The 55,447-nt window shown below is 61.5% G+C and carries 47 protein-coding genes, 1 pseudogene and 2 riboswitches (1 of these 50 cut by a window edge); of the genes and pseudogenes, 11 read left to right on the forward strand and 37 right to left on the reverse strand.

What is annotated here, in order from left to right; all coding sequences use genetic code 11:
• A protein-coding gene (locus FOI68_RS12405; RefSeq protein WP_143863350.1) for a DUF309 domain-containing protein crosses the window boundary here: on the forward strand, positions 1-42 show its final stretch. The gene continues 486 nt to the left of window position 1, outside the view; the window shows 42 of its 528 coding nt (coding positions 487-528); its start codon lies off the left edge, out of view; the stop codon is at positions 40-42.
• Between the two features lie 23 nt (positions 43-65).
• Here the strand turns inward: FOI68_RS12405 and FOI68_RS12410 are convergent, their stop codons facing one another.
• Positions 66-752, reverse strand: a complete 687-nt coding sequence (locus tag FOI68_RS12410) for a CPBP family intramembrane glutamic endopeptidase (RefSeq protein ID WP_143863351.1) — start codon at positions 750-752, stop codon at positions 66-68.
• Between the two features lie 162 nt (positions 753-914).
• Here FOI68_RS12410 and FOI68_RS12415 point away from each other — a divergent pair, with 162 nt between their 5' ends.
• Positions 915-2,117 carry an MFS transporter gene (locus FOI68_RS12415; RefSeq protein ID WP_044899462.1) on the forward strand — a complete coding sequence of 401 codons (1,203 nt, stop codon included), beginning with the start codon at positions 915-917 and terminating at the stop codon, positions 2,115-2,117.
• 91 nt (positions 2,118-2,208) lie between these two features.
• Positions 2,209-2,688, forward strand: a complete 480-nt coding sequence (locus tag FOI68_RS12420; protein ID WP_029100037.1) for a CcdC family protein — start codon at positions 2,209-2,211, stop codon at positions 2,686-2,688.
• A 127-nt stretch (positions 2,689-2,815) separates the two neighbouring features.
• On the opposite strand, the gene FOI68_RS12425 is transcribed toward FOI68_RS12420, so the two are convergent.
• The 5 genes from FOI68_RS12425 to FOI68_RS12445 all read right to left on the reverse strand — a co-directional run bounded on the left by FOI68_RS12425 (position 2,816) and on the right by FOI68_RS12445 (position 7,754).
• A complete protein-coding gene (locus tag FOI68_RS12425; RefSeq protein WP_255433456.1) occupies positions 2,816-4,162 on the reverse strand; it encodes an APC family permease in 1,347 nt (448 codons plus the stop codon).
• Between the two features lie 145 nt (positions 4,163-4,307).
• Complete coding sequence (locus FOI68_RS23975; RefSeq protein WP_044899459.1) at positions 4,308-4,544, reverse strand: hypothetical protein; 237 nt, start codon at positions 4,542-4,544, stop codon at positions 4,308-4,310.
• The gene (locus FOI68_RS12435; protein WP_143863353.1) at positions 4,541-5,344 is read right to left on the reverse strand and encodes a VOC family protein; all 804 of its coding nucleotides are present in this window, start codon (positions 5,342-5,344) and stop codon (positions 4,541-4,543) included. The genes FOI68_RS23975 and FOI68_RS12435 overlap by 4 nt, the downstream gene beginning before the upstream one ends.
• A 104-nt stretch (positions 5,345-5,448) precedes the next feature.
• On the reverse strand, positions 5,449-6,438 hold the full coding sequence (locus FOI68_RS12440) for an ornithine cyclodeaminase family protein (protein WP_143863354.1): 990 nt from the start codon (positions 6,436-6,438) through the stop codon (positions 5,449-5,451).
• 29 nt (positions 6,439-6,467) lie between these two features.
• Positions 6,468-7,754 carry an MFS transporter gene (locus FOI68_RS12445; protein ID WP_065066796.1) on the reverse strand — a complete coding sequence of 429 codons (1,287 nt, stop codon included), beginning with the start codon at positions 7,752-7,754 and terminating at the stop codon, positions 6,468-6,470.
• Positions 7,755-7,987: 233 nt separating this feature from the next.
• Here FOI68_RS12445 and FOI68_RS12450 point away from each other — a divergent pair, with 233 nt between their 5' ends.
• A complete protein-coding gene (locus tag FOI68_RS12450; RefSeq protein WP_143863355.1) occupies positions 7,988-8,539 on the forward strand; it encodes a cysteine hydrolase family protein in 552 nt (183 codons plus the stop codon).
• 12 nt (positions 8,540-8,551) lie between these two features.
• Positions 8,552-10,189 (forward strand): nicotinate phosphoribosyltransferase, encoded by a 1,638-nt coding sequence (locus tag FOI68_RS12455; protein WP_035295007.1) that lies wholly within the window; start codon positions 8,552-8,554, stop codon positions 10,187-10,189.
• A gap of 77 nt (positions 10,190-10,266) precedes the next feature.
• On the opposite strand, the gene FOI68_RS12460 is transcribed toward FOI68_RS12455, so the two are convergent.
• The 6 genes from FOI68_RS12460 to FOI68_RS12485 all read right to left on the reverse strand — a co-directional run bounded on the left by FOI68_RS12460 (position 10,267) and on the right by FOI68_RS12485 (position 17,742).
• Positions 10,267-11,883 (reverse strand): glycerol-3-phosphate dehydrogenase/oxidase, encoded by a 1,617-nt coding sequence (locus FOI68_RS12460; RefSeq protein ID WP_143863384.1) that lies wholly within the window; start codon positions 11,881-11,883, stop codon positions 10,267-10,269.
• Between the two features lie 168 nt (positions 11,884-12,051).
• Positions 12,052-13,545, reverse strand: coding sequence for a glycerol kinase GlpK (gene glpK, locus FOI68_RS12465; protein ID WP_044899454.1), 1,494 nt, complete (start codon positions 13,543-13,545; stop codon positions 12,052-12,054).
• A gap of 66 nt (positions 13,546-13,611) precedes the next feature.
• Complete coding sequence (locus FOI68_RS12470; RefSeq protein WP_029100028.1) at positions 13,612-14,319, reverse strand: MIP/aquaporin family protein; 708 nt, start codon at positions 14,317-14,319, stop codon at positions 13,612-13,614.
• A 222-nt stretch (positions 14,320-14,541) separates the two neighbouring features.
• Complete coding sequence (locus FOI68_RS12475) at positions 14,542-15,093, reverse strand: glycerol-3-phosphate responsive antiterminator (RefSeq protein WP_370512126.1); 552 nt, start codon at positions 15,091-15,093, stop codon at positions 14,542-14,544.
• A gap of 86 nt (positions 15,094-15,179) precedes the next feature.
• A complete protein-coding gene (locus tag FOI68_RS12480) occupies positions 15,180-16,472 on the reverse strand; it encodes a homoserine dehydrogenase (protein WP_143863357.1) in 1,293 nt (430 codons plus the stop codon).
• 90 nt (positions 16,473-16,562) lie between these two features.
• A riboswitch (SAM riboswitch) is annotated at positions 16,563-16,672 on the reverse strand.
• Positions 16,673-16,758: 86 nt separating this feature from the next.
• Positions 16,759-16,866, reverse strand: a riboswitch (SAM riboswitch).
• A gap of 93 nt (positions 16,867-16,959) precedes the next feature.
• Positions 16,960-17,742, reverse strand: a complete 783-nt coding sequence (locus FOI68_RS12485; protein WP_143863358.1) for a GNAT family N-acetyltransferase — start codon at positions 17,740-17,742, stop codon at positions 16,960-16,962.
• 672 nt (positions 17,743-18,414) lie between these two features.
• On the opposite strand from FOI68_RS12485, the gene FOI68_RS12490 reads away from it, so the two are divergent.
• Positions 18,415-19,608 carry a saccharopine dehydrogenase family protein gene (locus FOI68_RS12490; protein WP_143863359.1) on the forward strand — a complete coding sequence of 398 codons (1,194 nt, stop codon included), beginning with the start codon at positions 18,415-18,417 and terminating at the stop codon, positions 19,606-19,608.
• Between the two features lie 190 nt (positions 19,609-19,798).
• On the opposite strand, the gene FOI68_RS12495 is transcribed toward FOI68_RS12490, so the two are convergent.
• Positions 19,799-20,494 carry a tryptophan 2,3-dioxygenase family protein gene (locus tag FOI68_RS12495; RefSeq protein ID WP_143863360.1) on the reverse strand — a complete coding sequence of 232 codons (696 nt, stop codon included), beginning with the start codon at positions 20,492-20,494 and terminating at the stop codon, positions 19,799-19,801.
• A 136-nt stretch (positions 20,495-20,630) separates the two neighbouring features.
• Here FOI68_RS12495 and FOI68_RS12500 point away from each other — a divergent pair, with 136 nt between their 5' ends.
• Positions 20,631-21,059 (forward strand): GNAT family N-acetyltransferase, encoded by a 429-nt coding sequence (locus FOI68_RS12500; RefSeq protein ID WP_255433457.1) that lies wholly within the window; start codon positions 20,631-20,633, stop codon positions 21,057-21,059.
• A 155-nt stretch (positions 21,060-21,214) separates the two neighbouring features.
• On the opposite strand, the gene kynB is transcribed toward FOI68_RS12500, so the two are convergent.
• From kynB to FOI68_RS12525, 5 genes are all read right to left on the reverse strand, one after another.
• Positions 21,215-21,853: an arylformamidase gene (gene kynB, locus FOI68_RS12505; protein ID WP_143863361.1), complete on the reverse strand. Its 639-nt coding sequence runs from the start codon at positions 21,851-21,853 to the stop codon at positions 21,215-21,217.
• Between the two features lie 20 nt (positions 21,854-21,873).
• Complete coding sequence (kynU, locus tag FOI68_RS12510) at positions 21,874-23,160, reverse strand: kynureninase (RefSeq protein WP_143863362.1); 1,287 nt, start codon at positions 23,158-23,160, stop codon at positions 21,874-21,876.
• Between the two features lie 563 nt (positions 23,161-23,723).
• On the reverse strand, positions 23,724-24,929 hold the full coding sequence (locus FOI68_RS12515; RefSeq protein WP_143863363.1) for an AAA family ATPase: 1,206 nt from the start codon (positions 24,927-24,929) through the stop codon (positions 23,724-23,726).
• Between the two features lie 12 nt (positions 24,930-24,941).
• Entirely contained in the window at positions 24,942-25,823 is an 882-nt protein-coding gene (locus tag FOI68_RS12520) for a tetratricopeptide repeat protein (RefSeq protein WP_143863364.1), read from the reverse strand.
• On the reverse strand, positions 25,804-26,262 hold the full coding sequence (locus tag FOI68_RS12525; protein WP_143863365.1) for a hypothetical protein: 459 nt from the start codon (positions 26,260-26,262) through the stop codon (positions 25,804-25,806). The genes FOI68_RS12520 and FOI68_RS12525 overlap by 20 nt, the downstream gene beginning before the upstream one ends.
• Positions 26,263-26,417: 155 nt before the next feature.
• Between FOI68_RS12525 and FOI68_RS12530 the strand changes: the two genes are divergently transcribed.
• Entirely contained in the window at positions 26,418-26,729 is a 312-nt protein-coding gene (locus FOI68_RS12530) for a hypothetical protein (RefSeq protein ID WP_143863385.1), read from the forward strand.
• A 54-nt stretch (positions 26,730-26,783) separates the two neighbouring features.
• On the opposite strand, the gene nfsA is transcribed toward FOI68_RS12530, so the two are convergent.
• From nfsA to FOI68_RS12595, 13 genes are all read right to left on the reverse strand, one after another.
• Positions 26,784-27,524, reverse strand: a complete 741-nt coding sequence (gene nfsA / locus FOI68_RS12535) for an oxygen-insensitive NADPH nitroreductase (protein ID WP_143863366.1) — start codon at positions 27,522-27,524, stop codon at positions 26,784-26,786.
• A gap of 295 nt (positions 27,525-27,819) precedes the next feature.
• Complete coding sequence (gene pyrE, locus FOI68_RS12540; RefSeq protein ID WP_143863367.1) at positions 27,820-28,455, reverse strand: orotate phosphoribosyltransferase; 636 nt, start codon at positions 28,453-28,455, stop codon at positions 27,820-27,822.
• A 1-nt stretch (position 28,456) separates the two neighbouring features.
• Positions 28,457-29,188: an orotidine-5'-phosphate decarboxylase gene (gene pyrF / locus FOI68_RS12545; protein ID WP_035290056.1), complete on the reverse strand. Its 732-nt coding sequence runs from the start codon at positions 29,186-29,188 to the stop codon at positions 28,457-28,459.
• Between the two features lie 133 nt (positions 29,189-29,321).
• Positions 29,322-32,534 carry a carbamoyl-phosphate synthase large subunit gene (gene carB / locus FOI68_RS12550; protein ID WP_143863369.1) on the reverse strand — a complete coding sequence of 1,071 codons (3,213 nt, stop codon included), beginning with the start codon at positions 32,532-32,534 and terminating at the stop codon, positions 29,322-29,324.
• Positions 32,518-33,615 carry a carbamoyl phosphate synthase small subunit gene (locus FOI68_RS12555; RefSeq protein WP_143863370.1) on the reverse strand — a complete coding sequence of 366 codons (1,098 nt, stop codon included), beginning with the start codon at positions 33,613-33,615 and terminating at the stop codon, positions 32,518-32,520. Before FOI68_RS12555 ends, carB begins: the two co-directional genes overlap by 17 nt.
• A 26-nt stretch (positions 33,616-33,641) precedes the next feature.
• Positions 33,642-34,925 carry a dihydroorotase gene (locus FOI68_RS12560; RefSeq protein WP_143863371.1) on the reverse strand — a complete coding sequence of 428 codons (1,284 nt, stop codon included), beginning with the start codon at positions 34,923-34,925 and terminating at the stop codon, positions 33,642-33,644.
• Positions 34,892-35,839, reverse strand: a complete 948-nt coding sequence (locus FOI68_RS12565; protein WP_044899439.1) for an aspartate carbamoyltransferase catalytic subunit — start codon at positions 35,837-35,839, stop codon at positions 34,892-34,894. Before FOI68_RS12565 ends, FOI68_RS12560 begins: the two co-directional genes overlap by 34 nt.
• A gap of 172 nt (positions 35,840-36,011) precedes the next feature.
• Positions 36,012-37,358: a solute carrier family 23 protein gene (locus tag FOI68_RS12570; RefSeq protein ID WP_035295058.1), complete on the reverse strand. Its 1,347-nt coding sequence runs from the start codon at positions 37,356-37,358 to the stop codon at positions 36,012-36,014.
• A gap of 188 nt (positions 37,359-37,546) precedes the next feature.
• Entirely contained in the window at positions 37,547-38,086 is a 540-nt protein-coding gene (gene pyrR, locus FOI68_RS12575; RefSeq protein WP_029100007.1) for a bifunctional pyr operon transcriptional regulator/uracil phosphoribosyltransferase PyrR, read from the reverse strand.
• A 215-nt stretch (positions 38,087-38,301) separates the two neighbouring features.
• Complete coding sequence (locus FOI68_RS12580; protein WP_143863372.1) at positions 38,302-39,798, reverse strand: TolB family protein; 1,497 nt, start codon at positions 39,796-39,798, stop codon at positions 38,302-38,304.
• Between the two features lie 146 nt (positions 39,799-39,944).
• Entirely contained in the window at positions 39,945-40,874 is a 930-nt protein-coding gene (locus FOI68_RS12585; protein WP_143863386.1) for an RluA family pseudouridine synthase, read from the reverse strand.
• Between the two features lie 61 nt (positions 40,875-40,935).
• Complete coding sequence (lspA, locus tag FOI68_RS12590; RefSeq protein ID WP_029100005.1) at positions 40,936-41,385, reverse strand: signal peptidase II; 450 nt, start codon at positions 41,383-41,385, stop codon at positions 40,936-40,938.
• A gap of 132 nt (positions 41,386-41,517) precedes the next feature.
• A complete protein-coding gene (locus FOI68_RS12595; protein WP_143863373.1) occupies positions 41,518-42,159 on the reverse strand; it encodes a serine/threonine protein kinase in 642 nt (213 codons plus the stop codon).
• A gap of 246 nt (positions 42,160-42,405) precedes the next feature.
• On the opposite strand from FOI68_RS12595, the gene FOI68_RS12600 reads away from it, so the two are divergent.
• Genes FOI68_RS12600 through FOI68_RS12610 form a run of 3 tightly spaced genes read left to right on the forward strand, consistent with a single transcriptional unit; the run spans position 42,406 to position 45,374 of the window.
• On the forward strand, positions 42,406-43,329 hold the full coding sequence (locus FOI68_RS12600; RefSeq protein WP_143863374.1) for an iron-hydroxamate ABC transporter substrate-binding protein: 924 nt from the start codon (positions 42,406-42,408) through the stop codon (positions 43,327-43,329).
• A gap of 30 nt (positions 43,330-43,359) precedes the next feature.
• Positions 43,360-44,370, forward strand: a complete 1,011-nt coding sequence (locus FOI68_RS12605; protein WP_143863375.1) for a FecCD family ABC transporter permease — start codon at positions 43,360-43,362, stop codon at positions 44,368-44,370.
• Entirely contained in the window at positions 44,367-45,374 is a 1,008-nt protein-coding gene (locus FOI68_RS12610; RefSeq protein WP_143863376.1) for a FecCD family ABC transporter permease, read from the forward strand. Before FOI68_RS12605 ends, FOI68_RS12610 begins: the two co-directional genes overlap by 4 nt.
• A 126-nt stretch (positions 45,375-45,500) precedes the next feature.
• Here the strand turns inward: FOI68_RS12610 and FOI68_RS12615 are convergent, their stop codons facing one another.
• From FOI68_RS12615 to FOI68_RS12640, 6 genes and pseudogenes are all read right to left on the reverse strand, one after another.
• On the reverse strand, positions 45,501-46,925 hold the full coding sequence (locus FOI68_RS12615; RefSeq protein WP_185973937.1) for a phosphoglucomutase/phosphomannomutase family protein: 1,425 nt from the start codon (positions 46,923-46,925) through the stop codon (positions 45,501-45,503).
• 6 nt (positions 46,926-46,931) lie between these two features.
• Positions 46,932-48,908: a glycoside hydrolase family 15 protein gene (locus FOI68_RS12620; protein ID WP_044899432.1), complete on the reverse strand. Its 1,977-nt coding sequence runs from the start codon at positions 48,906-48,908 to the stop codon at positions 46,932-46,934.
• Positions 48,909-48,970: 62 nt separating this feature from the next.
• Positions 48,971-51,358, reverse strand: coding sequence for a sugar phosphate nucleotidyltransferase (locus FOI68_RS12625; RefSeq protein ID WP_143863378.1), 2,388 nt, complete (start codon positions 51,356-51,358; stop codon positions 48,971-48,973).
• Positions 51,359-51,377: 19 nt separating this feature from the next.
• The gene (locus tag FOI68_RS12630; RefSeq protein WP_143863379.1) at positions 51,378-54,224 is read right to left on the reverse strand and encodes a 1,4-alpha-glucan branching protein domain-containing protein; all 2,847 of its coding nucleotides are present in this window, start codon (positions 54,222-54,224) and stop codon (positions 51,378-51,380) included.
• A 14-nt stretch (positions 54,225-54,238) separates the two neighbouring features.
• Positions 54,239-54,883: a DUF4912 domain-containing protein gene (locus FOI68_RS12635; RefSeq protein WP_143863380.1), complete on the reverse strand. Its 645-nt coding sequence runs from the start codon at positions 54,881-54,883 to the stop codon at positions 54,239-54,241.
• Positions 54,884-55,168: 285 nt separating this feature from the next.
• A pseudogene (locus FOI68_RS12640) lies at positions 55,169-55,375 on the reverse strand (manganese catalase family protein); the annotation flags it as partial.
• Between the last annotated feature and the right edge of the window lie 72 nt (positions 55,376-55,447).

Consider the following 55,447-nt stretch of genomic DNA (forward strand, 5'->3'; position numbering starts at 1 on the left):
CGCCAGCTCTCGCTTCGGGAACAGCGGAAACCGAACGGGTAATCGCGACGATCCCGCCGCCGTTTTCAGCCCACGTACACCCAGATGACCAGCGCGAGAACGATGCCGAAGTCGGCCAGCATGTGGCTGAACCACGTGGCGTACACGGCGGGAAAGATACCCTTGAGCCACCCCCAGAGAACGCCGACCGCCAGCACCATGAGCGTAATCCACACGCCCCACCGCCAGCCGAACAGGACGGTGGCCACCAGCAGATGATACAGGCAAAAAAAGAGGCTGCTGAGAAGCACAGCAGCAAAGCGGGACATTGCGGCCAGCAGCCGCTCCAGGACGAACCCGCGCCAAAACAGCTCTTCCAACAGCGAATTGACGACGGCCATGTACAGCGAAAACCACCAGACCGCCTGCTGGGTGAGTCCCCATCGTTCCAGCACGGCGCGGATTTCTTCCGGCTGCACGCCGGAGGCAAAGAGCAGCCGGATGCCGGCGAGAATTCCCGTCAGCATGAGCGCTCCCGCAGCCAGACCCCAGACCGCCCCCTGTTTGTCAAAGGGGAGCCACGCACGCCGCCAATCGTCGGCCAATCCCCCTTCCCACCATCCGTGAAGCAGGGGAATGCCGAGGCAGACCAGCAGATGAAACGAGACAAACGTGGCAGCCAGGCTCTCCCTTTCCACCAATCCGTAAAAAACAGCCAACGTTGCGATAAAGCCGTAGCCGATCAACAGCAAGAGCGAGCGTTTCCGCTTCATGAAAAAACTCCTTACTCCTTATCCGTCTGATGACGGGCTTAGGTTTCCCCATGTGCCGGGAAGGCATACCCAACAGGGAATCATATACAAACGAGTGGGCAAATGGTATACTGTTTGAATCGAATTGATAAAAATGTTTGGATCCAATGGAGAGTGGCTTCCATGTTGTGGCGAAATCGTACGTTTCTCCTGTTGATGACGGGGGAGGTGATCACCGGATCGGGCCTGTGGATCTCCATTATCGCCAACCTGCAGTTCATGCAGCACCTGATCCCGTCCGACGCGCTCAAAGGGCTGATCCTCATGAGCGGCCTGGTGGTCAGCATCCTGCTGTCGCCCAAGGCGGGCGTCGTCATCGACCGTTCCGACAAGCGCAAGATCATGCTGGTATCCAGCCTGGTTCGCTGTCTGAGTCCGGTCTGCATGTTTCCTGCCATCGCACACGACTCGCTCGGGTGGATGGTCGTTTCCCTGATCATCATGCAGGCGTCCGCCGCCTTTTACTTCCCGACCCTGCAGGCATCGCTGCCCGCCATCCTGCCGTCGTCCGAACTGCTCAAAGCGAACAGCGTCTACCTGAACATTTCCACGCTGTCCCGGATCGGCGGAACCGCCATCGGCGGCGTTCTCGTCGCCACGATGGATCTCCGCATGCTCTACGCCCTGTCCGTCGCCGCCTACATCGTCGTGGCGCTGTTGACCCTGCTGCTGCGCATTCCGCCAATCGCCTCCCACAAACGGCAGGAAAAGGTGGAGTTCCGCGAAGTGCTGACGATCACCAAAAAGGATCCCGTCCTGCTCGTCGGGCTGGTGAACATGGGGCTGATCACGCTGTTTCTCGGCGGCATCAATCTGCTGGTGCTCAACTTCAGCGAAATCCAGCGGACGCCCGAAATGATGGGCTGGATCTACGGGGTGGAGGGGACCGGCATTCTGGTGGGCGGACTTCTGGCCAAGCGCTGGATCGGCGGACGCAACCTGATCGTCGCATCCACCGTCCTCTTGTTTTTCTTCGCCCTCGCCCAGTACGGGATGTCGTTTGCGGAAAGCCGGATCATGGTGCTGGGCTCGTTTGCCTTGTTCGGCATGACCGTCGCCTTTTTCTTCCCGGTCACCACGACCGTGTTTCAGAAGCGGCTGGCGGAGCATCAGCAGGGGCGGTTCTTCTCCTTCCGCAGCATGCTGGACCGCGGCGTTTTCCTGATCGCCCTGGGGACGACCGGCCTCTGCCTGGACCTGCTGGGCATCTCCGGCTACATGCTGGTGATCGCCACCGCCACCCTGCTGACGGCCGTGATCACGCTGTCCTACAGCATCAAAAGCAGGCTGGACGTGCGGGAGACAGACGAACCGGCGGCGGCGTAGCGGGCCCCCGTGAAATGACGGCGGACCGCTTTCCCCTTTACGGCAAAATGGTGTACACTAGAATATCATGGGCCAAGGAGGGACTACTTCCATGCAGATTCTCTCATCCACTGCCCTGGGCATGCTGGTGCCGCTGCTCATGGCGACGGTGGTGATCGTCCTGCGCATGCGCGGGACCAAAAAGCCGGTGTCCGCGCGGCGCATCATCCTGCCGCCCCTGTTCATGTCCACCGGTTTTGCCATGTTTCACTTTCCGGAAACGGCCACTCCGCTCATCTACGACGCCATCGCCTTTTTCGTCGGGATGATCTTCTCTATCCCGCTGATTCTCACGTCCCGCTTCGAAATCGTCGGCCAGGACGTCTATCTGAAACGGTCCCGCGCCTTTTTCGGCATCCTCGTCGCCCTGGTGGTGATTCGCTTTGCCATGAAACTGTGGGTAAACGATTCGCTGACGACCATGCAAACGGCCGGACTGTTCTTCGTCCTCGCCTACGGCATGATCGTTCCGTGGCGGCTGGCGATGCTGTACATGTACCGCCAATTGGTCAAAAAGACGGTGCGAACCTGACAAACGAAAGAGCAGAGCCTCTGTCTCGAGGCTTCTGCTCTTTTTTGTCCTGCTGCCCCCAAGAAAAAACCCTCCGCAGCGGCCGATCCCGGCCGTCGGAGGGAGGTGATGCTCTCGGTTCGTCAGGCTAGCGGTTGGCTCTCACCGGCTCGCCGCGGAGGGCGGCTTCTTTTCGCTGCCCGCGCCGGAAAAACGGAAGGCCCAAGAGCGTAATGGCGAGGGCCGCCAGCGTATTCCCCGGATTGGTGAGCAGCGTGCTCGCGAGGATATAGAGCGAACCAGCGATGGCGAACAGCGGCACTATCGGATAGAGCGGCACGCTGTAAGCGCGTGGCCGTCCCCCCTGACGTCTGCGCAGGATGAACAGAGCGACGAACGCCAGGATGTAAAACAGGTACACGGAGAAAATGGCCAGCTCGGACAAGTGGTCGGGATTGCTCACCACCATCAGGATCACAGCGATCACGGCTTGCGAGAAAATGGCGGCCACCGGCGTGCCGTAGGCGGCGTGGATGCGGGAGAGCCAGCGGGAGCCAGGAAGCTGGCCGCGCTCTGCCATCGCGAACGGCACGCGGGGAAACGCCAGGATTTTGCCGTTGAGGCAGCCAAAGATGGAGACGAGAATCCCGACGCTGATCAGCCTGCCGCCCCATTCGCCGAACAAGTGCGACGCCGCCGCCCCTGCGGCGTTTTCCCCCAGGCGCACAATCTCGGATGCGGGCAATAGATGGAGCAGGGCCACATTGACCGACAGATACGCCAGTGTCACCACGAGCAGGCCGCCGATGATGGCGCGCGGCAGCACTTTGGCGGGATTTTTCATCTCTCCCGCCATGAAGCCGACCAGCATCCAGCCGTCGTAGGCCCACAGCGTGGCCAGCACAGCCGCCCCAAAGCTGATCTCGGTGGTCACTCCGCTGTCGGCCCCCCATATCTGACCGTTTCCTTTCCACATTCCAAACACGGCGATCAGCGCGATCGGCACCAGCTTGCCGAGGGTGGCCGCCGTTTGAACGAAGCCCCCGTACCGGGTGCCCAGGCTGTTGACGACGGCCAAGAGGAGCACCGTACCGACCGCGATCGGCAGCTTCCATGCAGCCCCCCAGCCAAACAGGTGGACGAGCAGCGAACCGAAATACAAGCCAAGCGCGCCGATTACCGCCGGACCGTAGATGACCGACTGCACCCATCCGGCGAGAAAGCCCCACACCTTTCCGTACACTTCTTCCAGATAGACGTACAGCCCCCCTGTCTTGGGGATTTGCGTTCCCACCTCGGCGATGGTCAACCCGCTCGCCAGCGTGATCAATCCTCCCACTATCCACGCCCACAGTGCCAGCGTGGAGTCGCCGGCGTATTCAATGACCTTGCCCGGCTTCATGAAAATGCCGGAGCCGATAACGGTCCCGATCACCAGCGATGTAGCCAACGTCAAACCTACTTCTTTTTGCAGCGAACGATGCTGTACCTCCACGTTGTCCCCCCTAACTGTTCGGCTATTTACTAACAATCTAAACAAATGATAGCACGAACGTACGGGATTATCTCTTTTTTGCAATTTTACAAAAAAGAAAGAGGAGCCGCCCGGGCTCTTCCAGATTGATGACATACCGATGGGATCAGGGGAGGAGCAGCGTGTTTGCAGGCCGAACGACGTGCGAAGCCCCGCCTGGCGGGCAGCGGTGCCGCTCCGCTCCGTGTCCGAATACGCGGCCGGCCGCCATGACCGTCCGGATATCCCGTTCGTCGTAATCCCAGCCGACCGACGCCGACAGCGCGACCAGGCCGGGGATGTCCGCGTGCGTGAAGCGTTGAAGCCTGTAGGGAGCACGCACCTGCTTTCCGGCTTGATTCACCACACATACCACCCACCGTACAGCTCGTGGCGAATCTCTCCGCTCCCGCCGGCGAACCGGACGAAAAACGGCCTCTCTCCGCGGGCCAGCAGCGCGTCGCGGGCCAATCCCTCCCCCAACGGCTGGCACAGCACGACAGCCCCGCCGGAAAACGCAAGCGTCCGGCAGCGGGCGTTTAGCCCTTCATCGACGAAGGCGTCCGCCGCCTCCAGGCCGAACCACCGCCGCCAGCGTTCCGCCGCTTCGTCCGCGTCTTCCGCTGCCAAGCAGACGCATTTGAGGGCGTGCGTTCCATTTGGGTGCGGAGCAATGACGCCCCGGCGGGTGAGATCGTCCCGCCGCTCGTCGTCGCTCTGCTCCCACTGGATCAGAAACGGCACACGCCCCCTCTCCTCCGGCGTCTCCGCAAACAGCATCTGCCAGCGGATCACCGTGCCGTCCTCCCGCTTCCTGCTGCCCGGCAGCGGACCGGTCACCTTCATCCCGCGCTCGTGAAAATGCTCCGCCCAGCGTTCAATGTCGCGCGTCCGCAGGGCGATTTGCCCCATGCCCTCGCCCACTGCCGCGTCCTGCACCAACTGCCGGACCAGCGGATTGTCAGACCGCTCGGCCACCTCCGGGTATTCCACGGCCAGAAATTCCACGTAGGCAAGCCCGAAGTAACTGAGGCTGTTGCAAGTCCCCCAGGCCTCGTGCCGGCCGCCCGCCAGCGCGTGAAATCCTTCCTTTTGCAAGCGCTCCGCCGCCTCGACGGGCGGACGGCGGAGAAAGTGAACCAGATGATCAAATGCCAGTTCCATGCGCTCCCGCCTTTCCAAATGGTTTCGTTTCCTCACGTCCAGCAGAGTGAACCCCGATCGCGGAGCGTTTTGCCCGGACAGCGCTGTGCTGCGGCGGATTGCGCCTACAGCGTGACGGTCGTCCCCGCTCCCAGCCGCTTCGCCTTTTCGTAGACGGCGCAGGCCACCATCGTATCCAGAGAGGCAATCCCCACGGATTTGTACAGGGTGATTTCCTCGTCCGTCTCCCGCCCCGGTTTTTGGCCGGTGACCAGTTCGCCGATTTCGCCGTACAACCGGTCGATCGACCACTCTCCCCGCTGAATCGGCTTGATCAGATCGCCCGCTTCGTGCAGGGCCCCTTCCTTGGTGTCCACCACCACTTTCCCGCTACGGTTCAACGTCACGGCGTCAAATTCCTGCATGTGCGGCTGATAGGCGCCGATCGCGTTGACGTGGGTACCGGGGCGCAGGATGCCGCCGTCAAACAGCGGCTCGGTCGCCTTGGTGCTCAACACCACGATGTCGGCGGCGGACACGGCCTCGCTGGCGTCGTTGACACATGTGATGCTGCCCTTCCACTCCGGGTAGAGGGCGCGAATCCGGGCGGCGAGCTGCTCCGCGCGCGCCCGCGTCCGGTTGTACAGCCAAAGCCGCTCGATCGGCCGGACCGCCATGATCGCCTGCACCTGCCCCAGCGCCTGGGCGCCGCACCCCAGCACGGCGCAGCTCTTGGCATCTTGGCGCGCCAGCAGCCTGGTCGCCACGCCGCTGCTCGCGCCGGTGCGCAGCACGGTCAGGCAGGTTGCGTCCATCAGCGCCACATGCCGTCCGCTCTTCGCTTCCGTCAGCAGCGTGATCCCCTGCAGGGACGGCAGCCCTTTTTCCGCGTTTTGCGGAAAGATGCTGACCACTTTCACCGCCGTGTATTCGACGGCCTCCACGTACGACGGCATGTACAGCGTCACCGCCGCCCGCTTTTCGTGGGCGACAGCGGTGCGAACCGGTGTGACCGTGCCGCCCGCCGCCTCGCACCGAAACGCCTCCTCCACGTCCCGCAGGCACTCTTCCATTGTGTACAGCTCGCGAATCTCTTCCTGGGACAAAACCAGCATGACTATCCCGCCTTTCCTCACATGCCCGCTCACAAGCTCGCGTCTTTCGTCTCCCGCGCCGCGCCGATGGCCGCGAGCGAGACAAGCCCGGTCAGGATGATGTACAGGGCGACCGGCACCCACGAGTTGGCAAACGCGTCAAGCAGCCAGGTGGCAATCAGCGGAGCCGTGCCGCCGGCGATGGCCGCCCCCAACTGGTAGCCGAGCGTCACGCCAGTGTAGCGCACTTCGGTGCTGAAAATCTCGGAAAACAGCGTTCCCAGAACAGCCGTCACCGGCGCCCAGAGAATCCCCAGCCCGATCACCGTGGCCGCCGTCAGCCAAAACGCCGACTTGAGCGACAGCAGATAAAAGTACGGAAACGCAAACAGCATGATCGCCACGGTGCCGCCGATGTAGAGCGGTTTTCGCCCCGCCTGGTCCGACCATTTGCCCATGAACGGAATCGCGATGGTGGCCACCAGCGTGGCGATCGTCACCGCGTTCAGCGCCGTCACCTTGTCGTAGCCGAGGTACTTCGTCGCGTAGGCGATCACAAAGGTCGAAAAGATGTAAAACGGTCCGGTCTCCACCACTTTGGCCCCGATGGCGATCAGCACGGACTTCCAGTGGCAGCGGAGCGTGTCCGCCAGGGGCACTTTGGCGATGCTGCCGCTCTGCTGCGCTTCCCGGAACGCGGGCGTCTCGTCGATGCCGCTGCGAATCCACAGGCCGAGGAAGACAAGCACGGCACTGAGGACAAACGGCACCCGCCAGCCCCACGACAGGAACTGCTCTTCCGGCAGGAGGCTCATCAGCGAAATGGAGAGCGTGCCGAGCAGCATGCCGATGGTTACACCCATCTGGGGAATGCTGCCGTAGAAGCCGCGCTGGTTGTTCCGCGCGTATTCCACGGCCAGGAGCAGGGCGCCGCCCCACTCGCCGCCAATGCCCAGCCCCTGCACCAGACGGAGGATGAACAGCAGGATCGGGGCCCACACGCCGATCGTGTCGTACCCGGGCAAAAGGCCGATCAGGACCGTCGCCGTCCCCATCAGCGAAAGCGTCAGCACCAGCGTCTTTTTCCGTCCGACCTTGTCGCCGATATGACTGAAGATGAGACCGCCTAGCGGACGGATGAAAAACGTCAGCGAGAACGACAGGTAGGAGAGCAGCAGTCCCACCACAGGGTCCGTATGGGGGAAAAACAGCTTGGTAAACGCCAGCGATGCCACCGTCCCGTAGAGAAAGTAGTCAAACCACTCGATGGAACTGCCGATCAGACTGGCGATCAACGCTTTGGTGCCCGTCTGCGGAGAAACTGCCGCTTGCGCCATCTGCATCCTCCCTTTCCTCTAAGGCAATTGTGAATACACCACGAATGGTAACGCCCACTTGACGGAATCGTCAATATTTTCATGCAAATACTTGCCCGCATGCCGCCGTATTGACGAGGGTATGTTTACCAGGTAAGATGAAGCCAACTTTCGTAACGACAGTCATCGCACGACTTGGTATCGTTTTGGCCGGCTGGCGAACGCCGCCGTCTACCGATTCGGAGGGATAACGGATGAACGCCTTGATTGTGATTGACTATACGAACGATTTCGTGGCAGCCGACGGAGCGCTGACCTGCGGGGAACCGGCCCAGCGGATCGAACAGCGGATCGTGGAGCTGACCGAGCAGTTCGTGCGCGACGGCCGCTACGTCGTCATGGCGGTGGACGCCCACCAAAAGGACGACCCGTTCCACCCGGAAACGCCGTTGTATCCGCCGCACAACATCATCGGAACCGAGGGGCGCCGCCTGTACGGAAAGGTGCAGGACGCGTACGACCGGCATGCCGGACGCATCACCTGGATGGACAAAACCCGCTACAGCGCGTTCCAGGGGACCGACCTTGCCCTGCAGCTTCACGCGCGGGGCATTCGCGAAATCCACCTGGCCGGTGTCTGCACGGACATCTGCGTGCTGCACACGGCGATCGACGGCTTTTACCGCGGGTTTACGGTCGTGATACACGCGGATGCCGTCGCCAGCTTTAACCCGGCCGGCCACGAATGGGCCTTGAACCACTTCAAAAATCAGCTCGGCCTCCAGGTCTTGGGCGAGTCGAGGTAAGGAGACGCCAAGATGACACCCGACAAGACGCTTTTTGACGTGATTGACCCGAAAATCTACCGCTTTGTCCACATCTGCCAAACGTGCGGCCAGCCCAATTTTCGCACCACCGATCAACTGCAGAAGTGCGCGGCTTGCGATGAGACCCGGTCGTTTGAAGTGCTGCCTTACTACGATCCGTCCCGGGATTACGCCCTCGACGCGGACGAGTACGCGCTCAGCATGATGTACGCGCTGTACAAGAAAGGGCTGCACAAGACCGAAGTGGTGTTTGACGACTTTTACCGCAAGGCGCCCTTTGTCAAACCGACGGGAGATTACCAGGGCGAGCTGGGCGGGTACGTGGCGTTCGGCGGCCTGCAGCAGTTGATTGACATCATTCAAAACCTGTACTTCAACGAATCGGACATCGCTTACCTCCGCTCCAAAAACATCTACGACGAGGACTTTCTCGAGGAGCTGCGAAACCTGCGCTTCACCGGCCACCTGGACGCGATGGAAGAAGGCCAGATCGTCTTTCCCAACACGCCCTACATCCGGATCATCGCCCCCGTGATCGAGTGCATCTGGATTGAAGCGCAGCTGCTCAACACCATCAACAGCGAGTCGCTCCTGATGACCAAAGGGTCCCGCATCATCACGGCGACGGACGGCCAGACGGTGATCGAAATGGGCAAGCGCCGGGCCCAGGGGCGGGACGCTTCCGTCCAGGGGGCACGGGCCGCCTACATCGCCGGCTTTCACTTCACGTCCAATCTGAAGGCGGGCAAAAAGTACGGCGTGCCGACGACGGGAACGCACGCTCACCTGTTCGTCCAGTTTTTCCCCAGCGAGCTGGACGCGTTTCTCGCCTTTGCCGAGGTCTTTCCGGCGAAGTCGATCCTGTTGGTCGACACCTTTGACGTGCTGGAAAGCGGCATCCCCAACGCCATCAAGACGGCCAAGATCATGGAAGAACGCGGACACAGGCTGAACGGCATCCGGCTGGACAGCGGCGATTTGGCCTTCCTCTCCAAGCGGGCGCGGGAGATGCTGGACAGCGCCGGCCTGTCGTACGTGAAGATCGCCGCTTCCAGCGACCTGGACGAGTACACGATCGCTTCGCTCAAGCTGCAGGGGGCCAAAATCGACGTGTGGGGCATCGGCACGAAGTTCATCACCGCCTACGACAGCCCGGCCCTCGGCGGCGTGCACAAGATCGTCGCCCGCAAGACCGAGCAGGAGTGGATCGCGCTGATCAAGATCTCGGAGAACCTGGACAAAATCATCAACCCCGGGCTGAAAAAAGTGTACCGCCTCTACGACCGAAACGGCATGGCAAAGGGCGACTACATCTGCCTGGAGGACGAAACGCTGGACAACCTCAACGAAATCATCCTGAAGCACCCGACCAATCCGCTGAAAAGCAAGCGGGTCACCGATTTTACGGCGGTGGAATTGCTTCGCCCCATTTTCCGGGACGGCCAGCTCGTCTACCAGATGCCCAGTTTGGACGAGATCAGGACCTTCCACCGCAAGCAGAAGAGCACGTTCTGGGAAGAGTACCTCCGCCTCGACAACCCGGAAGTATACCCCGTCGCGCTGTCTGACCGCTTGCGGGCGCTGAAGGACAAGCTGATTCACGACAAGCGGCGCCATTCGCTGACGTAACTGCTGACAATACACCCCCTCCGGTATCGACTGCCGGAGGGGGTGTTTGCATGACAATCCAGCGCCGCGCCCGCCTGTCAGGGAGTCATGTCGCGGATCTGCTGCTCCAGTTCGCGGCGGTACGCGTCCGTCCGCTCCGCACTCCAGTTCCCGTACCGCTTCATGAAGTTCAGGACCGGCTCTTTCCAGCGGTTCGCCCATTCGATGTCAAACAGCAGACTGCTCGTGCGGCGAAGCAAAAAGTCCACTGGCGTCATCGCCATCTCCTCTTCCAGCGCGTACACCAGGGACGCGTACACCTCCAGTGACAGCCGATGCCGGTCCGCTTCCCGGCCGCGCTCGCGGACGATCGCAAACAGGCGGTCCACATTGCTGCCGTAGCGGCGAACGAGCCGCTCCGCCTCTTCACGGCCGAGGCCGAGCGACATCCCTTCCTCCGTTTTCTTCCCGACAAAGGACGCAAAGCCGGCGGAACCGCCCACCTTCCCGCCGGACAGCGGAATCCGGTCCGTCGTGCACGGCGCCTTCACGCCCAGTTCCTGTGCGACGATGTTCACCACTTTTTCCGCCATCTTGCGGTAGCCGGTCAGCTTGCCGCCGGCGATGGTGATCAACCCGCTCGGGGAGCGGAACACTTCGTCTTTGCGGGAGATTTCCGAGGCGGACTTGCCTTCCTCGTAAATCAGCGGCCGAATACCTGCCCAGCTCGCCTCGATGTCCTCCGCCTGGATGCCCACCTCCGGGAACATGTAATCGATGGCCGCCAGCAGGTAATCGCGGTCTTCCACCGTCATCACCGGATGGGCCAGATCGGCGTCGTAGGGGGTGTCGGTGGTGCCCACGTACGTCTTCCCCGCGCGCGGGATGGCAAACGCCATGCGACCGTCCGGCGTGTCGAAATACACGGCCTGACGCAGCGGAAAGCGCTTCCGGTCAAAGACGATGTGCACCCCTTTGGTGTGAAAGAGCCGCTTGCCCTGCCGGGAGCCGTCTTTTTCGCGCAGTTCGTCCACCCACGGTCCGGCGGCGTTGACCACTTGTTTTGCGCGGATGGCAAACGTCTCCCCGCTGATCCGATCGACGGCCTGCACGCCAACGACCCTGCCGTTTTCGTACAGGAACGCCTCCGCCTTCACGTAGTTGACCGGCACCGCGCCGCGGGCCGCCGCCTCTTTGATCACTTCCAGCGTCAGGCGGGCGTCGTCCGTCTTGTACTCCACGTAGTAGCCGCCCGCTTTCAGCTTCTCTTTGCGCAAGAGCGGCTCCATCCTGAGCGTCTCCTCCCGGCTGAGCATCCGCCGCCGCTCGCTCCGTTTCACTCCCGCCAGCCAGTCGTACAGGTACAGGCCGACGGATGTGGCCAGCCGCCCGTACGTCCCGCCCTCGATCAGCGGCAGCAGCATCCACTCCGGCTGGGTGACGTGCGGCGCGTTTTCGTAGACGATCGCCCGCTCTCTGCCCACCTCGGCGACGAGGCGAAACTCCAACTGCTTCAGGTAGCGCAGCCCGCCGTGAACCAGTTTGGTGGAGCGGGAACTGGTCCCCGCAGCAAAGTCCTGCATCTCGATCAGCCCCGTTTGGATGCCCCTCGCCTGGGCGTCCAGCGCAATCCCCGCGCCGGTAATGCCGCCGCCGATCACCAGCAGGTCTAGCTCTGCCGTTTTGAGCCGCGCCAGGTGTTCCGCTCGTTTCATCACGCATCACTCCCCCTTCTACTTTATCGGTGATTCAACCCGAACAGTCCGGAAAAAACACAAACGACCACCAATCCCTCCTTGCCCGCAAAGAAGGATCAGTGGTCGACTCCGATTCTCAGACCATCCGTATGACCTTGTTGCGTTCAGTATACCACGTCCGGCCGCTTATTTGAAGGCCATCGCCGCCCGCACGGCTTTTTTCCAGCCGGCGTACAGCCCGTTTCGCCGTTCCTCGCTCATCTTCACGTCGAAGGCGCCGTCCACGTTCCAGTTGGCGGCGATCTCCTGCCTGTCTTTCCAGAAGCCCACCGCCAAACCGGCCAGATAGGCCGCTCCCAGGGCGGTCGTCTCGTTTACCTGCGGACGTTCCACCGGCACGCCCAACAGGTCGCTCTGGAACTGCATCAGGAAGTCGTTCTTCACCGCGCCGCCGTCCACGCGCAGCTTTTTCAGCGTGATGCCGGAGTCGGCCTCCATCGCGGTGAGCACGTCTTTCGTCTGGTAAGCCAGCGATTCCAGCGTGGCGCGGATGAAGTGCTCCTTGCTGGTGCCCCGCGTCAGGCCGAAGACGGCGCCGCGCACGTCGCTGTCCCAATACGGCGTGCCCAGGCCGACGAACGCCGGCACCACGTAGACGCCCTCGGTCGATTCCACGCGGCTGGCGTACGCTTCGCTGTCCGCCGCCGATTTCAGCATGCGCAGGCCGTCGCGCAGCCACTGGATGGCGGAACCGGCGACAAAAATGCTTCCTTCCAGCGCATACTCCACTTTGCCGTCGATGCCCCAGGCGATCGTGGTCAACAGGCCGTGTTCGGAGCGCACCGGTCTTTCCCCGGTGTTCATCAGCATGAAGCAGCCGGTGCCGTAGGTGTTTTTCGCCATGCCTTCCTCAAAGCACGCCTGGCCGAACAGGGCGGCCTGCTGGTCCCCCGCCGCCCCGGAGATGGGCGCTTCCACGCCGAAGAAGAGGTCTTTGTCGGTATGCGCGTAGATTTCCGAGCTGGAGCGCACTTCGGGGAGCATCACTTTCGGCACGGTGAGGTGCTCCAGCAGTTCGTCGTCCCAGCGCAGGTCGAAAATGTTGTACATCAGCGTGCGGGACGCGTTGGTGTAGTCGGTCACGTGCGCCCTGCCGCCGGAGAGCTTCCAGATCAGCCAGGTGTCGATGGTGCCGAACAAGAGCTCGCCGCGTTCCGCCCTGGCCCGTGCTCCCTCCACGTTGTCGAGGATCCACTTGACCTTGGTGCCGGAGAAGTAGGCGTCGATCAAAAGGCCGGTCCGTTCGCGAAACCGATCGTTCAGCCCCTGCGCCTTCAGCGCCTCGCAAATCTCCGCCGTCTGGCGGGACTGCCAGACGATCGCGTTGTAGACCGGCAGGCCGGTCTGTCTGTCCCAGACGACGGTCGTCTCCCGCTGGTTGGTGATGCCGATCGCGGCCACTTCCTGGGCGCTGATGTTGTGGATGGCCAGCACCTCGCCGATCACGCCGACGACGGACGACCAGATCTCCATGGCGTCGTGCTCCACCCAGCCCGGCCGGGGAAACAACTGCGTGAACTCCTTCTGGGCCGCTCCCACCATGTTCCCTTCCCGGTTGAACAAAATGGCACGGGAACTGGTCGTGCCCTGGTCGATGGCCAATACGTACCGCTTTTCCATCCGTCACATCCCCCTTCATCGTTTTCTCCCGATCCCTCGCTGCGTTAATCGGCCCGGGCCGACCGCTTAGCCGAACAAGGTCTTGAATACGAGCGCTCCCGCCGTCCCGCCGACGATCGGCCCCACGACCGGAATCCAGGCGTAGCTCCAGTCGGATGAGCCTTTGCCTGCGATTGGCAGGACGAAGTGGGCGAGGCGCGGCCCCAAATCGCGCGCCGGATTGATCGCATAGCCGGTGGTCCCGCCGAGCGACATGCCGATGGCGACGATAAAAAAGCCGACAATCAGCGGATTGAGCCCTTCGGCAAACGTGTTGCCGCCGATGGCCAGCAGGCCGAACACGAGAAAAAACGTGCCCAACCCCTCGCTGAGAACATTCGCAAACGTGTGTCGAATCGCCGGAGCCGTGCAGAATACCCCCAGTTTGGCCGCCGGGTCAGCGGTTTCTTTCCAGTGCGGCAGGTAGTACAGGTAGACGAAGACAGCCCCCAGAAACGCCCCGGCCATCTGGGCCAGGATGTACCCGGGCACGAGCTCCCAAGCGAACGATCCGATCGACGCGAGCGCGATGGTGACGGCCGGATTCAGATGGCCGCCGCTGACTCCCCCGACCGCGTAAACGGCAAAGGCGACGGCAAAGCCCCAGCCCATGGTAATCACGATCCATCCGCCGTCTTGCGCCTTGGACTTGTTCAGCACGACGCCCGCCACGACGCCGTCCCCGAGAATCACCAGCATCATGGTCCCGATCAGTTCCGCCCAATACGCCGACATCATGTTCCCCCACTCTCTTCTTTTTTATGATGAGACCGGACCGGCTCCCCCCTTTTCGCCGTTCACCTCCCTGGAAGAAAACAGAAAATCCACCTATCAACCACTGCTTAAGCCCACAGGAACTTAAACACTAGAGAAATAGGTGGATCTCCTGATCTCATCCGACGTATGACCTTCTGGAATCAATCATAAGCGGACGTGAAAGCGTTGTCAACCACTTTTTTACAGTTGTTTCCACAGGTTTCGATCGGAGGTGGTGACGGCGATGGCTCCCGCCGCCAGAGCGCTCTCGATCTCCTCCCAGGTGCGGATAAACCCGCCGACGATGATCGGAATCCGGATCTGCTCACGAATTTCCGTAATGATGTGCGGCATGACCCCCGGCAGGACTTCCACGAAATCGGGTTTCGTCTGCTCGAGGATTTTGTAGCTTGTCTCCAGCGCGCCGGAGTCCAGCAAAAACAGGCGCTGCACCGTGACCAAGCCCTTCTTTTTGACGGTCGTGATCACCTGCGAACGGGTGGAAATGACGCCGGCCGGCTTGATCTCCTGGCAGAGAAACAGCGCGCCGTGCTCGTCGTTTTTCAACCCCTGCACCAGATCGGCGTGCAGCCACAGCTTTTTTCCGTGCCGGCGCGCCAGGTCGGCGATGCTTTTCAGTTGACAGATATGGCTCTCCAGCAGAATGATCGTGTCGTACCGGCTTTCCAGGACGCGCTCAAACTCCTTCATGTGGCGAATGGCCGGCAGAATGGTTTGCGAACCCAGCATGATGTGTCCTCATCCCCTTGAAGAAGAAGTGCTCCGCTTCTATCATGCCAAAAAATCCCGGCGAATGCGATGGGGAGTTGGACGCTTGTTTACCAACCCGCAGTCCCTTCGACGGCACCACGATCGTCGGCCGCCTCCAGCACGGGGTACAACCGCGCCTGCAGGCCGAAGTCCCGTCCCAAGAGCTCCGCGTGCTCCTCCCTGAGTCCGGCGGCGAGCAAGCCCACGCGCAGGACGCTGCCCGGATCGTACTGGACGGTAAGCCTGCGGACGGCGACTCCCGCCCGTTCGAGGAACAGCAGCACCTGCTCCGGCGTCACGCGGGCCGCTGTCCCTTCCAGAAAACAGAAGTCGAGGCTGGATGAGAGCCGGCTGGACGGGACCGCCGCCGGCCGTTCCCGCCAGGCGGGATGAGGCGTAAACGGCTGGGTCAGCAAGAAGGCCAGATCCTCCACGACCGCGCTGGCTGTCGGCAGTTCGCCCGCCCCTTTGCCGGTGAACAAAAGGTCGCCGACGAGGCTGCCCTCCACCTGGACGGCATTGTACGCATCCCGGATGCGCGCCAGCGGATGCCCCAGCGGCACCAGCGTCGGCCGCACGGACAGGTGCAGACCGCCGTCTTCCCGGCGCGCTTGCGCCAGCAGTTTGATCCGGTACCCCAGCTCTTTCGCCAGCCGGATGTGGCCCTGCGAGAGGTCGGCAATCCCCTGCCGCTCGATGGCGGAGAGGGGCAGCGACTCACCGAACACGAGCTGCGCCAGAATGTACAGCTTGTACAGGGCGTCCCAGCCTTCCACGTCGGCGCGCGGATCGGCCTCCGCATAACCCAGCTCCTGCGCCCGCTTCAACACGTCCGCGTAGGGGAGCTGCGCCTCCTCCATCTGCGACAGGATGAAGTTGGTCGTTCCGTTGAGGATGCCGCGCACTTCCGTAATGTCGTTGGTCCTGAGGAACTGGCGCAGCACGCCGAGGATGGGAATCCCCCCGGCGACGCTGGCTTCGTAGGCGAGATGGACGCCGTGCCGGTTGGCCAGTTCCACCAGCTCCGCGCCGCGCTTGGCCAGCAGTTCCTTGTTGGCCGTCACCACATGGCAGCCCTTTTGGATCAGCGCCCGCACGTAGTCGTAGGTCGGCTCCACGCCGCCCATCACTTCCACGACGATGTCCACGTCGCTTTCCAGAACGTCGGCAAACCGCGTCGTCAACAGCGACGGCTCCACCTGCACGGCCCGCTGCTTCCGCGTGTCGCGCACCAGCGCCTTGACGATTTCGATGCGCCTGCCCAGCCGGGCCGACAGCTTCTCCTGCTGCGCGCGGATCGTCTTGACCACCCCGCCGCCTACCGTTCCCAATCCCAACAAGCCCACTTTTACCACGCTCATGTTTCTCCCACCCCGTTTTTTGTCTTGTACAACACGAAAAAACCTTCTTCCGATTCGAAGAAGGCTTGTGTGCATTGCGCCCGAGCCTCCTTCTCATCTCTCAAGACACGCGTGTCTTGCAGGAATTGGCACCTTGTCACATATCGCGTGACGGTTGCCGGGCTTCATCGGGCCAGTCCCTCCACCTCTCTGGATAAGAAAGAAGTCCTATGAAGTTCAGGAACAGAAGAATGAAAAAGCCTTCTCCGACAAGAAGAAGGCCTGCATCCGTATCAAACGAACCCGCTTCTTATCTGTCAAGACCTCTGTCTTGCAGGAATTGGCACCTGGTCACGCACCTCGTGACGGTTGCCGGGCTTCATCGGGCCAGTCCCTCCGCCGCTCTGGATAAGAACAGTGTTTACCTGTTGGGTATCATTGTAAAGAATGCCAGGTTGTTCGTCAACAAGAATCTGGCAGACGGCGCCGCGTGCGGCACGCGCGAACGTCACAGCGTACATTCGAGATAGGCGTAACGTGCGGCAGTGACGAACCCCAGTTTTTCATAAACAGCGACCGCCGGCCGGTTCTCCTCAAACACACACAAGTACACGTGCGGCGATTTCTCCCGTGCCAGCCGGCAAATGTCCGACGTGATCCGCGTTCCCCATCCTCTGTTTTGGTGGGCTGGCGAAGTGCCGATATTGCCAATCTCCACATAGCGCTCGTGAAAAATGTGAAACCCGGCCATCGACATGAGGTCGCCGGCAGGGGAAAACAAACCGATATGAGGTGTTTCCGTCAGTTCTTCCTCTCGAAAGCTGATCATGCCGACTTCGCTCGCGAGTTTGTTGACCGCATCGAGATGGGACTTGTCGAGAAAGCGGTAATCGCTTTTGGGCAAAAGAAGAGTCGTGTCGCGCCATCTCATCAGCAGCATGGTCTTTCTGGACTGAATGTGGGGAATGGCAAGGCGGGACAGGCATTCTTCCGATACGGTGATGACTCCGCTCACCGCTTCTTGCGTCGGAAGTCGTAACGCTTCCTTGAATGCCCCGATCATCTCTTCGGCAGAATGCTCCGTGCCCGCCCATGCATGGAAGGTGAACGCGTGGAACGGCAAGCCCTTCAGATAGGTTCCGACCAGGCAAATCTCTTCGTTTCGTGTCTGCGCAAGCGCGATGCATCTGTCCGCCCGCAGAAAGAGGTTGCTGTACAGGATGTACGCTTCTTCCACGCACAAGCGCTCCAGCAGGGCGGAACGTTCCTGTTCTGTGATCGAACGGATCATGTCGTCTCCTCCGCGAAAAAGGGGGTCTTTGTTTCCTCTCTCTATTCTACTGTTTTGCGCGGCCGCCGGCACGTTTGTTTCTACCGGTTCGCTTCTTCCACAGTCAGACGTGTTGGGGTGGTTCCCCTTCTCTTTATACGCAAAGAAAGAGGGGTTTCCCTTGGCAGCAGGGAATTGGATATGATTCCCTATATTACGAAAGGAGTGCTCCTCATGGCACGTGTCGTCCTGTTCGAATTAAGCAGCCAAAACCCCGAGCGAGCCGTTCAGTTTTATTCTACCGTCTTCGGCTGGAACGTCGCGGAGCCGCGGTGGGGTCCGGATTTTTTCTCCCCTGTTGAGCGCATGGGACGTTCGGGCCGATGAATACACATGTACTATCCCCTGCGCGGCTCGGCGCGCCCGCCCTTTTGCTTTCCAAACCGGAAAAGGAGGTGACAGCACCCATGCGGTATCGCCGCCTTCCCCCCTAGCCTTCACGCTTTTCCCCGGCATGTACAGGAATGACCACACGAACACAAGGAGGTTGTTCTCATGAACCTGCGCCCTCGGGAGCCGATTGACATGACTGCGCCCGTGTCGGTGTACCCTGCCGACATCAATCTTCATCTGCCGAAATGGCTGTTTCGAATGCGAAGATAGACCGTTGCCCACATACGGAAGGAGGACTCTATGCGAGTCGCAATAGTAGGTGTTGGCGGCGTTGGACAAGTGAGCGCCTGCGAAATCGTGAAGTCGCGTTACTTGGAAAAACTGGTGCTGGCCGACATTTCCATCGGTCCGGCGGAAGAACTGGCCGCCGAACTGCGCCGGGAAACCGACGTGGAGATTCAGGTGAAGCGGGTGGACGCCCGCGACGTGTCGAGCGTCCAGGCCATTCTGGGCGACATCGACGTACTGCTGCACATCGGCCTGCCCGAAAACAACTTCGAAGTGATGAAAGCGTGCTTGAACACGAAAACGCATTACATTGATACCGCCTCCAGCGGGCCGCAGTGGCTCCGCAAACAGTTGGCCTGGAACGACGCGTTCAAAGCGGCCGGCCTCCTGGGCATCATGGGCTTGGGGTGCGACCCCGGCTTTTCCAACATCGCGGCCCGGTACGCCGTCGATCAGTTGGACGAAGTGGATGCCATTCTGATCCGCGACGGCGACAATTCCGTCGTCGACTACGACGGTTTCTGCTCCTACTTCAGCCCGCAGACCGCCATCCAGGAGTGTCTCGCCAAGCCCAACTACTGGACCGCGGACAAAGGGGAACAGTATTTCCCGACGCCGTTCGCCAACAAGGAGGAGTTTGAATTCCCCGAACCGATCGGCTGGCTCGACTGCTACAACGTCGAGCACGAGAAGGCCACCACCCTGGGCGAAACCATCGGCCGGGCCAAGGGATGCAGGTACGTGGACTTCAAGTACGCCCTGCACCCCGACTTCGTCAATACGCTGCAGGTATTGAGCTACCTGGGGCTGGACAGCGACGAGGAGATCGACGTCAAAGGCGTAAAGGTGGCACCACGCGACGTGGTCGTCACCTCGATGCCGAAACCGGCCGACCTGGCGGGCAAAATTCATGGCTACTCCTGCGTCGGCGCGCTCGTCAAAGGAAAAAAGGACAACAAGCGAAAGGACATGTACGTCTACACCATCGCCAATCATGACGAGGTTTTCTACAAAACCGAATTCCAGGCGACGATCTGGCAGACCGGCATTCCGCCCGTCGTAGCCGTGGACATGATGGCGGAGGGGCTCTTGACCGCGACAGGCTGCATACCGCCCGAGCTGATCGATCCGATCCCGTTTCTGGCCCGGCTGAAAGCCCGCGGCATGAAGTGGGACGTGATCGAAAAGACCTCCCCCCTCCTGTAGATCACGTAGCACGTAAGTTGACATACACGCGAAAAAGGATGGCGGCATCCGATCTGCCATCCTTTTTCGGGACCAGCAGACCAGCAAGGCGCACGGAACATCGAACCAGCGGAAAAGCGGACAAGCATGGCTGTCCTCTGCGGGCTGACCCGCTATGGAAGGCGGCCGGCTCCGCCGCTCGGCCGCTCCGCTAGTCTCCCAGCGGCTGCGAGTTGTTGCTGGAGCCGGTCCAGTCCGTCAGCTCGCTGATCGCTTTCCACAGCGCCGGGTAAAACGCGTGGCGCACGCCCTTTTGCAGCGCCTGGGCGGGGATTCCTTTCAGGCTGTTGGTCTCCAGGCCGATCATTCGTTTGACCAACTGCAGGTGCTGGTAGCGAAAGCTCTGGAACGACTCGTCAAACTGGAGCAGCTCCTGCATCAAGCGGAACAGTGCCGGTTGGGCGTCCGGCTGCTTGTGCAGCTCCAGCGGACTGAGACCGGCGTCGGTCAGCAGCCGCTCGAACGGCTCCCACAACGTCGGCCCCGTCTGCAGGATCCGGTTGAAGCCGGGCGAGTCCTGCCCGCTGCCGCGCCCCAACGCCAGCCGGATGGCATGGTAGTCGATCGGGTTGATCACCTTTACCATCTGAAAGACTTCCGGCAGATGCTTGAGATGCAGGTTGACGCGGCCCAACCGGGCGGCCGCCCGATCCGGATCGCCGGCAAGCATGGCGGTCCTGGCCTGGCCCAGGTACTGCACAATCAATGTAAAATGAAGCTCGGCAATCTGGTGGATCACCTGAAAGGTCAGTTCGTCTTCGCAGACCAACTGCTCTTCGTTTTTTTGCAGACGGAGCAGTTCTTCCGTGCGAATGTACTTTTCGTAGTCGGTCAGCGCTTTCACCATTCCGCTCTGCCTCCCCCGTGTTGTAGACTGGCATTCCGGTCATCAGCGAACAGGCAGGAACGCACTAAAGGTAAACGGCTGTCTTTCTCGAATCATTGAAAACATGTACCTTGTATCATCATTCAGGAGGGTCGCCATGGTTTCCATCATGCCGATGAAATTGGAAGATTCCCATAAAATCCGGGAGATTGACCGTTCCGAAACCATTCATCTGATTTACACATGCAAGGACGGCGTTCTGGAAGAGATACCGGCCGGGCATGAATGCCCGAATTGGAGTGAAGACGCTTATCAGGAGATCATCTCCCGATACGAGTATGAATTCTCAAACGGCGGGACTGCTTTTGGCGCTTTTGACGGAGACAGATTGGTGGGGTTTGGCGTGTTGGCTCACAAGTTTCGGGGGAAGGAACAGAACCAGCTTCAGTTGGACCTGATGTATGTGACACGGGACTATCGAAGACAAGGCATTGGCCGCCGCATTTTGGACGCCCTGCGTCAAGCGGCGAAGGAAAAAGGGCGAAATACCTGTACATCTCATCGACGGAAACGGAGTCGGCGGTGAAGTTTTATCGAAGCTGCGGTTCCACGATCACCTCGGAAATCGATGAGGAATTGTTTGAAAAAGAACCGCATGACATCCATATGCGGCTGACATTGTGACTCCCCCGCCAGGTTCCGCAGGGAGATGGGCAGCCTACGGGATTCGAGCCCCCCGTGTCATTCCCCACTCCTGTTCGCCAAGCGGCGCAGCACCGCCCGCACCGGACTGCCGTCCGCCTCGCGAAGCGGCAGCGGCAGCGCAATCAATTCGTAGTCGCCCGGCGTCACGCGATCCAGCACGACGCCTTCCAGGATGTGAATGTCGTGGGCGTACAGACCGTGATGCGCCGGCAGCTCCTTGCTGTCCAGCGGGTCGACCGAGGGAACGTCCACGCCGATCAGGCGGATGCCCTTCGCCGCCAGAAACGGCGGCAGATCGGGACGGAGGCAGCAAATGTCGGCGGGAAACCGCTCCGGGTCAGTCCAGGAGCCGGTCTTCAGCAGCAGCCTGGTCACGCCGGACAGGTCGTGGGCGGCCAGATCATCCGCACCGATGCTCGCTTTGCCGCTTACGTCGATCACCCGGGCGGGACCGACGTACAGCTCGACGGGCAGGTCGGCCGCTCGCCGCCCCTCGTCATCCACGTGAAACGGCGCGTCCACGTGCGTCCCGGTGTGGACGCTCATCGTCAATCGGCCGACGTTGACGGAGCCGCTCGCCGCCTTGGACCAGCTTACCTCGTAGCGAAACGGCGTGTCGCCCGGCCAGGTGGGCACCCCGGCGAAAAGCGGGCGGGAAATGTCGATCCATTCCATGCGCTTCCCTCCTCCTGCCGTCAGGCCACGACGCCCCGTTTGTTTTCGTAGCGTTCGTACAGCTTCTCCTGCATGATCCGCTTCAGCACCTGCACCGCTCTCCACACTTCATGGTATGACGTGTACAAGGCCACCGGTGCCAGCCGAATCACGTTGGGGGCGCGGAAGTCGGGGATGACGCCGTGCGATTTCAACGCTTGGGAGATGCGGGCCGCTTCCGGGTGTTCCAGGCTGACGTGGCCGCCGCGCCGCTCGTCCTCACGCGGGCTGCCGATGACAAAGTCCATGTCCGGCAGCTCCATTTCGATCAGGTCCATCAGGTAGCGCGTCTGCCGCAGCGACTTGTCGCGGATCGCCTCCATGCCGGCCTCGGCAAACATCTCCAGCGATCCGAACAGCGGCGCCATGCTGAGGATGTGCGGCGTGCCGATCTGGTACGCCCCCGCCGTCCGGGCCGGCGTAAAGTCGTGCTCCATGTCAAACTGCTTTTCCTTGTCCGAGCCGAACCATCCGGCCAGACCCGGGAGCCGTCCGAAGTGCTTCCGGTTGACGTAGAGGCCGCCGACGCCGCCGGGCCCGCTGTTCAGGTACTTGTAGGTGCACCAGTAGGCGAAGTCGACACCCCACTCGCTGAACCGATGGGGGATCGCCCCCACCGAGTGGCAGCCGTCAAATCCGATCACGATGCCGCGGGCATGCGCCTCCGCCGTCAGCCGGGGAATGTCCAGAAGCTGGCCGCTCTTGTACAGCACCGTCGGCAGCACGATCAGCGCCACCTCCTCCGTCATCGCGGCGATGATGTCCTCCTCGGCCAGATAGCGGCCGTCCCGGCTTTTGACCCGCACCAGGTTGTCGGCGGGGTCCAGTCCGCGCAGCCGCAGTTGGCTCTGCAGGGCGTAGATGTCGGAGGGAAAATTGAGCTCGTCGGCGAGGATTTTGCTCCGCTTCCCCTCCGGGCAGAAAAAGGCGGCCGCCAACTGGTGCAGATTGACCGTTGTAGAACCGCTCACAACCACTTCGTCAGGTTCGGCGCCGACCAGCGGCGCACTCATCGCGCCCAGCCTCTCCGCCTGGTAAAACCACGGGTTGTCCCCCTCTGTCCACCCGTCGATGCCGCGCGTCTTCCAATCGTCCAGCGCGCGCAGCAGCGCTTCCTCCGCCCGCCTGGACAAAAGGCCGAGCGAATTGCCGTCCAGGTAGACGATGCCCGGCTGGATGTAAAACGCTTCGCGAAAACGGGCCAACCCATCCTCTGCGTCGCACTGCAGCGCATGCGCCTCTGTCGGTGAAACGGAACGGCTCTCCACGACAAGCCTCCTCCCACGGAAATGAGTTCCTCATACACAGCTTACAGAAAAAAACGAAAAACAGAACCGGTTGGAAGCTAGTGGGAAATGCCGAAGGGAAAAAGCCGCTCCACTCCTCTCCACATGGCCCTGTACCGCGTCGATGACTGTTCGACGGCTCATGGCCCCAGCTTCGCCATCGTCGCATCGGAAGTGAACCCAGCGGCTTCCCGTGCGCTGAATGGCGTCCCCATTGACAATTTCAAACGATGGAAGTCCGATGAACGCTTTGCTAAAATCAATAGGCAGCGCAGATTTCCTTTTCTTGGTATGTCTCGCTAACCAACGATAGAGGAATAAAACATGCGTTCGTGAACATCTGACTAGCATCATTATCGTGAAGAGACTCGCACAAAAAAGCACTGGTCCCGTTTACAACTCACTCGATCCATTGCGATAATAATTCTGGCAATAAACACAATGCCCGGTACGTTCAAAAAAGACTTGTACGGTAAATAACCGCACAAGTCTCGTGCTTGTTGTGGCGGTCACGGCCCCAGCCTTTCGGTGACCCCGCGGCCCCCTCAAATCCGCTTGTGCCGCGCCAAGAACTTCTCCACGTCGTCGTACAGACCGCCCTGGTTGGCGTATTTCACGTAGTTTTTCACCGTGCGCAGCCACTCGATGGTGGACGGGCGCGTATCGGCAATCGCTTCGCGCAGGTCCTCCATGCCGATGGGCCGCTCCACGCCGGTGGACATGATGTCGCGGATGACGTTTTCCGTCGCCTGCTCGACCACCTGTTCGATGTCGGCGCCGGAGTACAGCTCGGTCCACTCCGCCAACTGCCGGTAGTCCAGCGGCTCGACCGGCCGCTCCGCCAGTTTCAGCCGGAAGATCGCCTCCCGCGCCTCGCGGTCCGGCGGGGCGACGAAAATCAGCTTGTCAAAGCGGCCCGGCCGTTTGAACGCCGGATCCACATCCCACGGCATGTTGGTGGCGCCGATGATCAAGAGTTTATCCGTATTGGCGTCGATGCCTTCCATCTCGGTCAGAAGCTGATCGATCACCGTCCGCATCGTGTGGGAGGCGGACTTGCCCCGGTTGTAACCCAGCGCGTCCATTTCGTCGAGAAAGAGAACGGCCGGCTTCTGCGCCCGGGCGGAGGCGAACAGGTCGCGCAGGTTTTGTTCGCTCACGCCCAGATACGGGTCGAGAACGTCGGCGATGTGCACGCTGACAAACCGCGCCCGGCATTCCCCCGCCGTCGCTTTGGCGATATACGTCTTGCCGCAGCCGGGCGGGCCGTACAAGAGAATGCCGCCGCCCGCCTTTTTGCGGAAGCGCTCAAACAAGCCGGGAGAGAGAAACGGCTGAATGATCTTCATGCGGATCGCCTCTTTGACCTCGTGCATGCCGCCGACGTCGGCAAAGGTGATGACGCCTTCCCGCTCCTTGGCCGCTGCCGCCCCGCTCCGGGCCTTGCCTCCGGGTATCACCCGCATCGGGCCGGCCGGAACGGACGGGACCGCAATCTCTTCCGTCGGTTCCTGCCGGTTCTTCTCCGCTTGTGGGGGGATGAATTCGGACTCCGCAGCCGAGAGTTTTCCCAGCGCCTCGATGATGGTTTGCTTCATCTCGTCGTCACCGTGGGCCAGCGCCTGGGTAAACGCCTGCAGGGCCTCGCTGCGGTTTCCCTGCTCGGCGTATTCCACACCGAGCAGATACCACACGGAGGCGTTGTGCCGATCCGCCTCCAGCATCTGTTTTAACACTTCGATCTTCGTCATGACTACCAACCCTTACCGCATCATTTTTCGGAACAGTTTGTACACGACCGGCGATATCCAGGTGTAGACGCACAACAGCACGTACGCAATCGCGGTCACAGCGGCCGTTCCGTACCATTCCATTCGTCTCAACAGCGTCATCAGTGCGAGAAACCCGAGCCACCAGACGATGGGACCGCCCATTTTTTGCATCAGGCGGTTGGGGAAAAAGATCGGGTGGGACACCCTGTCCACTTCCTCCAGCACCCTCAACAGGTCCCGGTTGGTCGGTTCGAGCAAAAACGCCTGCCGGAAACACTCCCGCGCTTCGCGGTAATCCTCCCGGTCCAGCGCGGCCAGTCCCAGCTTGGTCAGCTTGTCCACGTCGCTTTCCGCGACGTGCATGTACTGGCGAATGGTTTGCTCCTGTCCCGCTTTTTCGTCAAACGCGCGCTGAAAGAAAAAATGGTAGTGCAGCACCGTCTCGTTTTCCGGATCGAGCCGCAGCGCCTCCCGCATCAGCCGGCGCGCTTTTTCCTCATAGCCGGTTTTCAGCATCAAAAAGGCGTACTGGGCCATGATCCCCGCGTTTTGCGGGTTGAGCGAAAGCGCGTGAAGCAGGCATTCCTCCGCTTCCACATACGCTTCTTTTCGCATGCAGATCGCCCCCAGGAGCGAGTGAGCCATTTCACCGTCGCACCCGTTCCTCAGCGCCTCCCTGACGAAGCGCTCTGCCTCGTCCGTCTCGTCAAGCTGAAAGGCGCAGGCGGCGAGATAATAGAGCAGCATCCCGTCGTCAGGGGCGTACGGGAGCAGTTCGAGAAATGCGGCCCTGGCTTGTTCATGGCGGCCGATTTCATAGTAGTAGAGGGCTTCCCGCCAGGCGGCGTGAAAGTCATCCGGTATGTGTGACATGGTGGATTCCCTCCCCCAAACGGATCAGCACCGCTTCCGCCACAAAGCCGGCGACGCCTCCCACCAGCCCCGCCTTCGCCATGGATTTGTGCTCACCCTGCAGGACGGTGTGCAGCCGGTACCGTTTTTTTAGCGCAAACCGATAGGCGAACGCCATCACAATCCCGGCCAGCCGCGAGTGCACGAAAACGGCGCCTTCCTCTCCCGTCGCCACAATCGCGGCAAACCTGCCCGCCAGCACGGTCAGGCCGGCAGTCAGCAGCAGCATCGTCCGTTTTTTGTCCGCCCGCAGCCAGACGGCATTGACGGTTCCCAGCGCCAGCACGGGGAGGATTCCGCCAAAGAAGCCGACATAGATCAATTTGTCGAGATCGTAGGATTTTGTCGCTTTGACGCCCCCCTCCTTCAACGAGGGACGCAGCAGTTCCTGGTCCAACAAAAAAACGTGCTCCTTTCCAATATGTAGAAATCCAACCTCTTTATTATAATACAAGCGGCGAACAAGGAGGAGATGGAAGAATTGCATGATGCAGGAAAGTTGGCGGTTTGCTGCGAATGAATGTCGAAAAAACAAGCGGGGATGTGGGAAGACGGATGAAGGTCATCACCTTGTGCGGTTCCACCAGGTTCAAACGGCAGTTTCGGGAGATGGAAGCGGCGCTGACGCTGCAGGGGCATGTGGTCATCAGCCTGGGATTTTTTGAACAGAGCGACAACATTCCCGTCACCCCGGAACAGGCGCTGCTGTTTGAGCGGATCCACCGCCGGAAAATCGATCTGGCGGACGAAATTTTCGTGATTGATCCGGACGGGTATATCGGAGAGAGCACCCGCAGCGAAATCGCATACGCCATGGCGAAGGGAAAAGCGGTCCGGTACTACTCCGAACGGGAGCCCAACAGGTAGGGAGCAGCGCAGGCAAGGGGCAGCGCATTCGCCGCTGCCCCCTGCTGTCATCCGCTATTTCATGGGAAAGCCCTGCTGGCGCAGGAAGGCGGCCAGGTGCTGCCGGCGCGGCGAACTGAGGTACTCCGCCAGTTGTGCCGTCCACCCGTCCGTGCGCTCGCCGCCCGTTCGATGCGCGTAGTACGCGGCGGTGATGTCTTCGTACTCGCGCAGGGCATCATGCAGGTGCTCGGTTTGATAGCGTTCCGCATGAACGACGGCCCGCTGCGGCAGTCTCGGCTTTTGCGCCACATCCTGATCGGGAAAGCCGAGGCACATTCCCATCACCGGGAAGGTAAGCGGCGGGAGCTGCAGCAGACGAGTCACTTCGTCCGGCTGGTTGCGAATGCCTCCGATCATGACGCCGCCCAACCCGTGGGAGCGGGCTGCCAGCAGCACGTTTTCCGCCGCCAGCGCGGTGTCCACCGCCGCGACCAGCAGGTTTTCCACTTCGTCTGCGGCCAGTTCGCGACCGTGCATCTCGCACGCCAGCTTGAGCCGGTAAAAGTCGGCGCAAAACACGAGAAAGACCGGGCAGGTCTCCACCCATTTCTGGTTGCCGCACAAGGCCGCCAACTGCCGTTTGGTTTCTGCGGACTTCACGACGATCACGCTGTAGGCCTGGACATTGTGCGAGGACGGGGCCCACTGCGCGCAGGTCAGGACATCCTGCAGCACCTCCTCGGGAATCGGCTCGGCCGTGAATTTGCGGATGGAGCGATGCGACTGAATCAATCGGGTTACGTCTGTTGTCATGCGTTGAGCCTCCATTTCTCTGGGAATCCACCTCATAGTGTCGCCTTTTCGTATTTCCTCATGAATCGTTTGATCTCCTCCATGCTCCCGCCACCAAAAAACGCCGGAGCAAGGCGGAAGCATGGGTCGAGACACATGCCCGGCGCCGTCGTCGTCTGGTGCTGACGCAGCGGAGTGCGTTTTCGTTCCGCGTTTTAAAGAAAAAAACGCCCCGAAACAGGGCGCTGACGAAATACAGCCGATAAGCTGCAGCGGTTCTTTCCATTCAGTCTGTTCTGGCATGCGTCATGACCAGTTAACCAAAAAAGGTGCGGGGGGCTTTGCGCCAGTCGGCCAACAGGCTCTCCTGCTCCGCCGTGATGACGCCGCGCTCGCGTGCCGTCTCGAGCAGCGCGGTGTAATGGGAAAGCGTCGTGACCGAGATGCCCTCCTCTGTAAAAAGGGCTTCCGCTTCCGGAAACTGGTAGCTGAAGATGGCTGCCACGCCCAGCACGTCGCCTCCCTCCGACTGGACGGCCTTTGCCGCCTTGAGCGAGCTGCCGCCGGTGGAGATCAGATCCTCGATGACCACCACTTTCTGACCTGCGGCAAGCACGCCCTCAATTTGATTCTGCCTCCCGTGTCCCTTTGCCTTGTCGCGCACGTAGATCATCGGCAGATCCAGCAGTTCCGCCACCCAGGCGGCGTGCGGGATGCCCGCCGTCGCTGTGCCGGCGATCACTTCCGCCTGCGGAAAACGCTCGCGGATCACGTCGGCAAACGCCCGGGCAATCCGGCGGCGGACCGGCGGATGGGATATCGTGAGCCGGTTGTCGCAGTAGATCGGCGATTTAATGCCGGATGTCCAGGTATACGGCTGGTCCGGGCGCAGGTGAACCGCGCCGATCTCCAGCAGGTGTCCCGCAATTTCTTTGGCTGTCGTGGTAGTCATCCTATCCTCTTCCCTTCGCGTCCGTTGTTTCGTGCTGTGCCGCCTGCACGGCGTTCACGATCCGCTCCCAGGCGGCGGCAGGATCGGGCGAAGCCGTGACCGCCCGGCCGATGACGATGTAGTCGCTCCCCAACTGAAACGCCTGTTCCGGGGTCGTGATTCGGGTCTGGTCCCCCTTTTCCGCCCAGAGAGGCCGAATTCCCGGCGTGACGGTGAGGAATTCGGTTCCGGCCGCCTGCTTGATCATCGGCACCTCCAGCGGAGAGGCGACGACGCCGTCCAGGCCTGCCCGCTTGGTCATCCTCGCGTAATGGACGACGACGTCTTCCACCGCGCCGGGAATCGCCAGCTCCTCGTTCATCGTCTGTTTTCCCGTCGAGGTGAGCATCGTGACGCCGATCAGCAGCGGACGGGGGGAACCGGCCGCCGTCCCCTGCTCCAGTCCTTCCCGGGCCGCCTCCATCATGGCCACGCCGCCGGCGGCGTGCACGTTGACCATGTCAACGCCGTGACGGGCCAGGCTTTTCATCGCCCCTTTGGCCGTGTTGGGGATGTCGTGCACCTTCAGGTCGAGAAACACCTTCAGTCCCTGCTCCTTCAGGTAGTGGACGATTGCCGGACCTTCCGCATAGGCCAGTTCCATGCCCACCTTGACGTAGCGGATCAGCCCGTCCAGCCGGGCCAGGCATTGTGTGACGTCCTCTTTCGTGGAAAAGTCGAGCGCAACGATCATGCGCTCGCGAATATCGGTTGGTTGTAGCGGCACACCGCTCTCTCCCTTCTTAGTGGCGACACTACGTCGTGTTTACCCCCTTGCGAAGCCACATCCAGGTCCCCGCAGAGGGGGCTTTCTGTCCTGTTCTCGTCTACACCGGCACGGCGAGTTTGGCGCCCGTGCGCTGCGCCGGCATCGCTTCCGTGGAGAACGTGATCGTCTCCAGGACGTGCAGCAGCGCTTTCGCCGTGTCCAGGGACGTCAGGCAGACGGCGCCGTTTTCCACGGCTTCGCGGCGGATGCGGAAACCGTCTCGCTGCGGCGTCTTGCCTTTGGTCAGGGTGTTCAGCACGATATTGGCTTCCCCTTTGTGGATCATGTCCAGCAGGTTGGGCGTGCCCTCGGACAGCTTGTTCACGCGGGTGACGGTCAATCCCGCTTTCTCCAGGTAGTCCGCCGTTCCGGAGGTGGCCAGCAGTTTAAAGCCCAGGCGGCGGAAGCGTTTCACGATCTCCAGCGCTTCTTCCTTGTCCTTGTCGGCGACGGTGACGAGCAGCGAACCGTGCGTCGGGATGTTCATGCCGGCGGCCAGAAGCCCTTTGTACAGCGCTTTGGCCAGCGTCCGCTCGCGGCCCATCACTTCGCCGGTCGACTTCATTTCCGGCCCCAGCGTGATGTCGACGCGGCGCAGTTTGGCGAAGGAGAAGACCGGCACCTTCACGGAGACCATCTCGTCTTCCGGATGGCAGCCGGGCGTAAAGCCCTGCTCGACGATGGAGTGGCCGAGGATTGCCTTGGTCGCGATGTTCGCCATCGGGATGCCCGTCACCTTGGACAGGAACGGCACGGTCCGGGACGAACGCGGGTTTACCTCGATCACGTACGGACGGTTGTCGCAGATGACAAACTGGATGTTGATCAGCCCTTTGATCTTCAACGCGCGGGCCAGCTTCGTGGTCATCTCGATCAGTTCCTGCTTGATTTCAGGCGAGAGGGACTGCGGCGGATACACCGCGATCGAGTCGCCGGAGTGCACCCCTGCGCGCTCAATGTGCTCCATGATGCCCGGAATCAGCACGTTTTCGCCGTCGCAGATGGCGTCGACCTCCGCCTCCGTGCCGACCATGTAGCGGTCGACCAGCACCGGATGCTCCGGATTGACCTTCACCGCGTTTTCCATGTACGCCAGGAGTTCCGTCTGGTTGTAGACGATTTCCATCGCGCGGCCGCCCAGGACGTAGGACGGGCGAACCAGCACCGGGAAGCCAAGGCTTTCCGCCGCCACCACCGCTTCCTCCACGGAGGTGACGGTTTTGCCCGGCGGTTGGGCGATGTCGAGGCTTCTGAGCAGCGCTTCAAACTTTTCGCGGTTTTCCGCCGCGTCGATGTTCTCCAGGCTGGTGCCGAGGATGCGCACGCCGCGGGCAGCCAGTTTGTCCGCCAGGTTGATCGCCGTCTGTCCGCCGAACTGGACGATCACTCCCTCCGGTTGTTCCGCGTCGATGATGTTCATCACGTCTTCGATGTAGAGCGGTTCGAAGTAGAGGCGGTCGGAGGTGTTGAAATCGGTGGAGACCGTCTCCGGGTTGTTGTTGACGATGATCGCCTCGTACCCCGCTTCCTTCAGCGCCCAGACCGCGTGCACGGTGGCGTAGTCGAACTCGATGCCCTGGCCGATGCGGATCGGGCCGGAGCCGAGCACGACGACGCGCTTTTTGCCCGTCTCCACACGCTCGTCTTCCTGCTCGTAGGTGGAGTAGTAGTACGGGGTCTGCGCTTCAAACTCGGCCGCGCAGGTGTCCACCATCTTGAACACGGGCTTGAAGCCGTGCTCTTCCCGCAGGGTGCGGACATCCGCTTCCGTCCGGCCGGTCAATTCGGCGATTTTCCGGTCGGTAAAGCCCATCCGCTTCGCCTCGTAGAGCTTCTCCGGCGTCAGGCCTGCCGCCAGTTCCTTTTCGAAGGCGACGATCTTGTGCAGCTTGTGCAGGAAGAACCGGTCGATGCTGGTCAGGCCGTGCAGCGTTTCGATGCTCCAGCCGCGCCGCAGCGCCTCTGCCAGGAGGAACAGGCGCTCGTCGTCGGCGGCGATCAGTCGGGCTTTCAGCTCGTCGTCGGCCAGCGCGGACGCGCCCTTGATCTCCAGGTGGTAGGTGCCGATCTCCAGCGAGCGGATCGCCTTCATGATCGACTCTTCGAAGGTGCGGCCGATCGCCATCACTTCCCCGGTCGCCTTCATCTGCGTGCCCAGCTTGCGGTTGGCCGCCTGGAACTTGTCAAACGGCCAGCGCGGGATTTTGCTCACCACGTAGTCGATCGTCGGCTCGAAGCAGGCGTAGGTTTGGCCGGTTACCGGGTTTTTCAGTTCGTCCAGCGTGTAGCCGATGGCGATTTTGGCCGCCACCTTGGCGATCGGGTACCCCGTCGCCTTGGAGGCCAGCGCCGAGGAGCGGCTGACGCGAGGGTTTACCTCGATCACGTAGTACCGGAAGCTGTGCGGGTCGAGCGCGTACTGCACGTTGCAGCCGCCTTCGATGCCCAGCGCGCGAATGATTTTCAGCGCGGAGGAGCGGAGCATCTGATACTCGCGGTCGGACAGCGTCTGGCTCGGCGCCACGACGATGGAATCGCCGGTGTGCACCCCGACCGGATCGATGTTTTCCATGTTGCAGACGACGATGCAGTTGTCGTTTGCGTCGCGCATCACTTCGTACTCGATTTCCTTCATCCCGGCGATGCTCTTCTCGACCAGGCACTGCGTGATGGGGGAGTATTTCAGGCCGCTCGCCACGATTTCCCGCAGGCTCTCCTCGTCTTCGCAGATGCCCCCGCCGGTGCCGCCCAGCGTGTAGGCCGGACGGACGATGATCGGGTAGCCGATTTCGCTGGCGAACCGCACCGCTTCTTCCACGGTGCTGACGATCGTCGACTCCGGCACCGGCTCGCCCAGCTCGTTCATCAGGGCGCGGAACTGTTCCCGGTCTTCCGCCCGCTTGATCGAGTCGAGGTTGGTGCCGAGCAGCTTCACGTTCTCTTCTTCCAGCACGCCTGCTTCCGCCAGCGCCACCGCCATGTTGAGCCCGGTTTGGCCGCCCAGCGTCGGCAGGAGGCCGTCCGGTTTTTCCTGGCGGATGACGCGGGTGACAAATTCCGGCGTGATCGGTTCGATGTACACGTTGTCCGCCATGTTGGTGTCGGTCATGATGGTGGCCGGGTTGGAGTTGATCAGCACCACTTCCAGCCCTTCTTCCTTCAGCGCCTGGCAGGCCTGCGTGCCCGCGTAGTCAAACTCCGCCGCCTGCCCGATGACGATGGGACCGGAGCCGATCACCAGGATTTTTTTCAGGTTAGCGTGCTTTGGCATGTGCCCTCTCCTCCTTTGCGGTGTCCATCATCTCGAGAAACCGGTCAAACAGGCTGCCGGTGTCGTACGGGCCGGGGGCCGCTTCCGGGTGGAACTGCACGGAGAAGGCCCGTTTCGCCGTGCTGCAGAGGCCTTCCACCGTGCCGTCGTTCAGCGCGACGTGGGTAATCTCCAGGCCGGTGCCCGGAATCGACTCCGCTTTCACCGCGTAGCTGTGGTTCTGCGACGTGATGTAGGTGCGGCCGGTTGCCAGCTCCTTGACCGGGTGGTTGCCGCCGCGGTGGCCGAACTTCATCTTCACCGTGTCCGCTCCGGACGCCAGGGCAAACAACTGGTGGCCCAGGCAGATGCCAAACAGCGGATACTCGCCCAAAATCTCGCGGATCGTCGCGATCGCCTGCGGCACGTCTTTCGGATCGCCGGGGCCGTTGGACAGGAGGATGCCGTCCGGCTGCAGGCGGCGAATCTCGGCGGCGGTCACGTTGTAGGGAACGACCACCACGTCGCAGTTGCGCTTGGTCAGCTCGCGCAAAATTCCGTGCTTGGCGCCAAAGTCGACCAGCACCACGCGATGCCCCGTCCCCGGACAGCTATACACGCTTCGGGTGGAGACGCGGGACACCTGGTCCGTCATCAGGGAAGCGCGGCGGAGCGAGTCGAGCAGGTCGGACAGGGGGGCGCCGCTGGTGGTGATCATCCCTTTCATCGTGCCGTGGTAGCGGATCTTGCGGGTCAGCATCCGCGTGTCGACGCCGGCGATGCCCGGGATGCCGTACGCCTTCAGAAGTTCATCCAGCGTCCCGGCGCTGCGCCAGTTGCTCGGCGCGTCACAGTGCTCGCGGACGACGAACCCGTGGATGTAGGGGCGCACCGCCTCAAAATCGTCCCGATTGATCCCGTAGTTGCCGATCAGCGGGTAGGTCATGGTGACGATCTGGCCGCAGTAGGAAGGGTCGGACAGCACTTCCTGATAACCGGTCAGCCCGGTGTTGAACACCACTTCCCCCACGCTCTCCGCCGCCGCCCCAAAGGCGGTGCCGACGCACTCCGTTCCGTCTTCCAAGATCAGTCTCGCTCGCATCTTCGCTTCCTCCTTATTCCGCATCCTTATTCCGCTTCGCGATGTACGATCGCGCCGTTCACCATCGTCAGGGTCGGCCATCCTTTGCAGACCCAGCCGGCAAATGGCGTATTGGTTCCCTTGCTGGCAAAGGTGCTCGGATCAATGGTCCGCTCCGCCTCCAGATCGAGGACGGTGAGATCGGCCGGAGCGCCTACTTCCAGGCGTCCGTACGGCAGTCCGAAAATGGCCGCCGGTTTTACGGTCAACAGCTCAATCAACCGTTTCAGCGTCAGCTCGCCGGTCAGCACCAGATGGGTGTACAGGAGCGGGAACGCCGTCTCCAGCCCGACGATGCCAAACGGCGCCCGCTCGATGCCGTTCGCCTTTTCTTCCGCCGTGTGCGGGGCGTGGTCGGTGGCGATGATGTCAATCGTGCCGTCCTTCAGCCCGGCGATCAGCGCCGCCCGGTCTTCGCGGCCGCGCAGCGGCGGGTTCATTTTCCAGTTCGCGTTCAGGTCTTCCGGGATGTCTTCGTCGCAGAGCAGCAGGTGGTGCGGCGTCACTTCGCAGGTGACGTTCACCCCGGCCCGCTTGCCGTCCCGCACCAGGCGCACCGATTCCTTGGCGCTGATGTGGCAGACGTGGTAGTGGACGCCGGTCTGCTCCGCCAGCAGGATGTCCCGCCCCACGTGGATCGACTCCGATTCGGACGGGATGCCCGGCAGTCCGTGCCGCGCCGCCACCACGCCGTCGTGCAGCGCGCTGCCCGGCGTGATCAGGTCGTCGTCTTCGCAGTGGGCGACGATCGAGAGGCCCAGCTCTTTCGCCCGCTTCATCGCTTCCTTCATCGTCGCGCTGGACTGGACGCCCACGCCGTCATCGGTCAGGGCGAAAATCCCCGCTTCCTTGAGCGCGGCGAAGTCGGTCAGCTCCTTGCCCAGCTGCCGCACGGTAATCGCCCCGTAGGGAATCACGCGCGCCTTGCCCGCTTCCCGTGCCTTGTCCAGGATGTAGCGGACCGTCTCCGCGCTGTCGATGGCAGGGCGGGTGTTGGGCATGCAGGCGATCGTGGTAAATCCGCCTTTTACGGCGGCATGCGCTCCCGTCGCAATCGTCTCCTTGTGTTCAAAGCCCGGTTCGCGCAGGTGGACGTGGACGTCGACAAACCCGGCGGAGATGAGGCCTCCCCTGCAGTCGATCCACTCGTGGCCGTCACGCGCGAGCTGTTCAGCGATCGCCGCGATGCGTCCGTCTTCGATCAGCACTTCGGCGGCAATCAGCTCGCCTGCCTCGTTTATGCGTTTGCCGTTGCCAAGGATGATTCCCATGTCATTTCGCTCCCTTTCAGCACAATTTCCAGTACCGCCATGCGGGCAGCCACGCCGTTGGTCACCTGTTTTTTGATCAGCGACTTCTCGCATTCCACCAGGTCGCTGTGGATTTCCACCCCGCGGTTGACCGGCGCCGGGTGCATGATCACCGCCCCCGGCTTCATCATCCTGGCCCGCTCCAGCGTCAGCCCGTGTGCCTGGTGGTACTCTTCTTTGGAGACGAACAGCGCGTCCGTGTGCCGCTCCAACTGCACGCGCAGCATCATCACCACGTCGGCCGTCCGGACCGCTTCGTCGATGCCGACCGTTTTCACCCCGTCCGGCACGATCTGCGATTGCGGCATCATGCTGGCCGGACCGGCGAGCAGCAGGTTGGCCCCCAGCTTGGGCAGAGCGTGCAGATGCGAGCCGAGCACACGGCTGTGGCGCAGGTCGCCGATGATCGCCACGGTCAGCCCCTCGATCCGGCCGAACTGCTGCTTCATCGTCAAGAGGTCGAGAAGGCACTGGGTGGGATGTTCGTTGGTGCCGTCGCCCGCGTTGATCAGATGAAGGCCGACATCGGCGGCCAGTTCCTTAAGCAGGCCGTCCTTTTTCGTGCGGATGACCGCCGCCTCCACGCCCATCGCTTCCAGCGTGCGGAGCGTGTCGTAGATCGTTTCCCCTTTTACCGTGGAAGAGGTTTCCGGGATGAAATTCAGCACGTGCGCACCCAACCGCTTTTGCGCCACCTCAAACGAAAAGCGGGTTCTCGTGCTGGCCTCGAAGAAGAGGTTGGCGACGAAGCGCCCCTTGAGCGCATCCGTCTGCACGCCGGGCCGCTCCGCCCAGTAGCCGGCGCGATCCAGCAGCCGCTCGATCTGTTCTGTTGTCAGCTCTTTCATGCCAATCAGGTGCGTCACGTTGCTCATCGAGAATCCCTCCGTTTTGTCCGCAGTATGGATAAAAAAAGCTTCTTGCCGTGCTGGCCGTGAAGGCAGGCGTAGGCAAGAAGCTTGTGATTCGCTTCCCTGTGCGCAGGTGAAACAGCGCCCAGCCGCCTTGCCAGCCTCTCGGGACTGACTTAAAGGTCGTCGGAACGTGTCAGGCGATTTGCTTTTGTTCTTCGCGGTGCGCTTCCCCCATCGCCGATTCCTTGCCCGGCAGGATCACGTGCAGCACGATGCCGAGGAAGGTGGAAAAGGCGATGTTGTCAATCGTCAGGTTGTGCAGGAAGGACTGCCAGAAGGAAACGCCTGCGAAGCTGATTTTGTAACCGCCGATCCCGGTGACCAGAATCGCGGCGGCGATGATCATGTTTCGCTTGTTGGAGAAGTCCACTTTGCTTTCCACGTACATTCGGAGCCCCTGGGCCGCGATGATCCCGAACAGGATGATGGAGACGCCGCCCAGCACCGGCGTCGGAATCGTCATCAGGAGCGCGCTGACTTTGCCGACGAAGGCGAACAGGATCGCCAATACCGCCGCCAGCCCGATCACCACGCGGCTGAACACGCGGGTGATGGCGAGCACGCCGATGTTTTCCCCGTACGTGGTGGCCGGCGGTCCGCCGATCAGGGCGGCCAGCGCGGTCGCCACGCCGTCCCCCAGCAGGCTGCGGTGCAGTCCCGGATCTTTCATCAGATCGCGGTCCATCACCCGGCTCGTCACCAGCAGGTGACCGAGGTGCTCCGCCAGCGTGACAAACGCGACCGGCGCGATGATCAGCGCCGCCACCCAGGCGGACGGGTCGCCGATCGCGGAGGCCACTTCCCCCAGCTTGAAGCCCGGCGAGGCAAAGAGGGGCGCTGCGGCCACCTTGTTCAGGTCGATCAGGTCAGGATGGCGAATGAGCGTGTAGAGGTACCCGACGACGATGCCGATGAGAATCGGAATGAGGGCGAAAAAGCCGCGCAGCATCACGGCCGCCAGGACCGTCACCACCATCGTCACGAGCGAGATTTCGATGGAGGTGAGCGACATGACCGACTGGCCGTCCACCGTTACCTTGGTCGCCATGTCGACGGCCACCACCGACAGGCTCAGGCCGATGACGACGATGACGGACGCGATCACCACCGGCGGCAGGACGCGATCCAGCCACTTGACGCCGGCCTTCTGCACGATCGCCGCCACGATGACGTAGACCAGGCCGGAGAGGAGGCAGCCCAGCAGCGCGGTGCCGACGCCATAGGCCTGGCTGACCGTGATGATCGGGCCGATAAAGGCGAACGACGATCCCAGGTAGTTGGGCAGCTTGCCTTTGGTGATCAGAAGAAACAGGAGCGTCCCCACCCCGCTGGTGAAGAGCGCGGTCGCCGGGTCCAGGCCGGTCAGAATCGGCACCAGCACGGTCGCGCCGAACATCGCAAACAGGTGCTGGATGCTGAGCGGCAGCAGCTTGACAGCCGCCGGCGTTTCGTGCACATCGACAAAGTTCTTTTGACTCATGTGTATCGTGTCCCCCTGCGTTCGTTTTCTCTTCCCTGCCGTTTTCCGGTGACGGCCAACAAAAAAACCTCTTTGTGCGGGCACAAAGAGGCATACTCCTTCCATCCTTCCACAGGCATGGAAAGCGCGTAAACCTCTTCGCAACCTCACGGGATTGCGGTTAAAGAGGCGTATCCGGTTTTTCAGTCTCAGATCAATTGGCGGATGGTGACCATGTCCATCCCGTCCACTTCCGCCAGCTTCACGTCCACGATCTCGGAGCGGGACGTGGGGACGTTTTTGCCGACAAAGTCGGGCCGGATCGGCAGCTCGCGGTGGCCGCGGTCCACCAGCACGGCCAACTGGATCATGCGCGGGCGGCCGTTGTCGATCAGCGCGTCCAGCGCGGCCCGAACCGTTCGCCCGGTGTACAGCACATCGTCGACGAGGATGACCGTCTTGCCGGTGATGTCACCGGGCAGTTGGGCGCCGTGCAGCACCGCATCTTCCGATTTGTGCTGCAGATCGTCCCGGTAAAAGGTGATGTCCAACTGGCCGACCGGCACCTTGACGTTTTCGATCAGTTCGATCCGCTCCACCAGCCGCTGCGCCAGGTAGATCCCCCTCGTCTTGATGCCGACGACGATGCAGTCTTCCACCCCTTTGTTCCGCTCGATGATTTCGTGGGCAATCCGTGTCAGAGCCCGGCGGATGGCCGCTTCGTCCATGATGACGCTTTTGTTGATCACGTGCGCTTCCTCCTCCAAGAAATCGGCTTGTCTCTCCTGCGGCACAAAAAAGGCTTCTTGTCAGGCGACAAGAAGCCACAGGCCGATGACAGGCAAAAGGGTTGGTTCGCCCTTTTCCCGCCGTCTCTTCGTATCCGTGCCCTTGCCAGCCTCACGGGACTGGATTTAAAGGTTCCCTTCGTCAGTTCGAATTATGGCACGAATCGGGACCGGTGTCAATGAGGTTTTTGCTCTTTCCAGAAAACGCGGATCCACGGCGGCAGGTAGTTGCCGTAATACCCGATGTCCCCCGTCACGTGCCGGAGCAGTTCCACTTCGCTTTCGCTGCCCGTTTTCAGATAGAGAGAGCCGTGTTCGGCAGCATCAAGCCGGACAAACAGCAGGGCGTTCCCGTCCGGCGACGGGGCGGGAAAGGTATCGGCCGTCTTGTCCGTCCCCTGCGTCACGGCCTGCTGACTGCCGTCGGCGCTCCGCCGCCAAATGCGCTGCCCGGGCACCATCGGCTTTTGCGGCTCGTACTGATACTCCTTCGCGACGCCGCGGGTAAAGTACAGCGCGTAAGGGGCAGCGGCCGTCCACGTCGGCAGGGCATCTACCTTGTCCGGCTGCCCTGCCGGAATCACCCGTCCGTTCGCATCCGCGAGCGTCACGCGCTTGTTGTGGGTGACCATGCGATCGCTGCCGTCGATAAACGCCAGCAGGCTGCTGTCCAGCGACCAGGCCAGCCACTCCGGGTACGCCAGCCCGCTGCCGATGTCCACCGGTTTGCGGGCGGGCTGTGTCAGGTCAAACATCTGAATCGCCACGCCGTCAGCGGAGAGCGAAGCGGAGGACACCCGCACGTAGTAGGCCACCCGCTTGCCGTCGGGAGCGACCGTCAGCCCGTCAGCCGCCCACGGATAGATGCCTTCTTCCACATTGGTCGGTTCGGCAAGCGGGTAGGCGGCCAGCCGATTGCCCGCCAGATCGGTAAGCTGCAGCGTCATCGGCCGCCCCGGAGCGGCGGGCACGGACACGAGCAGGCGCCTGCCGTCCGGCATCCAGGCAAAATCGGCCAGCTCGGTCGTCCGACTGCCGACGACGACCGCTTTCTCCCCGGCCATTTCCGCCACCACCAGCACCGGCTTCCGTTGCTCCCCTGTTCCGGCCGCGTTGACCCTGTAGGCAAAGGTGCGGGAGACGGGGGACCACTTCGGCTGGTCCAGGATCGGCCGCTCATCCACCCGAAACGCGCCGGTGCCGTCCGCCTTCACCGCCCACAGGTAGGCCGGGGACGAATAATCGTCCGCCCTGTCGTACTGCAGGTAGAGCAGCCATTGGCCGTCAGCCGACCACCCGGCGATCTCCGCTTTCCCCTGCGCCGTCACCTGCCGGGGCACGGCGTCGGCCCGGCTGGCGTCCAGGATCCACAGATGATCGTTGTTGGTAAACGCGATCGTCGCCGGAACCGCGGCCTGGCCGACGCGCTGCGGTGCGGCCGCCCGCACGGCCGGCTCGCCCTGCTGCACGCCTCCCACCGCTTTATTCCCCGTCTGCAGGGATGACGTCGGGGACGCCTGCAGCGATGACGCCGGCGCCGACCCCTGCATCGGCGAGGACGGGGCCAACCCCTGCACCGGCGAAGACTGAACCGATACCGCCTGCACGGATGCGGTCATCACCGACGCCGTCAGCGCCGCTGCACATGCCGCTAGTTTCAACATCGTCCACACGGGTCTTCCTCCTTTTTTTCACCTCGTCGTTGGTATGACGCTCCCGGCGTGGAAACGTTTCGTCCGCCAACAAAAAACGCCAGGGAACGTCCGTGGTACCTCCCTAGCGTTTTTCCAGTCCAACCGTTTTATGTGCGTGTGATGTGTCAGGCCTGCCGCAGTTGGTGAATCACGTCCAGCAGATCCTGCGGCAGCGGCGCTTCAAACTCCAGCCGCTCGCCCGTGCGCGGATGGTCGAAGCCCAGCGTTTTCGCGTGCAGCGCCTGGCCGTCCAGCTCCAGCGTGTTTTTCGGCCCGTACTTGGGGTCGCCCGCCAGCGGATAGCCGATGTATTTCATATGCACCCGGATCTGGTGGGTGCGCCCCGTCTCCAGCTTCAGCTCCACCAGGGTAAACGCCTTGAACCGTTCCAGCACGACAAAATGGGTGACGGCCGGTTTGCTGTTTTCAAAGACGACGGCCATCTGCTGCCGGTTTTTCGGATCCCGGCCGATCGGCGCGTCGATCGTGCCCATTTCGTGCGGAATGACCCCGTGCACGATGGCCACGTACTTGCGGTTGACGCTGTGTTCTTTCAACTGCCGGGCGAGGCTGACGTGCGCCTTGTCGTTCTTGGCCACCATCAGCAGGCCGGAGGTGTCCTTGTCGATGCGGTGGACAATGCCCGGCCGAAGCACGCCGTTAATCCCCGACAGGTCCTTGCAGTGGGCCAAGAGGCCGTTGACCAGCGTGCCGCTGTAATGTCCGGGGGCGGGATGGACCACCAGCCCGCGCGGCTTGTTCACCACGATCACGTCGGCGTCTTCGTAGACGATGTCGAGCGGCATCGGCTCCGGCACGATCTCCATTTCCTTCGGCGGGGGGACCCGCAGCGTAATCTCGTCGTCCGCCGCCAGCTTGTAGTTGCTTTTCACCGGCTCCCCGTTGACGGACACTCGGCCTTCCTTGATCCAGATTTGCACTTGCGACCGGGACCAGTCTTCGTTTTGCATCGCGACGAATTTGTCGATCCGCTCGCCCGCGTCGGCAGGCTCAACGGTCCAGTCGTACCGTTCAAACAACTGCGTGTCGTTCATCTCTGTCTCCTCGTAAGTAGTACCGCTAGTATCGTCCAAAAACACTCGTTCCATTTACGGCTTACTCCGTCTTGCGCCTGCCCTCCAGCAGCACGTCCAGCAGCAGCAGGGCGACGCCGATGGTAATGGCCATATCGGCTACATTGAAAATCGGAAAGTTGATCAGGGTAAAATCGAGAAAATCGACCACCTGGCCCGTGCTGACGCGGTCGATGAAATTGCCGATCGCCCCGCCCAACACCAGCGAAAGCGCGAGCGACACGCGCGGCTGCCGCTTGCCGATGCGGACGAGCGACACCAGGATGCCGATCACGACGGCAATCGTGATGATCACAAACAACCACCGCTGGTTTTGCAGGATGCCGAATGCCGCTCCCATGTTCCGATGGGACGTGAGGTGAAACACGTCCGGAATCAGGGGAATCGACTGCCCCAGCTCCATCCGTGTCACCACCAGGTTCTTGGTCCATTGGTCGAGCGCGACAATGGCTGCAGCAATGAGAAAGTACATCGATGGGGTCCTCCTTACTCCGACTCAGTCAGCCAACAACAACATGACGTCAACAGAAGATGATACCACAGCGCCGCTTCCGAAACAATGAAACGACCGCCGCTCCCCGTGGACCGGTGCGTTTTCGCCCGCTCACCGGAAGAGGCGGGACAGCTTCTTGTAGTACCGATACCCTTTGCGCACGCCATCCAGCACCCAGAGCGGGAACTTCCAGCCGCGGTCCTTGAGAAACGGCAGGTAAATCTTGTAGTACGCTCGCCGCAGGTCGCGCCACTTGCTGTCCGGTATGTTTTTGTAGTAGTCGGACACGTCGATCAGATAGCCCCGCCCCTGATCCATCAGCACGTTTTTGCCGTGCACGTCATGGGGATACAGCCCCTTGGACCGGGCTTCCTCAAGCGCCTCCTCCACGTCCTCGATCACCTGCGGCGGGATCGGGATGCCGTAGCGGAGGCAGTCAAACAGGGAAATGCCGTTGATCCGCTTCAGCACCAGGTAGTAGGGCTCCGCCTGATAGCAGACGGGAAACGAGCGGGTCTCCCCCAGCTTGCGGTACACGTCCACTTCCTGTTCCCAACCGGGACGACCCGGCGCGTACAGCTTCACCACCACGTCGGGGTAGTCGGGATGGGCGAACACCGCCGCGTAGTTGCCCGTCCCCACCAACTCCCACGGGTACGGCGTGTGCAGAACGACGACCGGGTCGTCCGGCGAACGGCTTTCCAGTTTTACGTCCCGCAAGAACGGGTCCAACACGTCTCGATGGATGCGCATGTGTCCACTTCTTTCGTCACGGAAGGGTTTCTTCTTTTTGATTCTAGCAAAACCAAAAAATTAGGCAACCGCGGCAAGTGATTGACAAACGAAAACGTTGGACGTATATTGTGATGGAAACGACATTGATAATCATTATCAAAGACTTCCGATGGTTGTCGGAAATCGGCGCGGGTCCGGTCGTTTCGGCGGAACAAGCATCGGCCCGTGCGCATCACCTACCACATAGCCAAAGGAGAATGCGGCATGAAAAACATCCTTCTTTCCATCCTGCTGCTGTTTACTCTCGTAATCAGCGCTTGCAGCAGCCACCCGACAGGACAAGGGAACCAACCGGCTTCACCGGAAGACAACTCCGGCACGATTACATACCAATCGGAAAACGGCCCCATCGAAGTTCCCGCCAACCCCAAGCGCGTGGTCGTGCTGTCATCGTTCGCCGGCAACGTCATGGCTTTGGGCGTCAATCTTGTCGGCGTGGATTCGTGGTCGAAAATGAACCCGCGTTTTCAAGACAAATTGAAAGATGTAGCCGAAGTATCGGATGAAAATCTGGAAAAAATCATCGAATTGCAGCCCGATTTGATCATCGGATTGTCAAACACGAAAAATCTTGAGAAGTTAAGCAAAATTGCCCCTACCGTGACGTACACATACGGAAAAGTGGATTACCTGACACAGCACCTGGAGATCGGGAAGCTGTTAAACAAAGAAAAGGAAGCACGCGCCTGGATTGACGATTTCAAAAAGCGTGCGCAGCAGGCCGGAGCAGACATCCGGGCAAAAATCGGGGAAAACGCAACCGTTTCCGTCATCGAAAACTTTGACAAGCAGCTTTACGTGTTCGGCGACAACTGGGGACGCGGCACCGAAATCCTCTACCAGGAAATGAAACTGCGCATGCCTGAAAAGGTAAAGGAAACGGCGCTGAAAAACGGCTACTTCGCCCTCTCTCCGGAAGTTCTCCCGGAGTTTGCCGGAGATTATCTGATTGTGAGCAAGAACAAGGAGGCCGACAACTCCTTTCAGGAAACCGCCACGTACAAAAACATGCCGGCTGTGAAAAACCACCGCGTTTTTGAAGTGAATGCGAAAGAGTTCTACTTCAATGATCCCTTGACGTTGGAATTCCAATTGGACTTCTTTATCAAAAGCTTTCTCGGCAGCTAACTCCTCCAGGAAAGAAAAGATGAGAGACTGATGACGAAAGACAAGCAACGGTCCATCCCATTCGGATACAAACTGATTGCGGGCATCCTGTCACTGCTGGCAATGTTTGCAGTGGCGATGGCGTACGGGGCGGCGGACACCACGCTCCGCGATGTTTGGCTGTCCCTTGTTTCTGACGCTGCGGGCGAGAAACTCTCCGTCATCCGGGACATCCGCCTGCCGCGCGAAATCGGGGCCGTCTTTGTGGGAGCGGCGCTGGCCGTTTCCGGTGCCATCATGCAGGGAATGACGAGAAACCCGCTTGCCGACCCGGGACTGCTCGGGTTGACGGCGGGCGCCAATGCGGCGCTGGCCCTGACGATTGCCTTCATTCCTTCCGCAACTGATCTCGATGTCTTGCTGGCCTGCATGATCGGCGCGGCTGTCGGAGCCGCGATGGTGTTCGGCATGGGCGCCGTGAAAAAGGGCGGCTTTTCTCCGCATCGCATCGTATTGGCCGGAGCCGCCGTTTCAGCCTTTCTGTACGCGATTGCAGAAGGGATTGGCATTGCCTTTTCAATATCAAAAGACGTATCCATGTGGACGGCGGGAGGAATGATGGGAACCTCATGGGGGCAGCTTCAGGTAATCGTTCCCGTTATTCTCATCGGCATCCTGATTGCCCTCCTCCTCTCCCGACAGCTGACGATTCTCAGTTTGAGCGAAGAAGTGGCCGTTGGATTGGGGCAAAAGACCATCCAACTGAAATCCGCTCTGTTTCTGGTCGTGATCCTGCTCGCTGGAGCGTCCGTCGCGCTTGTGGGAAACATGGCATTCCTCGGTTTGATGGTGCCGCACATGGTTCGCCCGATGGTGGGAACGGATTACCGCTTGATCATCCCGATGGCAGCGATCTTCGGCGCCTCTTTCATGCTGCTTGCCGATACGCTTGGCCGAACGATCCATGCTCCCTTTGAAACACCCGTGGCGGCCATTGTCGCGATGCTGGGCCTGCCGTTCTTCCTGTTGGTTCTGCGTAAAGGGGGGAAGCCATTCTCATGATGCAGCCGCGTTTGCTCAACAAACAGCGAATGATCCTATGCGTGCTGTTTGCGTTGACCGCGCTTACGATGTTTGTCGGCATGGGAACAGGATACGCCTCACTGTCTTTTGACAGACTGATCCCAACCCTTCTCGGTCAAGGTACGTTCAAAGAGGAATTCATTCTGTTTTCCGTTCGGCTGCCGCGCATGGTGATCACCCTGTTGGCAGGTATGGCCCTTGCGCTGTCCGGCGCTGTCTTGCAAGGCATCACGCGCAACGATCTGGCTGATCCCGGCATCGTCGGAATCAATGCGGGGGCCGGCGTGGCGATCGCCGTCTTCTTTTTGTTCTTCCCCGTGAAGGCCGATACGTTTGTCTTTGCGCTTCCCTTTGTCGCATTTGTCGGAGCCCTGCTGACCGCGTGCCTCATCTATGTGTGTGCATACAGCCGACATACGGGCCTGCAGCCGGTACGGCTGGTGCTGACCGGGGTCGGATTTTCCATGGCGCTGTCCGGTACGATGATCGTCCTGATCTCCTCCGCTGAACGGCAGAAAGTGGATTTTATCGCCAAATGGCTGGCCGGGAATATTTGGGGCACGGATTGGCCTTTTATTTGGGCACTCGTTCCGTGGTTGGCGATTCTCATTCCTTTTACGCTGTGCAAGGCCAACCGATTGGACATCCTTGCCCTAAACGAACCGGTGGCGATCGGTGTCGGTGTATCGGTCGAACGGGAGCGTCTCGTGCTCCTGCTGACCGCTGTGGCGCTTGCCGCTTCCGCCGTTTCTGTCACGGGAGGCATTGCCTTTATCGGCCTCATGGCGCCCCATATGGCAAAAGCCCTGGTGGGACCTCGCCATCACGTATTGATCCCCGTCAGCGCCCTGCTCGGCGGATGGCTGCTGCTGCTTACAGACACGACCGGCCGCCATCTGCTCGATCCGGATGGCATTCCGGCGGGCATCATGGCCGCATTAATGGGTGCCCCCTATTTTCTCTATTTGTTGTTGAAATCCTAGGAAAGGTTCGAGCAGCAGCAAGAGCCGCCTCCAAGCCGCATGGGCCAGGCTTGGAGGCGGCCTTTCACCATTTTTCCCCCGCAAACGCGTTTCCGTTCCGGCGAGGCCGGAGGGGGGTCCCGTTCGTTACGCGTTGATCTCGATAAACCAGTCCTGAACGGCCTCCCTGATCTTCTCCAAAGCGCCGGCGTTCGCCGCCTCGCAGTAGATGCGGATGAGCGGCTCTGTCCCGGACGGGCGGATCAGCACCCAATGGCCGCCGTCGAGCAGCAGCTTGATGCCGTCCATGCGGTTGATTTCCCGCACCGCAAACGGCCCCACCTGGCCGGGCGGCACCGCCAGCATCTGCTGCATCCAGCGGTCTTTTTCCGGCAGGCGGATGTCCAGCCGCGTCGAAAACAACTCGCCAAACTCGTCGCAGACCTCCTGAAGAATCTGGTCGATGCCTTTCTTTTCCCAGGCGCACATCTCCGCCAAAAGCAGGTTGATCAGGATGCCGTCCTTTTCCGGGATGTGGCCGAGGATGCTGGCTCCGCCGCTCTCCTCGCCGCCGATCAGCACGTCTCCCCGCAGCATCTGGGCGCCGATGTACTTGAACCCGACGGGCGTCTCCACCAGGTCCAGATCGTACCGGGCCGCCATCCGGTCCAACAGGTGGGTGGTCGCCACGGTGCGCACGATTCGGCCGCGCAGCCTCCTGTTTTTCACCAGGTGGCGGGTCAGCAGGGCGAGCACGGCGTTGGGCGGCACGTACCGGTAGAAACGGTCAACGGCGCCGAAGCGGTCCGCGTCTCCGTCGTTGGCCAACCCCAGGTCGGCCTGCCGGTCGACGACCTCCCGCTTCAACAAGGACAGATGGTGATCGTTCGGCTCCGGCAGGCTGCCGCCAAAAAACGGGTCGGCCGTCTCGCGGATGCTGACCGTTTCCACCCCCGCTTCTCCCAGCAGTCCGCTTACGTAGCCAATCCCGGCGCCGTGCATGGGATCGATCACGACCCGGAGCGGTGATTGTTTCAGAACGTCCAGGTGGACCATTCGCCTGAGGTGCGCCTCGTAGTGCGGACGCAGCACGATCACCTGCAGCAGCCTGCGCGCCTTGGCTTCTTCCAGCGAGATGTCCCGGATGCCGCCCGCCTCCTGGACCGCCCGGATCAGCTCTTCCAGCCTGCCGGTGATCTGCGGAGCGGCCGGTCCCGCATAGTCGGGAATGTACTTGATCCCGTTGTACTCGGGGGGGTTGTGGCTGGCGGTGATCATCACCGCGCCGCTGGCGGCAAAATGCTTGACGCCGAACGCGACGGCCGGCGTCGGCGCCGCTTCGTTGACCAGATAGACGCGAATGCCGTTGGCGGCCAGCACGCCTGCCACCGTCTCGGCGAAGCGGCGGCCCAAAAAGCGGGTGTCATGACCGATGATAATGCCTTGTTCCTGATGGCCGATCTCCCTGGTATAGGCAGCAATGGCCTGGGCGACGACGCGCACGTTTTCCACCGTGAATTGATCGGCGACGATGGCGCGCCAGCCGTCCGTGCCAAAGCGGATGTCGTTCACTGCGATTCACCTCTCCTCTCTTTGCCGGATCTCGTTTGCTTTGTCCACGTAACGCAGCACCGTGGCGACAAAGGTGGCGTGCGACCAGGTGAGCGGCGCGACGGAGACGGGCTCGCCGGTGTACGGGTCCAACTGCTCCGACAGCACGCCGCTCTCCATCGCGTGCCGCACCACCCAGGCGAGCCGCTCCCTTGCTTCGCCCAGTTCTTCCAGCGACCGCGCTTTCTCAATCTCCCAATCGGCTACCCACAGCGTGCAGATGATCCAGGGGTTTCCCGGCACCCTGGCCGTGTCGTGGGCCTTGCGAAAATACGGATCTCCCTGGTACCGGGCGATTCCGCCCACCGGCGTATCCACCCGCAGGCTGTGCTTGACCGCCTCCATCGTGCTGACCACCCGGGGATCGTCGGCCGGCAGCACGCCCAGGGCAAACAGCCCAAACAGGCTGCTTTCCACCGTTTCATCCTTTTCCAGCTTTCCGTCCGGCCGCACGTACACCCCGCGCAAAAACCGGCCGAGGTCCGGGTCGTACAAATGCTGCAGCATGGCCGAACGGACGCGCTCCGCCCCTTCGTCGTAGCGCTGGAAGCGGTGGTCGTCGCCAAACAACTGGGCAAACCGGGCCGCCGCCTTGAGTCCGGCGTAGACGGCGGCGCTGGTAAAGGTAAAGATCCCTCTGCGCTCCTCCCACAAATCGTAGCTGGGGAGAGGAAGCTGCCATTCGGGATGGAGATGGGACAGCAAAAAACGGGCGGCCGGCCTGACCAGCGAGGGATACAGCCGCTGGCAGAACTCGATCTGCTTGCCGCAGCGGTACATCTCCCACAGCGCGTGGAGGACGAGCGCCGTCTCGTCTTCCTGGATGGGAAGCTGGTGCTCCCCGTCCCGGACAAACGGGTGCCAGCTCGAACCGACGGAACCGTCCGGGTTGTACTTGTGCAGCAGATAGCCGTCGTCCGTCAATGCGTCCCGGCAAAAGCGAAAAAACGGCGCCACCGTCCCGCTGTATCCCGCCCGGGCCATTGCGCAGGCGACCAGCGCCCCGTCGCGCGGCCACATATAGCTGTAATGGTCGCGGTTGTACTGCAGGATGTCCGAGTCGTTGGCGGCCAGAATGGCGCCGTGCTGATCAATCTGCGTCTGGATGATCAACAGGCTCTGTTTGTACAGGCGGACCACCTCGGGGGGCAGGTCGGCAAAGCTCCGCTCCTCCTTGTTCACCCAGCGCCGCCAGTAGACGTCCACCCGCGACAGCAGGCGGTCCGCTCCGCTGTCCAGCACGTACTGGTTCAATTCCTTGACCGCCGGGTACGTGTCGCCGACGCACATCCAATAGTACAGCGTCTGCTCTTCCAGCGGCTCCAGCACGAGGCGGAACGAGACGGTGCTGTCCACCGAGCCCTGCGCGATCGTGTTTCCTTCCAGCAGCCCGTCCTCCGCGTCCCGCCAGGTCCCTTCCGCGTAATTGAACCGCTTGATGCCCACGCTGTACTGGAACATGCCGTCCTCCGCCGTCCGGCCGTTCACCATGATGTAGACGCTGCGCTTGTAATGGTACACGGTGTGAAGCAGGGGATCGTACACGGCCGTATCCCCCACTTCGGTCTCGTTCAGGCTGAAGTCGTGATGAAAGAACAGGCGCACTTCCCGCGTCTCCGCGAAGTGGTTGCGGACACGGACCTGTTTTAAGTAAATCGGGTCGCGCTGATGCACGCCGTCCGCGATGCATAGCGTAAGCCCCAACTGCTCGTGACGGGCGGTGACGTCAGTCACGAGCGACTCGTTGCGGTAGCCGAGCTTGCGCACCCAGCCCTCTTCATCCAGCCAGGAAAACCGCCCCTGCACCCAGATGCCCAGCTTGCAGAAATGACCGCCCACGTGATTCAGTTCCCCGACGTACGGATAGAAGAGATCGCGCATGTGCAGTCTGTCGTCAAAGTTGATCAGCAGCTTTCCGTTGCCCACCACAAGCGGTCTTGGCATGATGTCACGTCCCTTCCGATCTGAAAAACTTCACGAGAAGGCTCCCGAAAGCGGAACGCGCGTTATCGGGACTGGAACTCCGCGATCCGCCGGGCAAACGAAGCGGCGAGGGTGGCCGCCGTTTCCGCCGTCACGCCCTGCGAAATGATATTGACGTGGGAATCTTCCGTATCCGGCAGGATCAGCACCCAACCGTGGGCGTCGTACACCTTGATGCCGTCCACCAACTCCAGCGGCTTGCCTTTGTGTTCCTCCAACATTTTACGCATCACTTTTCCCTTCCATGCCCACGGACAAAACACCGTCGTTTTGTCCATGTGGCATGCCGGGAGCTGAGCGGCCAACCGGCTGAGCGGCTGCTCTTCCCGGGACAGGTACGCGAGGATGCCGACCAGGCTGAAGACCGCGTCAAACAGCGGATGGAACCGCTCGTCCGGCGACACCTCCATCATCGCGCGCGGCGACAGCTTGGTGCGGACCACGTCCACCTGCATCAGCCGGGCCAGGCGCTCCACCTCTTCCGGCGCGCTGACCGGCAGGCCGATCTGCCGCCGATGCCCCCGGCATGCGAGGAGCTGCAGCGCCAGAAGCTGTTCCGGCGAAAGCCGCTCTCCTGTTTCCGTGAACAGCTCGAACTGCTCGCCGTTTTTGTGCAGGCGGACTGCCAGATCGACACCGTGCCTGCCGACCCCTTCCGCGACGGCGCCGTACACGGCGGTCACGCCCAGCGCGCAAAACAGCGGAGCCAGAAACGCCGGCAGGAAGCGGGGCTCGCACTCGACCAGCAGTTTGAACCCCCGGCGCTGGATCGGCGCCGTGTCGATCTGCTCCAGGAGCTCCCGCGTGTAGGCCTCCTGCACCTGATGTTCCACGTGCAGTTCGCCCAGGTGGTGAAGCGAACGGACATACGTCTCCTGCCAGTAGGCGGTTTCGATTTTCCGCTCCCAATCGCGGGAGACCGGCAGCCCCAGGTGGTCGACGAACTGGATCACCACCTGTTTCTCCTCGGCCGGTTCGGCCATGTGGATGTGGATCCCGCCCTGGCATTGGAACCGGCGGACGCCGTACCGGTTAACCGGCGCGATGCAGATGCCGATGTCGATCGTGTCGATCCCGGACGAGCAGAGACTGGTCATGATGCTGTGCTTGAGCAGTTGGGCAAACGGATGGGCGCAGGCGGACAGGGCGATCCGGCTGCCCGGTTTGAGCAGATAGGCGTATGCGGCAGCCAGCCGGGTCACGAATTCCGGCGTGATCTCCACATTGCCCAGCCCTTTGATGCCGTGGCTGCCGAACAGGTGTTTCGACTGCTTCGCCCCGTAGATGAGTGACGTGTGCACGTTGGCGCTTTCCCCGATTTCCTTGTGGGGCCAGATCTTCACCCCGTCTTTTACCACCGCCTTGGCACCGATCCGGCAGTGGTCGCCGATGACCGCGCCCTCGCCCAGCAGGACGCACGGACCGACGCTCACGTTTCGGCCCAGTGTGGCGCCCGTCAGTTCCGCCCGCTGGCCGACGAAGGCGTTTTCCCACAAAATCGACTGCCCCAGGCTGGTCCCGGCGGAAATGACCGAATGGCTGCCAAGCACGGAGTAGGCGCCGACCGACACGCCCGTCTGCAGATGGACGTTTTCCCCGATGTACACAGGCCCTTCCAGCCGCACCGACGAATCAATCCGCACGTGGTTTTCGAGGAAGATGCGAGGGGCGATCTCGCGCGCGTCAATCTCCACCCGCACCCGTCCGTCCAGCATGTCAGCCTGTGCCTGCCGGTACACCTCCAGCGACCCGATATCCGACCAGTAGCCCTCCGCCGTGTGGCCGAACAGCGGCAGACCCGCGTCCAAAAAGGCGGGAAACAGCTCTCTGCTGAAATCCACTTCCCTCTCTTCTTCTATATATATATAGGAAAGCACCTCGGGTTCAAAGACGTACATGCCGGTGTTGACCGTATCGCTGAACACTTCGGCCCAACTCGGCTTTTCCAGGAACCGGGTGATTCGTCCGCTTTCGTCCGTCATGACGACGCCGAATTCCAGCGGCGTCTCCACTCTGGTCAGGATCAGCGTGGCCAGGGCGCCGTTTCGCTCGTGAAAGCGGACAGCTTCCGTCAAATCGATGTCCGTCAAGGTGTCTCCGCTGATCACAAGGAACCGGTCATCCAGGAAATCGGCGCAGTTCTTTACGCTGCCCGCCGTACCCAATGGCGTCGATTCTTCGAAATAGGTAAGCGAGACGCCGAAGCGCGAACCGTCGCCAAAGTAGCTGCGGATGGCATCGGGGAGGTACTGCAGCGTGACCGCGATGTCCGTAATCCCGTGGCGTTTCAGCAGGTGAATCGTGTATTCCATGCAGGGCCGGTTTAACAGCGGCACCATCGGTTTGGGCGTATGGACCGTCAACGGGCGCAGGCGGGTTCCCTTGCCGCCGGCCATGATCACTGCTTTCATCAACCGTTCCTCCTCTCGGTCAGATCGAAGTTGCCAAGGCTGAACCCAACGAACGATACAAATCCAGCGTCTGAAGCGCCAACCGGTTCCAGTCGTACTGACGCAGGATGTCCTCCCGCGCCAGGCGGACCAGCCGCCCGCGTTCATCGGGGCGGTGCAGGAGCCAGCACAACTGATCGGCGAGCGAATCGGCGTTGCCGGTGTAAAAGGTGAGCCCGTTCTCGCCGTGGCGGACGATTTCCCGCAAGCCTCCCGTATCGGCCGCGATCACCGGCGTCCCCAGCGACATGGCCTCCAGCGCCACGATCCCGAACGGCTCGTACAAGCTGGGAAAAACGGCTGCGGCAGCCAGCCGGAAGAGCAGATTGCGGCGGACGTCGTCGACGAAGCCGAGAAACCGGACGCGAGACGACAGCCCCCGCTGCTCCGCCGTCTGCCGCCACTCTTCCAGCATCGGCCCTTTTCCCGCCAGGACGAAGACGGCTTCCGGGTGATCGTGCAGAACGCGAGGGGCCGCCTCCAGCAGCAGGTGAACCCCTTTTTCCCGCACCATCCGGCCGACAAACAAGATCACCGGTCCCGTCCCCAGCCCCAGTTCCTCCCGCACGCCGCGCATCCGCTCCTCTTCATCCGCTGTCGCGGCCGGCGGGCATTCGACACCGTTGGGGATCACGTCGATACGCTCTTGCGGTACGCCAAACAGCCTGTTCACCTCCCCGGCCATGTAGCGGCTGCACACGATGAGGCGGTCAGATGCGGCGGAGAGGCTCTCTTCCCGCTCGTGAATCCGCTGCTGCAGCGGGGTGTGAATCCCTTGGTGACGGCCGTGCTCCAGCGCGTGGATCGTCGTCACCAACGGCAGCTCAAAGCGCTGTTTCAGCTCCAGCGCGGCCCATCCGACCATCCAGTCGTGCGCGTGGATGAGATCGGGCCGAAAGCCCTGCCGCACCAACCGTTCCGCCGCGTCCGTCATGGCCAGGTTGAGCTGAAATACCCAGTCGAGAAATTCGCTCTGCTCTCCTGGAACGTAGGTGTTGAGCCGATGGACACGCACCCCGTCCACCAGTTCCGCCTGCGCGGCCGTGCCCGGCGCGGCTGTCAGCACGTGCACCTCCACGTGCTGCCTCGCCAGATGGCGGGCCAGGTCGTACACGGCCCGGCCCAGTCCGCCGACGACGCGGGGCGGAAACTCCCAGCTCAGCATCAGCACCCGCAGCCCTTCTTCACGCTCCTTGCCGGCGGCGACATATTGACGCGATACGTTCACTCTATGCGAACCTGCCGGCAAATAGTACCGTAGGTCCACAGCGGGGAAGAGCGGATACGCCCGCTCTCTTGCGGCCAGACGTTCGGGATCGATCGTCCCCGCCCGAATCTGCTCCATCAGTTCGCGAAAGCAGGCCAGATGGTCGTGGGTGCGGCGGACGGCGTAGTCCACCACTGTCTGGCCGTCCATGATAAACGCCCAGTCGCTGCTCTGCGCCAGCATCAGCTCCCGGGCCGCCTGCTGCAGTCCGCGCCGCAGCAGCGGACGGGCCTCATGATCGTCGTGGGTCTCTTCCACCAGTTCGATCAGCTCCCGCTCGGCCTGATGCAGGTGGCGGTAGATCCAGCAGTTTCGCTCGTTGAGCCAGACTTCGCCGTAGCCGTTTCGCCCCCAGGACGACATCGGCAGACGGCCGCGGTCGATCTGGGGATAGTCGTCCAGGTAGGCGGACGGCGTGGTCAGGCTGATCACCTGTGAATCGCAGGCCGTCTTGCGCAGCAGAAAATCGAGGAATTGCGGCCCTTCGTACCACCAGTGGCCGAACAGTTCGGCGTCGTACGTGGCCGTGATCAACGGAGGGCGATCCAGCCATTCGGCCGCCTGCACCGCCTGCGCCTCCCGGCTGGCAAGGAAATGACCGGCGTGAACGGCCGCCTTCTCCCTCGCCCGGTCGGGATCGTAAATGGCTTTCGGCACGTCCCGCCCGGTGATCCGGTGGTACTTGAGGCCTGTATGTACGCGGATTCCCTCGGGATGAACGTACGGAGCGATGTACGCCCAGTCCAGGTCAAACCCGATGTCCCGGTAATATTCCCGGTAATCGTAATCCCCGGGATAGCCGGTGACGGAGCTCCACACCTGACGCGATGCCTCTTCATCGCGTGGAAAGGCGGCTACGTCGTACGGGGTCAAAAGCGGCGCGAACAGCCCCCGCCGCGGCTGGGGGGTGGCGTGGCGAACCGTGTGGCTGTCGGTGAAAAAATAGCGGATGCCCGTTTCTTTCAGCAGGCGGTCCAGCCCCGGGGTATAGCCGCACTCAGGCAGCCAGATTCCCGCGGGACGGCGGCCGAGAATGCGCTCATGCGTATCAATCCCCACCATGAGCTGGGCCCGGATCGCCTCTTCCGTCTCCACAAAGGGGAGAAACGCGTGAGTCGCGGCGCAGGTGATCAGCTCCACGCAGCCGCTCTCCTGCAGCCGTTTCAAGGCGGGAATCAGCGCATAATCCCACTTGCGGCAGTACGCGGCGATCTCCCGAAAGCGCCGCAGATACATCTTCGCCACGCGGTGCTCCTCCGGGCTGCCGCTCGTCCGCCTGCATTCCTTTCCGGCCAATTCGACCGTTTTGGCGAGATGGCGCTGGAACCTCTCCCGGATCAACGGATCGTCAAGCATGGACAGCAGCGGGGGCGAAACGGCCAGCGTGATGCGAAACGGGATGCTGTCCGCGAGCAGTTTGTCAAACACCAGCAAGAGCGGGATGTACGACTCGAGCATGGCCTCGTACACCCAGCGCTCTTCCAGACGATCGTCCCGCTCGCCATCCCGCACGTAAGGCAGATGGGCGTGCAGCACGAGGGAGAGATAACCGTTTGACACCACAGACACCTCGCTCATTTTGACGTTTTGGGATAGAGGGAATAGGAGGAAAAGTTCTCAAACCAGGCAGGCACACGCGTGTCGACGGCCGGCTCCACCAACGGCTTGCCCCAGGCTGCCGGGTGATTGCGCGGTGTCGCCGCCGGCTCCGAGCGCAGGATCGGATAGAAGCGCTCGCGGTGGAACAGACCGAAGTCGGCGATGTAGGTCCTCCCCGGCTGGACGTCATGCACGAACCAGGAGTGGGCGCCGTCCGACACGGTCACGTCCCGGTGGCCATGAGCGTTGGTGCCGTCAAACAAGCGGTCGGTCACGTCGTAGAGACGCAGCCCCTTGTCGATCTGCCGGTAATCTGCCTGCAGGTAGGAAGCGACCATCCGCATGCGCGGCCAGGTGATCTCCCAATAGACGAACAGCACCGTCGGACCCTGCACCATCAGTTTGACGACATCCCGCCCGTAAAACGGCGGCAGCCGCCACGCGTCGTCCGGTCGGTTCTGCGACGGAGCGGCATTCCGGCTGGCGGCAGGTTCGGCCTCGGAGCGCGATCTGCCCTTCTGCAACCGGTATTTCACCTGGCCCACGGTCAGCCCGCATTCTTTGGCGATTTGCGCGATGGACATGGACTGCGAGCGAAGCTGTAAGATTCGTTCCAACATCGTTGAACGCTCCTTTCTGCCGGTATTCCTCCAAGCCCGTGACAGGCGGAGGCGACGGGTCATTTGCCAACAATGCCATCATAGCCAAAACCGCCCATCAAAGACTGTCGAACGATGTGTGCACATCCCTTCTTCTTTTGTCGAGTCCCCGACTGTTTTTCGTCATGGGAACACACAAGCCGCAGGGCGGCGGGACATCCGTGGAATCGCTGGGGGCCAGTCCCGTCTTCCCCGGGAAATGCGGCCAGAAAAAAAGCCACCTGTACAGGTGGATATGACGGTGAATCAGAAAAATTTTTTTCTTTCCTGCTCTTCTTTCAACAGTTCCACCGCTTCGCGAAATCTCAGCGAGTGAACGATTTCCCGCTCGCGGAGGAATTTGAGGCTGTCCATCAGGTCAGGATCGTCCGTCATGTCAATCAGCCATTGATAGGTGGCTCTCGCCTTTTCTTCGGCGGCAATGTCTTCGTACAGATCGGCGATCGGGTCTCCTATTGTACTTCGAGGCACGATACCTTTTAAAATTTAACCGAACCAATGGGAACCTGATACAAGAGCAGTAAT

It is taken from the genome of Brevibacillus sp. LEMMJ03, from assembly GCF_007197875.1.
Lineage (GTDB): Bacteria > Bacillota > Bacilli > Brevibacillales > Brevibacillaceae > Brevibacillus > Brevibacillus thermoruber.

Bases quoted from the DNA above. Each gene is read 5' to 3' on its own strand.
- FOI68_RS12410 (WP_143863351.1), bottom strand. From the start codon at position 752: ATGAAGCGGAAACGCTCGCTCTTGCTGTTGATCGGCTACGGCTTTATC.
- FOI68_RS12415 (WP_044899462.1), top strand. From the start codon at position 915: ATGTTGTGGCGAAATCGTACGTTTCTCCTGTTGATGACGGGGGAGGTG.
- FOI68_RS12420 (WP_029100037.1), top strand. From the start codon at position 2,209: ATGCAGATTCTCTCATCCACTGCCCTGGGCATGCTGGTGCCGCTGCTC.
- FOI68_RS12435 (WP_143863353.1), bottom strand. From the start codon at position 5,344: ATGGAACTGGCATTTGATCATCTGGTTCACTTTCTCCGCCGTCCGCCC.
- FOI68_RS12440 (WP_143863354.1), bottom strand. From the start codon at position 6,438: ATGCTGGTTTTGTCCCAGGAAGAGATTCGCGAGCTGTACACAATGGAA.
- FOI68_RS12445 (WP_065066796.1), bottom strand. From the start codon at position 7,754: ATGGCGCAAGCGGCAGTTTCTCCGCAGACGGGCACCAAAGCGTTGATC.
- FOI68_RS12450 (WP_143863355.1), top strand. From the start codon at position 7,988: ATGAACGCCTTGATTGTGATTGACTATACGAACGATTTCGTGGCAGCC.
- FOI68_RS12455 (WP_035295007.1), top strand. From the start codon at position 8,552: ATGACACCCGACAAGACGCTTTTTGACGTGATTGACCCGAAAATCTAC.
- FOI68_RS12460 (WP_143863384.1), bottom strand. From the start codon at position 11,883: ATGAAACGAGCGGAACACCTGGCGCGGCTCAAAACGGCAGAGCTAGAC.
- glpK (WP_044899454.1), bottom strand. From the start codon at position 13,545: ATGGAAAAGCGGTACGTATTGGCCATCGACCAGGGCACGACCAGTTCC.
- FOI68_RS12470 (WP_029100028.1), bottom strand. From the start codon at position 14,319: ATGTCGGCGTATTGGGCGGAACTGATCGGGACCATGATGCTGGTGATT.
- FOI68_RS12480 (WP_143863357.1), bottom strand. From the start codon at position 16,472: ATGAGCGTGGTAAAAGTGGGCTTGTTGGGATTGGGAACGGTAGGCGGC.
- FOI68_RS12485 (WP_143863358.1), bottom strand. From the start codon at position 17,742: ATGATCCGTTCGATCACAGAACAGGAACGTTCCGCCCTGCTGGAGCGC.
- FOI68_RS12490 (WP_143863359.1), top strand. From the start codon at position 18,415: ATGCGAGTCGCAATAGTAGGTGTTGGCGGCGTTGGACAAGTGAGCGCC.
- FOI68_RS12495 (WP_143863360.1), bottom strand. From the start codon at position 20,494: ATGGTGAAAGCGCTGACCGACTACGAAAAGTACATTCGCACGGAAGAA.
- FOI68_RS12500 (WP_255433457.1), top strand. From the start codon at position 20,631: ATGGTTTCCATCATGCCGATGAAATTGGAAGATTCCCATAAAATCCGG.
- kynB (WP_143863361.1), bottom strand. From the start codon at position 21,853: ATGGAATGGATCGACATTTCCCGCCCGCTTTTCGCCGGGGTGCCCACC.
- FOI68_RS12515 (WP_143863363.1), bottom strand. From the start codon at position 24,929: ATGACGAAGATCGAAGTGTTAAAACAGATGCTGGAGGCGGATCGGCAC.
- FOI68_RS12520 (WP_143863364.1), bottom strand. From the start codon at position 25,823: ATGTCACACATACCGGATGACTTTCACGCCGCCTGGCGGGAAGCCCTC.
- FOI68_RS12530 (WP_143863385.1), top strand. From the start codon at position 26,418: ATGAAGGTCATCACCTTGTGCGGTTCCACCAGGTTCAAACGGCAGTTT.
- nfsA (WP_143863366.1), bottom strand. From the start codon at position 27,524: ATGACAACAGACGTAACCCGATTGATTCAGTCGCATCGCTCCATCCGC.
- pyrE (WP_143863367.1), bottom strand. From the start codon at position 28,455: ATGACTACCACGACAGCCAAAGAAATTGCGGGACACCTGCTGGAGATC.
- pyrF (WP_035290056.1), bottom strand. From the start codon at position 29,188: ATGATCGTTGCGCTCGACTTTTCCACGAAAGAGGACGTCACACAATGC.
- carB (WP_143863369.1), bottom strand. From the start codon at position 32,534: ATGCCAAAGCACGCTAACCTGAAAAAAATCCTGGTGATCGGCTCCGGT.
- FOI68_RS12555 (WP_143863370.1), bottom strand. From the start codon at position 33,615: ATGCGAGCGAGACTGATCTTGGAAGACGGAACGGAGTGCGTCGGCACC.
- FOI68_RS12560 (WP_143863371.1), bottom strand. From the start codon at position 34,925: ATGGGAATCATCCTTGGCAACGGCAAACGCATAAACGAGGCAGGCGAG.
- FOI68_RS12565 (WP_044899439.1), bottom strand. From the start codon at position 35,839: ATGAGCAACGTGACGCACCTGATTGGCATGAAAGAGCTGACAACAGAA.
- FOI68_RS12570 (WP_035295058.1), bottom strand. From the start codon at position 37,358: ATGAGTCAAAAGAACTTTGTCGATGTGCACGAAACGCCGGCGGCTGTC.
- FOI68_RS12585 (WP_143863386.1), bottom strand. From the start codon at position 40,874: ATGAACGACACGCAGTTGTTTGAACGGTACGACTGGACCGTTGAGCCT.
- lspA (WP_029100005.1), bottom strand. From the start codon at position 41,385: ATGTACTTTCTCATTGCTGCAGCCATTGTCGCGCTCGACCAATGGACC.
- FOI68_RS12595 (WP_143863373.1), bottom strand. From the start codon at position 42,159: ATGCGCATCCATCGAGACGTGTTGGACCCGTTCTTGCGGGACGTAAAA.
- FOI68_RS12600 (WP_143863374.1), top strand. From the start codon at position 42,406: ATGAAAAACATCCTTCTTTCCATCCTGCTGCTGTTTACTCTCGTAATC.
- FOI68_RS12605 (WP_143863375.1), top strand. From the start codon at position 43,360: ATGACGAAAGACAAGCAACGGTCCATCCCATTCGGATACAAACTGATT.
- FOI68_RS12610 (WP_143863376.1), top strand. From the start codon at position 44,367: ATGATGCAGCCGCGTTTGCTCAACAAACAGCGAATGATCCTATGCGTG.
- FOI68_RS12620 (WP_044899432.1), bottom strand. From the start codon at position 48,908: ATGCCAAGACCGCTTGTGGTGGGCAACGGAAAGCTGCTGATCAACTTT.
- FOI68_RS12625 (WP_143863378.1), bottom strand. From the start codon at position 51,358: ATGAAAGCAGTGATCATGGCCGGCGGCAAGGGAACCCGCCTGCGCCCG.
- FOI68_RS12635 (WP_143863380.1), bottom strand. From the start codon at position 54,883: ATGTTGGAACGAATCTTACAGCTTCGCTCGCAGTCCATGTCCATCGCG.